Source organism: Streptomyces sp. NPDC043908 (assembly GCF_056435525.1).
This window is the reverse complement of the sequence record NZ_JBWKEI010000001.1, coordinates 405,939-459,443: the sequence shown is the minus strand read 5'-3', so window position 1 is coordinate 459,443 and position 53,505 is coordinate 405,939. Positions and strand designations below refer to the sequence as shown.

The 53,505-nt window shown below is 72.5% G+C and carries 58 protein-coding genes and 2 pseudogenes (2 of these 60 running past the window's edge); 29 read left to right on the top strand and 31 right to left on the bottom strand.

Translation table 11 applies throughout. The features are described 5' to 3' along the window. The 10 genes from AC069K_RS02180 to AC069K_RS02135 all read right to left on the bottom strand — a co-directional run. Positions 1–1,013: the 5' portion of a glycosyltransferase gene (locus AC069K_RS02180; RefSeq protein WP_365111278.1), read on the bottom strand. The gene continues 58 nt to the left of window position 1, outside the view; 1,013 of the gene's 1,071 nt are visible here — the first part of the coding sequence; its start codon is at positions 1,011–1,013; its stop codon lies beyond the left edge, outside the window. Next, entirely contained in the window at positions 1,010–2,101 is a 1,092-nt protein-coding gene (locus AC069K_RS02175) for a glycosyltransferase (RefSeq protein ID WP_478611211.1), read from the bottom strand. The genes AC069K_RS02180 and AC069K_RS02175 overlap by 4 nt, the downstream gene beginning before the upstream one ends. Before the next feature lie 240 nt (positions 2,102–2,341). After that, entirely contained in the window at positions 2,342–2,623 is a 282-nt protein-coding gene (locus tag AC069K_RS02170; protein ID WP_365111272.1) for a hypothetical protein, read from the bottom strand. 140 nt (positions 2,624–2,763) lie between these two features. Beyond that, complete coding sequence (locus tag AC069K_RS02165; protein WP_358835820.1) at positions 2,764–3,030, bottom strand: DUF4235 domain-containing protein; 267 nt, start codon at positions 3,028–3,030, stop codon at positions 2,764–2,766. Between the two features lie 5 nt (positions 3,031–3,035). Then, positions 3,036–3,515, bottom strand: coding sequence for a DUF3618 domain-containing protein (locus AC069K_RS02160; RefSeq protein ID WP_478611206.1), 480 nt, complete (start codon positions 3,513–3,515; stop codon positions 3,036–3,038). Then, the gene (locus AC069K_RS02155; RefSeq protein WP_478611204.1) at positions 3,512–3,949 is read right to left on the bottom strand and encodes a phage holin family protein; all 438 of its coding nucleotides are present in this window, start codon (positions 3,947–3,949) and stop codon (positions 3,512–3,514) included. Before AC069K_RS02155 ends, AC069K_RS02160 begins: the two co-directional genes overlap by 4 nt. 467 nt (positions 3,950–4,416) lie before the next feature. Next, positions 4,417–4,647 (bottom strand): chaplin, encoded by a 231-nt coding sequence (locus AC069K_RS02150; RefSeq protein ID WP_358835821.1) that lies wholly within the window; start codon positions 4,645–4,647, stop codon positions 4,417–4,419. A gap of 246 nt (positions 4,648–4,893) precedes the next feature. Beyond that, entirely contained in the window at positions 4,894–6,075 is a 1,182-nt protein-coding gene (locus AC069K_RS02145) for an IMP dehydrogenase (protein WP_478611201.1), read from the bottom strand. 333 nt (positions 6,076–6,408) lie between these two features. Then, positions 6,409–6,822 carry a hypothetical protein gene (locus AC069K_RS02140; protein WP_478611198.1) on the bottom strand — a complete coding sequence of 138 codons (414 nt, stop codon included), beginning with the start codon at positions 6,820–6,822 and terminating at the stop codon, positions 6,409–6,411. 256 nt (positions 6,823–7,078) lie between these two features. After that, a complete protein-coding gene (locus AC069K_RS02135) occupies positions 7,079–8,062 on the bottom strand; it encodes an AraC-like ligand-binding domain-containing protein (protein ID WP_478611195.1) in 984 nt (327 codons plus the stop codon). Positions 8,063–8,316: 254 nt separating this feature from the next. On the opposite strand from AC069K_RS02135, the gene AC069K_RS02130 reads away from it, so the two are divergent. Together AC069K_RS02130 and AC069K_RS02125 are read left to right on the top strand one after the other, a co-directional pair. After that, a complete protein-coding gene (locus AC069K_RS02130; protein ID WP_365111257.1) occupies positions 8,317–8,544 on the top strand; it encodes a putative antibiotic biosynthesis monooxygenase in 228 nt (75 codons plus the stop codon). 10 nt (positions 8,545–8,554) lie between these two features. After that, positions 8,555–8,743, top strand: a pseudogene (locus AC069K_RS02125) (mycothiol transferase); the annotation flags it as partial. Between the two features lie 44 nt (positions 8,744–8,787). Here AC069K_RS02125 and AC069K_RS02120 read toward each other — a convergent pair. Then, a complete protein-coding gene (locus AC069K_RS02120) occupies positions 8,788–9,924 on the bottom strand; it encodes an alkene reductase (RefSeq protein ID WP_478611191.1) in 1,137 nt (378 codons plus the stop codon). A gap of 81 nt (positions 9,925–10,005) precedes the next feature. On the opposite strand from AC069K_RS02120, the gene AC069K_RS02115 reads away from it, so the two are divergent. Next, entirely contained in the window at positions 10,006–10,392 is a 387-nt protein-coding gene (locus AC069K_RS02115; protein ID WP_365111252.1) for a MerR family transcriptional regulator, read from the top strand. Positions 10,393–10,433: 41 nt separating this feature from the next. Here the strand turns inward: AC069K_RS02115 and AC069K_RS02110 are convergent, their stop codons facing one another. Next, positions 10,434–10,862: a MarR family winged helix-turn-helix transcriptional regulator gene (locus tag AC069K_RS02110; protein ID WP_478611188.1), complete on the bottom strand. Its 429-nt coding sequence runs from the start codon at positions 10,860–10,862 to the stop codon at positions 10,434–10,436. A 65-nt stretch (positions 10,863–10,927) separates the two neighbouring features. Here AC069K_RS02110 and AC069K_RS02105 point away from each other — a divergent pair, with 65 nt between their 5' ends. Beyond that, complete coding sequence (locus AC069K_RS02105) at positions 10,928–11,374, top strand: PaaI family thioesterase (protein WP_365111247.1); 447 nt, start codon at positions 10,928–10,930, stop codon at positions 11,372–11,374. A 15-nt stretch (positions 11,375–11,389) separates the two neighbouring features. On the opposite strand, the gene eno is transcribed toward AC069K_RS02105, so the two are convergent. Beyond that, the gene (gene eno / locus AC069K_RS02100) at positions 11,390–12,661 is read right to left on the bottom strand and encodes a phosphopyruvate hydratase (RefSeq protein WP_365111245.1); all 1,272 of its coding nucleotides are present in this window, start codon (positions 12,659–12,661) and stop codon (positions 11,390–11,392) included. 196 nt (positions 12,662–12,857) lie between these two features. Beyond that, positions 12,858–13,664, bottom strand: coding sequence for an SDR family oxidoreductase (locus AC069K_RS02095; RefSeq protein WP_478611183.1), 807 nt, complete (start codon positions 13,662–13,664; stop codon positions 12,858–12,860). 87 nt (positions 13,665–13,751) lie between these two features. Here AC069K_RS02095 and AC069K_RS02090 point away from each other — a divergent pair, with 87 nt between their 5' ends. From AC069K_RS02090 to AC069K_RS02075, 4 genes are all read left to right on the top strand, one after another. Then, complete coding sequence (locus AC069K_RS02090; RefSeq protein ID WP_365111239.1) at positions 13,752–14,399, top strand: TetR/AcrR family transcriptional regulator; 648 nt, start codon at positions 13,752–13,754, stop codon at positions 14,397–14,399. A gap of 119 nt (positions 14,400–14,518) precedes the next feature. Further along, positions 14,519–15,379 (top strand): class I SAM-dependent methyltransferase, encoded by an 861-nt coding sequence (locus AC069K_RS02085; RefSeq protein ID WP_478611180.1) that lies wholly within the window; start codon positions 14,519–14,521, stop codon positions 15,377–15,379. Between the two features lie 190 nt (positions 15,380–15,569). Next, positions 15,570–15,977, top strand: a complete 408-nt coding sequence (locus AC069K_RS02080) for a YciI family protein (RefSeq protein WP_365111234.1) — start codon at positions 15,570–15,572, stop codon at positions 15,975–15,977. Between the two features lie 8 nt (positions 15,978–15,985). Continuing rightward, positions 15,986–17,131, top strand: coding sequence for an RNA polymerase sigma factor (locus tag AC069K_RS02075; protein ID WP_478611994.1), 1,146 nt, complete (start codon positions 15,986–15,988; stop codon positions 17,129–17,131). A gap of 75 nt (positions 17,132–17,206) precedes the next feature. Here AC069K_RS02075 and AC069K_RS02070 read toward each other — a convergent pair whose 3' ends face one another. The 3 genes from AC069K_RS02070 to AC069K_RS02060 are packed head-to-tail and all read right to left on the bottom strand — an operon-like array spanning position 17,207 to position 20,054. Then, on the bottom strand, positions 17,207–18,217 hold the full coding sequence (locus AC069K_RS02070; RefSeq protein WP_478611177.1) for an ABC transporter substrate-binding protein: 1,011 nt from the start codon (positions 18,215–18,217) through the stop codon (positions 17,207–17,209). Between the two features lie 8 nt (positions 18,218–18,225). After that, positions 18,226–18,996 (bottom strand): ABC transporter ATP-binding protein, encoded by a 771-nt coding sequence (locus AC069K_RS02065; protein WP_478611174.1) that lies wholly within the window; start codon positions 18,994–18,996, stop codon positions 18,226–18,228. 2 nt (positions 18,997–18,998) lie between these two features. After that, positions 18,999–20,054 carry a FecCD family ABC transporter permease gene (locus AC069K_RS02060; RefSeq protein ID WP_478611171.1) on the bottom strand — a complete coding sequence of 352 codons (1,056 nt, stop codon included), beginning with the start codon at positions 20,052–20,054 and terminating at the stop codon, positions 18,999–19,001. Positions 20,055–20,385: 331 nt separating this feature from the next. Between AC069K_RS02060 and AC069K_RS02055 the strand changes: the two genes are divergently transcribed. The 3 genes from AC069K_RS02055 (at position 20,386) to AC069K_RS02045 (ending at position 25,595) form a co-directional block, all read left to right on the top strand. Continuing rightward, positions 20,386–23,088: a xanthine dehydrogenase family protein molybdopterin-binding subunit gene (locus AC069K_RS02055; protein WP_478611168.1), complete on the top strand. Its 2,703-nt coding sequence runs from the start codon at positions 20,386–20,388 to the stop codon at positions 23,086–23,088. Continuing rightward, positions 23,085–24,827 (top strand): ferritin-like domain-containing protein, encoded by a 1,743-nt coding sequence (locus AC069K_RS02050; RefSeq protein ID WP_478611165.1) that lies wholly within the window; start codon positions 23,085–23,087, stop codon positions 24,825–24,827. The genes AC069K_RS02055 and AC069K_RS02050 overlap by 4 nt, the downstream gene beginning before the upstream one ends. Positions 24,828–24,977: 150 nt before the next feature. Continuing rightward, entirely contained in the window at positions 24,978–25,595 is a 618-nt protein-coding gene (locus tag AC069K_RS02045) for a TOPRIM nucleotidyl transferase/hydrolase domain-containing protein (RefSeq protein WP_478611162.1), read from the top strand. A gap of 43 nt (positions 25,596–25,638) precedes the next feature. Here AC069K_RS02045 and AC069K_RS02040 read toward each other — a convergent pair whose 3' ends face one another. Both AC069K_RS02040 and AC069K_RS02035 read right to left on the bottom strand, forming a co-directional pair. Next, positions 25,639–26,619, bottom strand: a complete 981-nt coding sequence (locus AC069K_RS02040; protein ID WP_478611159.1) for an endonuclease/exonuclease/phosphatase family protein — start codon at positions 26,617–26,619, stop codon at positions 25,639–25,641. 212 nt (positions 26,620–26,831) lie between these two features. Further along, positions 26,832–27,065: a chaplin gene (locus AC069K_RS02035; RefSeq protein WP_365111215.1), complete on the bottom strand. Its 234-nt coding sequence runs from the start codon at positions 27,063–27,065 to the stop codon at positions 26,832–26,834. Positions 27,066–27,532: 467 nt separating this feature from the next. Between AC069K_RS02035 and AC069K_RS02030 the strand changes: the two genes are divergently transcribed. Then, the gene (locus AC069K_RS02030) at positions 27,533–28,792 is read left to right on the top strand and encodes an MFS transporter (protein WP_478611992.1); all 1,260 of its coding nucleotides are present in this window, start codon (positions 27,533–27,535) and stop codon (positions 28,790–28,792) included. 36 nt (positions 28,793–28,828) lie between these two features. Here the strand turns inward: AC069K_RS02030 and AC069K_RS02025 are convergent, their stop codons facing one another. The 3 genes from AC069K_RS02025 to AC069K_RS02015 all read right to left on the bottom strand — a co-directional run bounded on the left by AC069K_RS02025 (position 28,829) and on the right by AC069K_RS02015 (position 31,678). Beyond that, positions 28,829–30,154, bottom strand: a complete 1,326-nt coding sequence (locus tag AC069K_RS02025; protein WP_478611156.1) for a phosphatase PAP2 family protein — start codon at positions 30,152–30,154, stop codon at positions 28,829–28,831. A 267-nt stretch (positions 30,155–30,421) separates the two neighbouring features. Beyond that, entirely contained in the window at positions 30,422–30,967 is a 546-nt protein-coding gene (locus AC069K_RS02020) for a flavoprotein (RefSeq protein WP_365111209.1), read from the bottom strand. Positions 30,968–31,015: 48 nt separating this feature from the next. Next, positions 31,016–31,678, bottom strand: a complete 663-nt coding sequence (locus AC069K_RS02015; RefSeq protein WP_365111207.1) for a CatB-related O-acetyltransferase — start codon at positions 31,676–31,678, stop codon at positions 31,016–31,018. 216 nt (positions 31,679–31,894) lie between these two features. Here AC069K_RS02015 and AC069K_RS02010 point away from each other — a divergent pair, with 216 nt between their 5' ends. Together AC069K_RS02010 and AC069K_RS02005 are read left to right on the top strand one after the other, a co-directional pair. After that, on the top strand, positions 31,895–32,683 hold the full coding sequence (locus AC069K_RS02010) for a VOC family protein (RefSeq protein WP_478611151.1): 789 nt from the start codon (positions 31,895–31,897) through the stop codon (positions 32,681–32,683). A gap of 156 nt (positions 32,684–32,839) precedes the next feature. Next, the gene (locus AC069K_RS02005) at positions 32,840–34,060 is read left to right on the top strand and encodes a PP2C family protein-serine/threonine phosphatase (protein WP_365111201.1); all 1,221 of its coding nucleotides are present in this window, start codon (positions 32,840–32,842) and stop codon (positions 34,058–34,060) included. Between the two features lie 19 nt (positions 34,061–34,079). Here the strand turns inward: AC069K_RS02005 and AC069K_RS02000 are convergent, their stop codons facing one another. Then, positions 34,080–34,637, bottom strand: a complete 558-nt coding sequence (locus tag AC069K_RS02000; RefSeq protein WP_365111198.1) for a DUF3237 domain-containing protein — start codon at positions 34,635–34,637, stop codon at positions 34,080–34,082. A 128-nt stretch (positions 34,638–34,765) separates the two neighbouring features. Here AC069K_RS02000 and AC069K_RS01995 point away from each other — a divergent pair, with 128 nt between their 5' ends. Continuing rightward, positions 34,766–35,434, top strand: a complete 669-nt coding sequence (locus AC069K_RS01995) for a TetR/AcrR family transcriptional regulator (RefSeq protein WP_478611146.1) — start codon at positions 34,766–34,768, stop codon at positions 35,432–35,434. Between the two features lie 94 nt (positions 35,435–35,528). Continuing rightward, positions 35,529–36,056, top strand: a complete 528-nt coding sequence (locus tag AC069K_RS01990) for an N-acetyltransferase family protein (protein WP_478611143.1) — start codon at positions 35,529–35,531, stop codon at positions 36,054–36,056. Positions 36,057–36,346: 290 nt separating this feature from the next. Here the strand turns inward: AC069K_RS01990 and AC069K_RS01985 are convergent, their stop codons facing one another. Next, positions 36,347–36,994 (bottom strand): helix-turn-helix transcriptional regulator, encoded by a 648-nt coding sequence (locus AC069K_RS01985; protein WP_478611140.1) that lies wholly within the window; start codon positions 36,992–36,994, stop codon positions 36,347–36,349. Between the two features lie 290 nt (positions 36,995–37,284). Here AC069K_RS01985 and AC069K_RS01980 point away from each other — a divergent pair, with 290 nt between their 5' ends. Further along, on the top strand, positions 37,285–40,110 hold the full coding sequence (locus AC069K_RS01980) for an AAA family ATPase (protein ID WP_478611138.1): 2,826 nt from the start codon (positions 37,285–37,287) through the stop codon (positions 40,108–40,110). 38 nt (positions 40,111–40,148) lie between these two features. Here the strand turns inward: AC069K_RS01980 and AC069K_RS01975 are convergent, their stop codons facing one another. After that, positions 40,149–41,297: a winged helix DNA-binding domain-containing protein gene (locus tag AC069K_RS01975; protein ID WP_478611135.1), complete on the bottom strand. Its 1,149-nt coding sequence runs from the start codon at positions 41,295–41,297 to the stop codon at positions 40,149–40,151. A gap of 260 nt (positions 41,298–41,557) precedes the next feature. Between AC069K_RS01975 and AC069K_RS01970 the strand changes: the two genes are divergently transcribed. From AC069K_RS01970 to AC069K_RS01955, 4 genes are all read left to right on the top strand, one after another. Next, positions 41,558–41,965: a DnaJ family domain-containing protein gene (locus tag AC069K_RS01970; protein ID WP_478611132.1), complete on the top strand. Its 408-nt coding sequence runs from the start codon at positions 41,558–41,560 to the stop codon at positions 41,963–41,965. 153 nt (positions 41,966–42,118) lie between these two features. After that, complete coding sequence (locus tag AC069K_RS01965; RefSeq protein WP_365111178.1) at positions 42,119–42,343, top strand: hypothetical protein; 225 nt, start codon at positions 42,119–42,121, stop codon at positions 42,341–42,343. Between the two features lie 20 nt (positions 42,344–42,363). Continuing rightward, entirely contained in the window at positions 42,364–42,831 is a 468-nt protein-coding gene (locus AC069K_RS01960) for a hypothetical protein (RefSeq protein ID WP_365111175.1), read from the top strand. A gap of 229 nt (positions 42,832–43,060) precedes the next feature. Further along, a complete protein-coding gene (locus AC069K_RS01955) occupies positions 43,061–43,645 on the top strand; it encodes a TerD family protein (protein WP_358836456.1) in 585 nt (194 codons plus the stop codon). Positions 43,646–43,827: 182 nt separating this feature from the next. Here AC069K_RS01955 and AC069K_RS01950 read toward each other — a convergent pair whose 3' ends face one another. Next, positions 43,828–44,256 carry a MarR family winged helix-turn-helix transcriptional regulator gene (locus AC069K_RS01950; RefSeq protein WP_365113755.1) on the bottom strand — a complete coding sequence of 143 codons (429 nt, stop codon included), beginning with the start codon at positions 44,254–44,256 and terminating at the stop codon, positions 43,828–43,830. Between the two features lie 128 nt (positions 44,257–44,384). Here AC069K_RS01950 and AC069K_RS01945 point away from each other — a divergent pair, with 128 nt between their 5' ends. Continuing rightward, a complete protein-coding gene (locus tag AC069K_RS01945) occupies positions 44,385–45,269 on the top strand; it encodes an MBL fold metallo-hydrolase (protein ID WP_478611126.1) in 885 nt (294 codons plus the stop codon). Positions 45,270–45,477: 208 nt separating this feature from the next. Here AC069K_RS01945 and AC069K_RS01940 read toward each other — a convergent pair whose 3' ends face one another. Then, positions 45,478–45,819, bottom strand: coding sequence for a hypothetical protein (locus tag AC069K_RS01940; RefSeq protein WP_365113751.1), 342 nt, complete (start codon positions 45,817–45,819; stop codon positions 45,478–45,480). 497 nt (positions 45,820–46,316) lie between these two features. Between AC069K_RS01940 and AC069K_RS01935 the strand changes: the two genes are divergently transcribed. From AC069K_RS01935 to AC069K_RS01920, 4 genes are all read left to right on the top strand, one after another. After that, entirely contained in the window at positions 46,317–46,709 is a 393-nt protein-coding gene (locus tag AC069K_RS01935) for a hypothetical protein (protein WP_365113749.1), read from the top strand. Beyond that, positions 46,706–47,500 (top strand): transcriptional regulator, encoded by a 795-nt coding sequence (locus AC069K_RS01930; protein ID WP_365113747.1) that lies wholly within the window; start codon positions 46,706–46,708, stop codon positions 47,498–47,500. The genes AC069K_RS01935 and AC069K_RS01930 overlap by 4 nt, the downstream gene beginning before the upstream one ends. A 38-nt stretch (positions 47,501–47,538) precedes the next feature. Continuing rightward, on the top strand, positions 47,539–47,928 hold the full coding sequence (locus AC069K_RS01925) for a roadblock/LC7 domain-containing protein (protein WP_358836462.1): 390 nt from the start codon (positions 47,539–47,541) through the stop codon (positions 47,926–47,928). A gap of 74 nt (positions 47,929–48,002) precedes the next feature. Continuing rightward, complete coding sequence (locus AC069K_RS01920) at positions 48,003–48,377, top strand: hypothetical protein (protein ID WP_365113743.1); 375 nt, start codon at positions 48,003–48,005, stop codon at positions 48,375–48,377. 54 nt (positions 48,378–48,431) lie between these two features. Here AC069K_RS01920 and AC069K_RS01915 read toward each other — a convergent pair. After that, a pseudogene (locus AC069K_RS01915) lies at positions 48,432–50,244 on the bottom strand (ABC transporter ATP-binding protein). Between the two features lie 199 nt (positions 50,245–50,443). Between AC069K_RS01915 and AC069K_RS01910 the strand changes: the two are divergent. Further along, positions 50,444–50,983, top strand: coding sequence for a hypothetical protein (locus AC069K_RS01910; RefSeq protein ID WP_365113739.1), 540 nt, complete (start codon positions 50,444–50,446; stop codon positions 50,981–50,983). A 154-nt stretch (positions 50,984–51,137) separates the two neighbouring features. Here the strand turns inward: AC069K_RS01910 and AC069K_RS01905 are convergent, their stop codons facing one another. Next, a complete protein-coding gene (locus AC069K_RS01905) occupies positions 51,138–51,371 on the bottom strand; it encodes a hypothetical protein (protein WP_358836466.1) in 234 nt (77 codons plus the stop codon). A gap of 151 nt (positions 51,372–51,522) precedes the next feature. On the opposite strand from AC069K_RS01905, the gene AC069K_RS01900 reads away from it, so the two are divergent. After that, complete coding sequence (locus AC069K_RS01900) at positions 51,523–51,993, top strand: flavin reductase family protein (protein WP_478611116.1); 471 nt, start codon at positions 51,523–51,525, stop codon at positions 51,991–51,993. Between the two features lie 47 nt (positions 51,994–52,040). Next, positions 52,041–52,583, top strand: a complete 543-nt coding sequence (locus AC069K_RS01895) for a GNAT family N-acetyltransferase (protein WP_478611114.1) — start codon at positions 52,041–52,043, stop codon at positions 52,581–52,583. A 21-nt stretch (positions 52,584–52,604) separates the two neighbouring features. On the opposite strand, the gene AC069K_RS01890 is transcribed toward AC069K_RS01895, so the two are convergent. Both AC069K_RS01890 and AC069K_RS01885 read right to left on the bottom strand, forming a co-directional pair. Beyond that, positions 52,605–53,045, bottom strand: coding sequence for a protein-tyrosine phosphatase family protein (locus AC069K_RS01890; protein WP_478611111.1), 441 nt, complete (start codon positions 53,043–53,045; stop codon positions 52,605–52,607). A 159-nt stretch (positions 53,046–53,204) separates the two neighbouring features. Continuing rightward, positions 53,205–53,505 carry the 3' end of a hypothetical protein gene (locus tag AC069K_RS01885; RefSeq protein ID WP_478611108.1) on the bottom strand. Its footprint extends 644 nt past the window's final position, so only the last 301 of its 945 coding nucleotides appear in the window; its start codon lies off the right edge, out of view; the stop codon is at positions 53,205–53,207.

The following is a 53,505-nucleotide window of genomic DNA, read 5'->3' as shown; positions in this document are numbered from 1 at the left end:
CAGAACCGCTCGGCCCTGGCGCGGGCGGCACGCCGGTCGAGCCGCATCGCCCGGGGGATGAGCTCCGCCAGCGCCTCGACGTCTCCCGGAGGTGCCAGCAGCCCGCACTCCGGGGTGAGGATCTCCGCGAGGGCGCCGCGGTCGAAGCCGCAGACGGGTGTGGAGCAGGCCAGCGCCTCGGCGACCACCAGACCGTACGGTTCGTCCCAGCCGGGTGTCACCAGGGCGGCGGCCGACGTGCCGAGCAGTTCGACGAGCTCCTTGCGGTCGAGGTGGCCGACGTACTCGGCGACGCCCTCGTCGAGCAGCGGCGCCACCTCCTCCTCGAAGTACCGCTCGTCCGAGACGGGTCCCGCCAGCTTCAGGGGCACCCCGGCCGCGCGGGCGGCCCGGATGGCGAGATGGGGCCCCTTCTCCGGCACCATGCGTCCGGACCAGGCCAGTCCGGTCCCGCCCGGGCCGGGCGTCCAGAAGTCCGTGTCGATGCCGTTGCGTACGACCAGCGCCTCGGGCACCATCGGCCGCCAGGCGCTGGCCGTGGACCGGCTGACGGCGGTGAAGACGACCGGGCACACGTCATGGGTCTGGATGGCCGATTCCAGCCAGGGGGTGGGCGGGGTGTGCAGGGTGGTGATCACCGGCACCCGCAGGGCCGACGCCATCGCGACCGGCAGGTAGTGCAGGCTGTTGTTGTGGACCACGTCGAAACGGTGCTCGCCGTCCCGCGCCAGATCGAGCATCAGCCCCAGGTAGGCGTGGTGCTCCTCCATCCACGTGGTGCTCGGCATACTGGCGTCCGAGCGCGCCGCGGCGCTCAGCACCGCCCGGCGCACGGGCAGTTCGCGTGCTCCGAGCGCGGGGTCCGAGCCGGGCGCGGCGAACAGTTCCACCCGGTGCCCGCGCCGGGTCAGGGCGTGCGCCAAACCCCAGGTGTGTGCTTCGAGGCCCCCGGCGAACGGCTCCTTGATGGGGAAGCGCGCCGACGCGATGAGGGCCACCCGCAACGCGCTCATCGCAGCAGGCGCGCGTAGAGAGCCCGGTGGGCGGCGGCCAGTTCGGTGCGCTCCCGTGTGCGGTGGTGCTCGGTCGCCCGGGGCGCCGGCCTCTCCTCGTACGCCCGCAGCACCGCCTTGCGCAGCGACTCCTCGTCCAGGCCGCCCTCCTGGGTGTGCCCGTACGTGAGGCAGGGGCGCTGCTCCGCGTAGAACCCGCAGTCCGGGGCGGCGACCGCGGTGCCCAGGTCGTGGCACGCCTCCAGCCACCCCGAGTGCGTACCGAACAGATAGGGCAGCACGGACAGGTCGAGCGACGCGAGGTAGTCCCAGAGCTGGTCGTCGTCGAAGTAGTCGTGGATGGCGAGCGTGAGACGCCTCCCGCGCTCCAGCTCCCTGAGCTCGTCCATCAGTTGTGGCGCATGGGCGCGGGCGGCCGGGTCCGCGACTTCCCGGTGGATGTTCACCTGGAGCTCCGCGTCCGCGAGCTCGGCCACGGTGTCGGCGAGCACGCGGACGACGGGCAGGACGGCCATGTTCGGCCGCAGGCTCTTGGCGTGCACTCCCACCCGGAACCGGTCGCGGGGCGGTCTGGGGCGGTTCAGCCGCGGCAGTTCCACCACGTGGGGGTGCGGCAGCACGGTCGCCGTCCGGTCCCAGCGGTCGCTGATGGTCCGGGCCGCGCCCGGGGTGAGCGTGATGAGGCGGTCGGCGGCCGGAACGATGACGTTCAGGGCGGCGTCATGGGTCGCGGGGTCGAGCTGATGAGGGTTGCGCAGGTCGTGCACCGTGTAGACGAGGGGTTTGCCGTGCCGCCGGAGCGCGTCCACGAGGGCGGACAGCTGGGCGGGGCTCTGGGCGTCGAACCCGAAGTGCAGATGGAAGACGTCGAAGTCCTTGTGGTGGGCACTCACCCAGTCCGGGTCGAGCATGACCGGCGGCCACCAGCGCTGCGAGGTGCTGGGCGCGCCGTTGGGCCGGGGGTCCGTCAGCCGCCTGACACCGTCGTCCTCGGGCGCGGAACAGTGCCGTACGTACACATGGCCCGCGGGCACGGATGCGACCCGGATCTCGCCGGGGGCTCGGGCGGAAGAAGCTCGGTCGGGCACGGTGACACTCCTCTGGTGCGGAGCAGGCGGCGCCTGCTCCCCTGTCCAGTCTGTTGAGCGTCACCGGATACCGCATGTGGGCGGAGGGCCGGGTGGGAGGGGGCGGGGTCGTCGTGGCACACGGCACGTCCACGGGCCGACGTACGGGAGTGCGCCAGACGGGTGAGGCACCACCCCCGTGTCCGCCGCACCCCGGCCCGGGTGCCGGGCCGGGGTGCGGGCCCCGCCGGGGCGCCGGTTTCAGTGCAGCGCCCGCCGCTCCAGCAGGGCACGGTCCAGCCGGTGGGTGACGGTGTCCACGAGCCCGAGGCCGATGAGCCGTTCCTCGATGTACCGCTGCACCGGCAGCACCACCCCGCACAGGGACACGCCCGTCACCGGGTCCCGCAGGCGTTGCTCGGGGGTGGACTCGGCCGCGAAGAACCCGGAGCAGGAGCCGAAGTACCGGCATCCGGTGCAGGTCTCGCGCACCCGGTCCCGCGACTGGCGCAGCGCCTCGGTGAACGCCGGGGAGCGGCGCATGACCCGGAGCGGGTCGGTGAAGACGTTCCCGTGCCGCGGCCCTACGATCGCGGGTGCCCCGCGCGGTACGGCCGGGGACATGCCGAAGGGGGCGCCGGCTCGCGTACGGCCGACGCCCCCCGGGTGGCCCGGTGGCTCGCTCAGCCGGGCCAGGTGCCGGTCAGACGGCGGGTCGCGGTCGCTCCCCCGCGGTCGACGGCGGCCTTGACCGTGGCGAAGATCGCGCCCTGCAACGCCGCGGCCAGCACCACTTCGCTCCACGTGCGCTCTTCGTCGGTGGCGTCCGGCGCGTCCTCGTCGTGGCCGAGGACCTTCCACGCCTGCTTGAACAGAGCACTGGCCAGCAGACCGCTGACGGCTCCGAGGGCCAGACCGACCGGCTTGTAGACGATTTTCGACGCCTTCATCGAGCTCACCCCTTCCGGCGGCAGGCCAGCCACACCAGCGCGGCCGCCCCGGCGGCCGCCAGCAGCAGCGTGCGGTTCTCGCGCGCGAGCCGCGCACCCTGGGCGGTCTTGTGCTGTACGGGTTCGGGGGCGGTCTCGTGCCAGAGCCGGCCGGCCTGCGCGGCCGTCGCGCGGGCCGCATCGGCCGCCTGCGCGGCCTTGTCCTTGACCGGGTCGGGCACCTTGTCCTGCGCCTGATGGACCAGGTCCGCGGCCTTGGTCTTCAGCTCGTCGGCCTTGACGGCGGCCTGTTCCTTGACGGCACCGGCCTTGACCGCGGCCTGTTCCTTGACGGCGCCCGCCTTCTCCTGGGCACGGGCCTTGACGTCTGTCTTGGCGGCGAGCGCCTCGACCGTCTCGCCGAGTTCGGCGCGGGTGTGCTCGACCTGCTCGCGCAGTTCCTCGGGACCTGCGTCCGCGGGCTTGTCCTGGGGTCGCTGGGTCATCGCTGTGCGCTCTCCTTGATCTCGGCCACGTCGGCCTTCACGTTCTCGATCGCCTGTTCAGGAACGGGCGGTGCGGCCTGGCTGACCTGCTTCTTCCCACTGAGGGCGAGCACGGCGGCGATCACCCCCAGCACGGCGGTCACGATCAGCGCCGCGGCCCACACGGGCAGGGGCACGGCCAGCGCCGCGATGGCGGAGGCCACCAGCGCCTGGAGCATCAGGAAGCCGACCACTCCGGCGCCGCCGAAGAGCCCGCCGCCCTTGCCGTAACGCTTGCCCTTCTCCTTCATCTCCGCCTGCGCCAGGCGCATTTCCCCGCGCACCAGCTCCGTCAACTGCTGCGAAGCCCGGTGCACCAGCTCGCTCACCGGCTCCTGCCCGGAGTGGCGCGGGCTGTGGTCGAACCCGGTTTCCTTCGGATGCGTGCCCGTCATGGCGGTCACCTCCCGTCGCTCTCGTTCCTGCGGGCCGGGCGGTCCGGCCCTTCCCATGGCCCGCGAGTACCCCGAACATCGCAGTTCAGTGGGTGAATGACGCAGTCGGCGCAGAAAACATCCGCACAAGGGGTCCGAGGGGCGCGGCGCGCACACGACCACCTCGTCCAGGACGGAGCTCGACCCTCGCCACAAGGCTCCCACCAGCGGCAACGCACGAACGGCCCCCAGGAGCCTCAAGAACCACGGCTCGGCGGGGTTACCCCACCGGATACGGGTTACCCGCACGGTGGAGCCTCTGGGACGCCGCGGCGGCGGCCCCGGTCGGCTTGTCCTGTGTGTGCTCGGCGGTGTGGGGCTGCGGGGCGCACAAAAGCCGGCCCGCTCAGCACATCCGAGCGGGCCGGCACACGCGTTTCCCGGGGCGCCGGTCGGCGCAGCCCGGGGAAACGGTCGGACGGGCGAGGTCAGTCGTTGACGCAGACGTTCCCGAACGCCGGGTTGAGCAGCCCGATCACGTTGATGGAGTTGCCGCACACGTTGATGGGCACGTGCACGGGGACCTGCACCAGGTTCCCCGACAGCACACCCGGGGAGTGCGTCGCGGCACCGTGGGCGCCCGCGTCCGCGGAGGCCACCGAGGCACCGCCGGCAACCGCCGCGCCGGCGGCGAGAACCGTAGCGGACAGCTTCAGCATCGAAGACACAGAGAAACTCCTTGCACAAGAGAACGAGCAGAGCCCCCGCCGGACGGCCGGGACATCCACCACAACGCCGCACCCGCCCTCCAGGTCACCCTCCACGACCCGATCGAGTCGGTGTTCCCCCACGGTGGTCGGGGAGCCTGTTCGCCGTGACGCCGGAAGGGCAGCGGATCGGTACCGCCGGTGCGTACTCCGTCGCACTCACCCTCCCCGGCGAGAGGTCGGCCGCCACCGCCACCGTCAGGAAACGGTCACCGGGGTGTCCCGCACGGTGACGTTGGCGTGGCTCTCCTGGAAGCTCTGGTCCGAGACGAGCGTCAGCCGGGCCGTGGACCGGAACTCCGGCAGGGTCCTGGAGCCGCACGAGACCATGGTGGTCCTGAGCTTGGCGACGGTCAGGGCGAGCCCTTCGTCGAGGTCGCCCGCGTACGGTACGTATCCGTCCACGCCCTCCTCGAAGAGCAACCCCTGCCCTCCCTGGCCGTAACGCTGCCAGTTGCGGGCCCGGTTGGAGCCCTCGCCCCAGTACTCCTTCACGAAGCCGTCGCGGGTGGGCAGCTTCGCGCCGGCCGCCTGGTCGAAGCGTGCGAAGTACCGCCCCATCATGACGAAGTCGGCTCCCATCGCCAGGGCCAGGGCCACGTGGTAGTCGTGCGCCAGACCGCCGTCGGAGCAGATCGGCACGTACTCCCCGGTGCGTTCGCGGAACGCGTCCCGGGCCGCCGCGACGTCCAGGACGGCGCTGGCCTGGCCGCGGCCGATGCCCTTCTGGTCCCGGGTGATGCAGATGGAGCCGCCGCCCACCCCGACCTTGACGAAGTCGGCGCCCGCCTCGGCGAGGAAGGTGAACGCCTCACCGTCGACCACGTTGCCGCCGCCCACCGGGATCTCCGGATAGTGCTTCTTCACCCAGGTCAGGGCCTGCGCCTGCCAGTCGCTGTAGCCGTCGGAGGAGTCGAAGCACAGCGCGTCCGCGCCCGCCTCCAGAAGGGCCGGGACGCGCTGCTGGTAGTCGTGCGTGTTGATGCCCGCCCCGACGCGCAGCCGCTCGGCCGCGTCCACGAGCGGGTGGCCCAGGCTGTTGTCGGACCGGACGTCGGTGTCGCTGGTGGCGGTACCGGCCTTGCCGTTCTTCACCTGGCGGACCGCCGCGACCTGGTCCTGGATGGGCTGGTTGTGGTGCAGGAAGCTGAGACCGCCGTTGCGCGCGAGGGCGATGGCCAGCTCGGGGGTGCTGACGGCCTGCATGATCGCGGAGGTGAACGGGGTGTGCAGCTCGATCGCCGAAGCCTCGCCGGCGATGTGCCGCACCAGCGGCGTGCGCAGGTCCACGGTCGCGGCCGAGGTGTCGGTCCGCGTCCGGTTCGGCAAGAGCAGGAACTCGTTGAACGTCCGTGAGACCTCGGCGATGACCTGTGCCACTCGTTCCTCCTGACCCGTCGGCCGGGGCCCGACTGGCCCCGCCGTGATCGCCCCCGTGTTCCAGGGCCTGGGCAGGCAGAGACCGGCACAGCAGCCGTTGGAGATGCCACCGGCCGCGGCAGAGCCCTGACCGGCCCGTGGATCGAACGGGGTGCGGTCGTGACCAGGAACCATAGCGGCTGGTCCGGCAGTTGTACGAATCGTGGTCCTCGGGCGGACGCGACGCGGACGCCCCGGCGACCGGACCGGCCGCCGGGGCTCTCCGGGGGCGACGCCCACGTCGGCCCCCTCCCCCATCCCCCCGGCTGGACGCCCCCCCGGGGTCAGTCGGTACTACCAGTAGCCCTCGCAGGAGTAGGAGTTGGAGTAGAGCAGGTCACCGACGCAGACGCGTGCCTGGTAGGTGCCGCCGTCGTAGTACCAGTAGGTGGTGCCGCTGGCGGTGTGGATGTCCGAGATCCGCTGCCAGGGCGCGCTGGACGAGGTCCGCCGCTCCAGCCAGCCCTTGCAGGTGGTGCCCCGGGTGCTGGGGCCGAGCTTGAACGCGCCGCGGACGTGTGCCTCGCCGGTGCCCACCTCGTGCCCGCCGTCGAGCCACCCCTCGCAGCCGACGAACGCCTGGTAGGTCTTCCACCCGTCGAAGATGATCTCCCCCTGGGCGGAGGCCGAGGGCGCGGCGCCGATCACCGCAGCGGTGACCACCCCCGCCGCCGCGAGCGCCCTGAGGCCGTTGCGTCTTTTCATCATGTCCCCTGTCCTGTCCGCGAAGGTCCTGGAGGCGGGCGGCGGCCCTGAGCACTTGGGTGCCCGGTACGAGGCCGAGGCCCCCGTGGCGCCGCACGCACTGCCAGGACGGTGTACCGGTACGCCGGTGGCACCGGAACTCTCAAGCGCGGCACCATTGTTTCCACCGGCGGCGATCCGCGTCATTGACACCGGGAGCAGGAATCCTTGGCATTGCGCGCACCGCGGGGCGCCGTCACGGTAGTGAGGTACGCGGCGTTCAGAGCGGCCCGCTCGCGACGGCCGCGCGCCTGTGTTCGCCCGGGGTCACTCCGTAAGCGGCGCGGAAGGCCCGGCTGAAACTCTCGGGGCTGTCCATTCCCCGGCGCCGGGCGATGTCGCGTACCGACACGTGCCGAAGAGCCGGGTCGGCCAGGTCGGCGCGACAGGCCTCCAACCGCCGACGGCGGATCGAGACGGCCACCGTCTCGTCGTGGTCGCGGAAGAGCTGGTGCAACCGCCGTACGGAGATGTGGTGATGGGCGGCGACGGCCGCCGGGTCGAGTCGGGGATCGGCCAGGTTGTCCTGGAGGAAGACGTCGATACGGGCCAGGAGGAGCTGTTGCCGGGTCTCCGCGGGCAGGCGTGCCGCCGCGTCGGCCTGTTCCGCCAGGAACCCGGCGGCCAGGTCCAGGCTGGTCACGCCCAGGCGGACGCTGTCCTGTTCGCTCAGCTCCGGAGCCTCGCGGGCCACGGAGACCAGGTATTGGGCGAGTATCCGGCCCATGCCGTTCGTGGCGGACAGCGTGCGGGCGAGTACGGCGCGGAGCTTGGCCTCGGGGACGGGGACCAGAGCGCGCGGCAGGTTGAGCACGATCGCCCGTGAGCCGTCGTCGCCCGGTTCGCAGCCGGCCACACCCCGGTACGGGGACGAGGACGACCAGATCGCGAAGTCACCGGCACCGAGCCGGGCTTCGCTGCGGCTTTGGGAGACGGCCATGGATCCGCCCAGGATGAGGGCGAGTTCATAGCTCTCCGGATCGCTCCGGCGCACGAGTGCGGGCGTCCGCTCGGAGCACAGTTCGGGAAAGCACATCGTCGTGAGGTGCAGTCGCCCCAGGGAAAGGGTGCCGATGCTCCCGTCGAAGCCGGCGGCGTCGCTGGTGATGTGCACCGGCGCCACGCCCCGCCCGACGGCCTCGCGCCACCAGGTGAACTGCTCCTCCTGCGGCAGGCCTGCGGTGTCGAAGTAGGTGTACGCCATGAGCTGCCCTCCCGAGAGACTCCTGCTCGTACACCAACCGTGCTCATGGGCGGGTAAGGGGGCCATGAGCACGCCGAAACATGGCCGGGCCGTCGCCCGGAATGGCCGGTGGGGCCGCGGTTCGGGCAGGCACTGTCGGGCCAGGCCACGACCCCGGACCCACCCCCGTCGAAGGGTTGGACAGGGAAGCCGGGCGCATACCAGACTCCCCCTGATGGCTGGAGATCAAGTCTCCACCCCGACCAGGAGGAACCATGTCCGCGCGCCAGCCCGCCGCTCCGTCCATCCACCGCCGCGCCGTGATCACCTGGCTGGCCGTCTACCCGACCATCACCCTCGTCCTCGGCCTGATCGGTCCCACCACGGCCCATCTGCCGCTCCTGCTGCGGACGTTGATACTGACCGTGATAGTCGTGCCCGTCGCCGCCTACGTCCTCATCCCGTTGCTGACGAAGGCGAACGCCGCGCTGGCCCGGCGCTGACCGTCTGCGAACAGCCGAGCGCGCGAACGGCGTTCTCGACGGGTGCACCGACCTGGGCGCGCCCCTCCCCCGGCCGGGGTCGGGTCGCCCCGGCCCCAGCCTCCGGTGGGCACTGACGCACATGATCGAGGAGACCGGCCGTCACGCGGGCCACGCGGACATCCTCCGCGAACTGATCGACGGCTCCACGGGCCGTTGACCGAGGTACGCATACCGCCGACCGGCGAACCGGTGGGACCACCGTCAAGCAACCCGCCCCGCCCCGAGCAGCCGGTCGGCGGTCTCGTTCAACGTGGGGTAGTCGGTGTACCCGGTCGGCCCGCCCACGTACATCGTGTACTTGTCCCGCACCGCGTTCAGGGGAGCGCCGCTGCGCAGGCGCTCGACCAGGTCGGGGTTGGCGAGGAACGCGCGGCCCAGGGCGATCACGTCCGCGCCCGCGGTGAGCAGGCGCTCGGCCGCGCTCCGGCCGCCGTCGGCGGGCAGGGGGGCGGGCCAGCCGAGGTTCGGGTTGGCCATGAGGGGGCCGGTCCAGTTGGCGCGGACGAGGGCGAAGACGGGCTGGTCCGGATCGGCAAGTTCCAGGTGCAGATACGCGAGGTCGAGGTCCGCCAGAGCCGCGATGAGCTCGGTGTAGATGCGCGTGGTGTCGCCTTCCTCGATCCCGTTGACGGTGTTCGCCGGCGAGATCCGCAACCCCGTACGTTCCGCCCCGATCGCGTCGGCCACGGCTCGCGTCACCTCGACGGCGAAGCGGACGCGGCGCGAGACCGGACCACCGTAGGCGTCGTCGCGCCGGTTGGTGTTCTCGGCCATGAACTGGTGCACCAGCATCCCGTTGGCGGCGTGCACCTCGACCCCGGCGAAGCCCGCGTCGACCGCGTTGCGGGCGGCCTGGGCGAAGTCGGCGACCGTGGCGTGGATGTCCTCGACGGTCATGGCGCGGGGCACCACCGAGGGCCTGCGCCCGGTGGGCGTGTGGATGGTTTCCGGCAGGGCGACCGGCGAGGGGGCCACCGGTGTGAGCCCGCTGTTGTCCGGGTGGCCCACCCGTCCCCCGTGCTGGAGTTGGAGGAACATCCTGCCGCCTGCGGCACGTACCGCGTCGGTGACCCGCCTCCATCCCGCTGTCTGCGCCGCACTGTGGATCCCGGGGATGTTGGGGTAGGTCTGCCCCACGGCGTTCGGGGTGGTGCCTTCGGCGATGATCAGTCCGGCCGAGGCCCGCTGGGCGTACTGCGTGACCATCAGATCCCCCGGAACGCCGTCGGCGCCCGCCCGGTTGCGGGTGAGCGGTGCCATGACGAGCCGGTTGGGGAGGTCCAGGGAGCCGAGGCGGGTGGGGGCGAAGAGAGCGGAGTTCACTGTTGTCTGCGTCATGTCCGTACGGTAGAAGTTGACACCGGTGTCAGGTTCAAGAGGCGACGGGGCGGTGCGGTCCCGTCACGGACAGGAGAAGGCATGCGGATCGGAGAACTGGCGGCGCGTACGGGCGTGAGCGAACGCTCCTTGCGCTACTACGAGAAGCAGGGCCTCCTCACCGCCGAGCGGACTCCCGGCGGCCACCGCGAGTTCGGCGAGTGGGCGGTCGACCGGGTCATCCGCGTTCAGGCCCTGTACGCGGCGGGCCTCAACAGCACCAAGATCGCCGCCCTGTTGCCCTGCATGCGGGACGCGGACGGCGGGCCCTCCGCGCGGGCGACCGAACGACTGGTCGCCGAACTCGCCGAGGAGCGCCGCCGGATCGACCGGCTCATCGCGGATCTGCTGCGCTCCCGGGATGTCCTGGACGAGGTCATGGACCTGGCCACACAGCCACGCGGGGCGACGCCGGCGACGGCGGGGTAGGAGCGGACGCCTCGTTCGTCGGCGCCCTGGCGGCGAGGCCGCTACGCCTGCCAGTGCGCCAGTGTGTGGAGCGCGGCGGCAGTCCGGGTGAAGCCCTCCGCGCCGAGGAGATCGCGCATGTCGGCATTGAACCGCTCGATCTCCGGACCCGCGGCGTCCAGCGCCACCGTGCCCGCGTCCGTCAACTCCAGGACGACGGCCCGGTGTTCTCGGGGGTGGGCGCGCTTGGTCACGAGCCCCGCGGTGGTGAGCCGGGTGACCAGGGGTGGCACCGCGGACTCGCGCAGGCCGAGGGTGCGGGCTAGGTCCCGCTGGCTCAGGCCCGGCCGGTCCCGCACCGCGAACAGGGCCCCGAGCTGGGCCGTGGTGACCCCGGCGGCGGCCAGGCAGCGGCGGTCCGCCGTGAGGCGCAGGGTGTGGGCGGCGCGTTGCAGGAGGAAGAAAAGGCGCGGGTCGGACTCAGGGGGCATGGTCCGATCTTGACAGCAGGATCCCGGTGGCGCCATGCTCACTCCACTGGTGAAGTGAGGTCGACGTGGACGCGGACACCCTGAATCTGGAGCTGGCCCGGAAGGTGCTGGCCTCCCAGCCCTTCAGCGTCTACTTGGGCGCCCGGCTGACGGCCTTCGCGGACGGCGTCGCCGTCCTGGAGCTCGACGTGCGGGACGAACTGCGGCAGCAGAACGGGTTCGTCCACGGCGGCGTCCTGAGCTACGCGGCCGACAACGCGCTCACCTTCGCCGCCGGTACGGTCGCCGGCCCCGCGCTCCTCACCGCCGGTTACACGATCGACTACCTGCGCCCCGCCCGCGGCACGGTGCTGCGCGCCAGGGCCCAGGTCGTACGCCCCGGCCGTACCCGGGTCGTGTGCCGTTGCGAGGTGGTCCTGCTGGACTCCGACGGCACCGAGACGCTCTGCGCGATCGCCCAGGGCACCATCGCCGTCGCGGACACCGCCACACCGCCGGGGCCCGCCGCCTAGGGAGGCGGGGGCGGGTCAGAAGCGGACGATGTGCTGGAGGTCCGCGAGCCGGCAGTCGGGGATGGTGTCGGCGGCCCGCAGCAGGAAGTTCAGCTTCTCGATGCGCTCACCCGTACGCGGTGCCCCGTTCTTCTGGAAGGGTGCCTGCAGTCCGATGGAGAGGTCCATGACGATGTCGTCGATCACGCCACCGGAACGGCCGGAGGGGACGGCGACCAGACCGTTGCGGACGGCGTCGTCGTAGGTGGCGAGGGCTTCGGTGATGGTGCCGACCTGGTTGGGTTTGAGGATGAAGCCGTCGACCGCCCGGGCCGCGAGCGCCCGGTCCAGGCGGCCCCGGCTGGTGGCGATGAGGTCGTCCCCGAGCACGAGGGTGCGGCTGAGCCGGGAGACGGCGTGGGCGAAGCCGTCCCAGTCGTTCTGGTCCAACAGGTCCTCGACGAAGAGGATGTCGAAATCCTTGGTCAACGCGCCGGTGTAGTCGATGAGTTCGGCGGCGGAGACCCGATCGCCCTTGAGCTCGTAGGAGCGCGTCGACGCGTCGTACATCTCGCTGGAGGCGCAGTCGAGGGCGTAGGCCACCGTGTCGGCGCATCCGGAGGTGTCGACGGCCTCCTGGATCAGTTCGAGGACGACGCGCGGGTCGTCGCTGGGCGCGCAGTAGCCGTACGAGGGGGCGACGCCGGCGGGTGCGCCGGTGTACTTCTCGATGACCGGGCCCAGCCGGTCGAAGACGCGGATGCCGGTCTCGACGGCTTCGGCGATGTCCGCGGCCCCGTACGGCACGATGATGAACTCGTTGAACGCCTGGACCACGTCGCCGTACCGGCCGCCGTTGACGACGTTGAAACTCGGCACCGGCACGGTGGTGAGGTCGGTACGGGCGACGGTGCGGTAGACGGGCTCACCGGCGACGGCGGCCGCCGCGCGCAGGCAGGCGACGGAGACCGAGTAGACGGCGTTGCCGCCGAGCCGGGACTTGCGGTCGGTCCCGTCGAGTTCGATCATCACACCGTCGAGCGCCGCCTGATCGCCGACGTCCCGGCCGACCAGGGCCGGGGCGATCAGGCTGTGCACGTTGTCCACGGCCCGGTGGACGCTGAGCCCGTCGTACGTGCCGGGGTCCTCGTCCCTGAGGACGACCGCCTCGTGCATCCCGACCGACAGACCGGTGGGGCCGGCTCCCCGCCCCAGGTGGCCGGTGGAGGTCCGGACCTCGACCTCGACCATGGGGCGGTGCTTGCAGTCCAGGACCTGCCGTGCGTGGACGGATTCGATGGATGCCATGGTGCCTTTCCGGTGGTGCGCCCCCGTTGCCGTCGGCCCCCTCTCGACCGTGCTGATGTCCTGCTCTTGTCCAGCACGCCCGATCGCGTTCCTCCTCCCCATGATGGGCGCGAGGGGGTCGGGGGCGCAGCTCAGGCGGCTCGGCGGGCACGCGGAGGGGCGGTACGTCCGGGGCACCGCCCCTCCGCGTGCACGCTCACAGGCCCGATCCCCCGGTGGCGTCGACGACTCGTCCGGTCACCCAGCGGGCGTCGTCCGAGGCGAGGAAGGCGACGATGTCGGCCACGTCCTCCGGCTGCCCCACGCGGCCCAGGGCCGCCAGAGCCGCCGCCTGGGCTTCGGCCTGCGGGTTGTCGCGCAGCCACGAGGCGTTGACGTCCGTGTCGATGATCCCCGGAGCCACCGAGTTCACCGTGATTCCCCGGGGCCCGAGGGCCTTGGCGAGGTTCATGGTGAAGTTGTCCAGGGCGCTCTTCGTCGCGCTGTAGGCGATGATCTCCGGCATCGCCAGGCGGGCCGCGCCACTGGAGATGTTGATGATCCGGCCGCCGTCGCGCAGACGGGGCAGGCCGTGCTGGACGATGAAGAACGGGGCCCGCACGTTGACGGCGAAGACCTCGTCGAAGTCCGGCTCCGTCAGCCCGGCCAGGTCGGAGCTGCGACCGATGCCGGCGTTGTTGACGATGATGTCGACGCCGGTCCCGGTACCGGTAGCGCGCCCATCGGGCACGTACGCGGCGATCTCGGCATCGAAGGCCGCCCACAGGTCCGCCGCGTCGCCGTGCTGCCCGAGCGTGGCCCGCAGGGCGACGGCCCGGCCGCCGCTCTTCTCGATCCGGGCGACCACGTCCCGCGCCGCCTGTTCGTCGGTGGTGTAGGTCAGGGCGACCAGGGCGCCGTCCCCGGCGAGGCGTTCCGCGATGGCCCGGCCTATGCCCCTGCTGCCGCCGGTGACCAGCGCGATCTTGTCCTGAAGCCTGCCCTCAAGCTGCCGCGTACGCATGGTGGTTGACCGCCTCCGCTCATTGTTGGTGGATCGCTCAAGAAAAAACCTAACACGTTTGTTGAGTGGCCGCTCTAAAATGAAGGCATGAGCGAGACACCCGCGAAGCGAGGGCGCCCCCGGACCTTCGACCGTGCCGAGGCCCTGACGGCCGCCACCCGGCTGTTCTGGGAACGCGGCTACGAATGCACCTCCATCGGCGACCTGACCGAAGCCCTCGGCATCAAGCCGGGCAGCCTCTACGCGGCGTTCGGGGACAAGAAGTCCCTGTTCAAGGAGGTGGTGGGGAGCTACGGACGGTCACCGGCCGGCGCCTTCATGGGGGTGGCGCTGGAGGAGGAGCCCACGGCGTACGGCGCGTTCGCCCGCATCCTGCGCGAGGCGGCGGAGATCTACTCCGACCCCTCCCACCCGGCCGGGTGCCTGACCATCACCGCGGCGACCAATGTCACGCGGCAGGACGCCGAGGTGGCCGCGTTCCTGCGTACTTTGCGCAACGCGAACCTGACGACCTTCGAGAACCGGCTGCGCGAGGCGCAGTCTTCGGGGGAGCTGCCCGCCGACGCCCGGCCGCGGGCGCTGGCCGCGTACTTCGCGACCATCATCCAGGGCATGTCCCAGCGGTCCCTGGACGGCGCCACGACGGAGGAACTGCACGAGACCGCGGAACTGGCGCTCGCGGCGTGGCCGGGGACCCGGACGCCGGGTCCGACGTCCGACCGGCCGCACCCCTGACGCCCCGCGCGTCGGTAACAGGGCCACGCGGTGGGGCGCCCGGTGACCCGGAAGGCGCATGGTCGTTGCTCTCCCTGGAGACCTCGGGTGGGACGGGGCTACTGACCAGGAGTCGAGCGATGACCCAAGTGACCGAGACCGACGTCCACTACCGGCACCACGTCCTGCCGTACTACCGGGCGTTCGGCTCACGCTTCGGGTACACGGCGCTGCTCGGCCGCACGCGTCACTTCGGGTGGTACGAGCCGGGCCACTCCCCCTGGGACTTCACCGCGGCGATGCGGCGCATGGAAGTCGTCGTGGCCCGCAGGCTGGACCTGCCCGCGGCGGCCTCGGTGCTCGACGCCGGGTGCGGGGTCGGGGACACGGCGCGCACGGTCGCGCGCGTGGGCAGGGCCTACGTCACCGGGGTCGACGGGATCGAGCCGGACGTCGCGATCGCACAGCAGCGGTCGGCGCGTGCCGGCGTCCCGAGGGGGCGGACCCGTTTCCTCGTGGCCAACTACCACGCGCTGCCGTTCCCGGACGCGTCGTTCGACGGCGTCTACACCATGGAGTCCTTCGTCCACTCGCCCGACCCCGGGCAGGGGCTCGCCGAGTTCTTCCGTGTGCTGCGCCCGGGCGGGAAGCTCGTGATGTGCGAGTACTCGAGCACCCCGCAGGACGATCTGCTGCCGCACGCGCGGTCCGCGCTCGTGCGGGTCTGCGAGCTCTCCGGCATGCCGGGCATGCTCACGATGACCCACGGGCACCTCGAACGGCTTCTCCAGGAGACCGGTTTCGCCGTCGAATCGGCCTACGACGCGACGGAGAAGATGCTGCCCATGCTGCGCTGCTTCTCGGTGCTTGGCCGGCTTCCGTACGCGGCGGCGCGCGCCGTGGGGCGCGGCGACAGCCTGGTCAACGCGATGAGCGGGGTGGAGATGTACCGGCACCAGGAGACCTGGCGGTACAACATCTGCGTGGCCACCCGGCCCTGAGCCGTACGCGGGGCGGGCCACGGCCGCCGGCCCCTCGCCCGCCTGCCCGCACGCCCCGGGACACCCTCCGACCGCCCCCGGCACACCCGCGAAAACTTTTTTCGCCGACGATGTCGAGAAGCCGTACCCGGCTCCGTCCCCGTAGTGAACGCGACCACAATGGGCCGCACCACTACCGAGGAGAGCCACCATGGCCAAGTACCTGCTGCTGAAGCACTACCGCGGCGCCCCGGACCCCGTCAACTGCGTGCCGATGGCCGAGTGGACGCCGGAGGAGATCTCGGCACACATGCGGTTCATGCACGACTTCGCCGACCGGCTGGAGAAGACCGGGGAGTTCGTCGACGCCCAGGCACTGGCCCCCGAGGGGACCTTCGTCCGGTACGACGGCGAGGGGCGCCCGCCGGTCACCGACGGGCCGTTCGCCGAGACCAAGGAGCTCATCGCCGGCTGGATGGTCATCGACGTCGACAGCTACGAGCGGGCCGTGGAACTGGCCGGCGAGCTGTCCGCCGCCCCGGGGGCCGGCGGGAAGCCGATCCACGAGTGGCTGGAGCTGCGCCCGTTCCTCGCCGCCCCTCCCACCGTCACGGAGTGACCTCACCCATGGACCAGGCCCTGCTCAGGAGCCTCACGCCTGGTGTGCTCACCGTCCTCGTCCGCCGCGGAGCCGACTTCGCGGCGGCCGAGGACGCCGTACAGGACGCACTCGTCGAAGCCGTCCGCGTCTGGCCCGCAGATCCGCCGCGCGATCCCAAGGGGTGGCTGGTCACCGTCGCCTGGCGCAAGTTCCTCGACCAGGTACGGGCGGACACGGCCCGCCGTCGGCGCGAGGACGTCCTCGACCAGGAACCGGTGTCCGGGCCCGCGCCCGCCGCCGACGACACGCTCCAGCTGTACTTCCTGTGCGCCCATCCGTCGCTGACGCCCGCCTCCGCCGTCGCGCTCACCCTGCGGGCCGTCGGCGGGCTCACCACCCTTCAGATCGCCCAGGCCTATCTGGTGCCCGAGGCGACCATGGCCCAGCGCATCAGCCGGGCCAAGCGGACCGTCTCGGGCGTACGGTTCGACCGGGCGGGCGATGTGGCCACCGTGCTGCGCGTCCTCTACCTGGTCTTCAACGAGGGGTACTCGGGCGACGTCGACCTCGCGGCCGAGGCGATCCGGCTCACCCGGCAGCTCGCCGCCCGGATCGACCACCCCGAGGTGGCGGGCCTGCTCGCCCTCATGCTGCTCCACCACGCCCGGCGCGCCGCCCGCACCGCGCCCGACGGCGCCCTGGTCCCGCTCGCCGAGCAGGACCGGGGCCGATGGGACACGGCGTCGATCGCCGAGGGCGTGGCGATCCTCCAGGCGGCCCTCGCACGCGACCGGCTGGGCGAGTTCCAGGCGCAGGCCGCCATCGCGGCCCTCCACGCGGACGCGCTCACCGCCGAGGAGACCGACTGGGTGCAGATCGTCGAGTGGTACGACGAACTCGTCCGGCTGACCGACAGCCCCGTCGTCCGCCTCAACCGCGCGGTGGCCGTCGGCGAGGCGGACGGGCCGCGCGCCGGCCTGGCCGCGCTCGCCGGGCTGGACGACTCCCTGCCCCGCCACACCGCGGTGGCCGCGTATCTCCACGAGCGCGACGGTGACGCGGCGACCGCGGCCCGGCTGTACGCGGAGGCCGCCCGGAAGGCACCCAACCTAGCGGAGCGCGACTACCTCACCCGGCAGGCCGCCCGCCTCCACACCCGCGGAGGTCGGTGACGCGACGGCAGCAGACCTGCTGGTCGGCGGGGGTGAGGTGGACGGGGACGAGGGGGACGGCCCGAGCCGTCCCCGTCACCGCTCCCCCGTCACCGCCCCCGCCCCCGCCCGCAGATAGGCCCCCAGCCTCGCGATCGCCGACGGGTTGCGGGGGCTCTCGACCAGGTCCGCGTAGTCGAGGACGAAGATACGCCGGTGCTTGACGGCGGAGACGTTGCGCAGGGGGGCGTAGGACAGCAGGAACTTCTTCTTCTCCTCGGCGCTCACGTCGCCGTAGTCGCAGATGACGATGGTGTCCGGGTCGCGCTCGACGACGCTCTCCCACCCCACGGTGGTCCAGGAGTCCGCCACGTCGTGCATGACGTTCACCCCGCCCGCCTCGGTGATGATCTGCTCCGGCGCGGCATAGCGGCCGGACGTGAAGGGGGTGTCGCGGCCGCTGTCGTAGAGGAACACCGTCGGGCGGTCGGCGCCCTTGGGTGCCTTCGCCCGTACGTCCGCGATCTGCTTCTTGAAGTCGCGGACCAGCGCGGCGGCCCGCTCCTCGACGCCGAACAGTCTGCCCAGGTTGGCCAGGTCGGTGTAGAGGGCGTCGAGCGGTGGCATGATGCCGCGTGAGGACGCCGTACGGCCGTTGTGGCAGGACTCGGTGAGGATGTACGAGGGGATGCCGAGCTTCTTCAGGGCGTCGGGCGTGAAGCCGCCGTCCTCGCGGAAGCCGTAGTTCCATCCGGCGAAGACGAGGTCGGCGCGCGCGTCGAGGACGTTCTCCTTGGTGAGCTGGTCCTTCGAGAGCCACTTCACCTTGTCGTAGCCGCCCTTCCAGGGCAGTCCGCCCACCTCGCCCTTGTCGTCGGGCATGGCGAAACCGGCCATGCGGTCCTCGAGACCGAGGGCGAACATCAGCTCGGTGATGCCGACGTCGTTGGTGACGACGCGTTCGGGGACCTTGTCGTACGTCACCCGGCGGCCGCAGTTGGTCAAGGTGACAGCCGAGGTCCTGGTGTCCTGGGAGGACTCGACCTCGGCTCCGCAGCCGGTGGCGGTCGCGGCGAGACAGACAACGGCGGCGAGCAGCTTGCGCATGGGCGTCCTCATGAGGTGGTGGGAGTGAGCAGGTCGAACAGGAACTGGACGGCGCCGGTTTCCGGGTGGCGTACGCGGTGGGCGCGGACCCCGAACACCTTCGCGAGCACATCGGGTCGCAGGACGTCGTGCGGTGGTCCGGCGGCGACGATCCGGCCGCCGTCGATGACGTACAGGACATCGCAGTGGGCGGCGGCGAGGTTGAGGTCGTGCAGGGCGGCGAGCACGGTCAGACCGCTGTCGCGGACCCGGGAGAGGACGTCCAGCTGATGGGCGATGTCGAGGTGGTTGGTGGGTTCGTCGAGGACCAGGACCCGGGGTTGCTGGGCCAGGGCCCGGGCGATGAGGACGCGCTGCCTCTCGCCGCCGGAGAGGGCCAGGACGCCGCGGTCGGCGAGGTGGGTGACGCCCGTGCGTTCCATCGCGCGGGCGCAGATCTCCCGGTCGGACGCGGCCGTACGGTCGCGGTGCGGCAGCCGTCCCATGGCGACCACTTCGGCGACGGTGAAGTCGAACTGGGCCGCCGACTCCTGCGGCAGTGCCGCCAGGACCCGGGCGACGGCCCGCGGGTCCATGGTGTGCAGGTCGTCGCCGTCGAGCCGTACCGCGCCCCCGGCCGGGCGCAGACCCCGGTACACACAGCGCAGCAGGGTCGACTTGCCGCTGCCGTTGGGGCCGACCAGCCCCACGAAAGCCCCGCTGTCCACGGTGAGCCGGATGTCCTCCACCAGCCGGGTCCCGGAGGCCTCGATCGTCACCTCGTCGATGTCGAGCCGCATGGTCAACGGCCTCCGAACGCGTAGCCGCCGCGCCGCATCAGCAGCAGGAACGCGGGCACCCCGACCACCGCGGTGATCACGCCCACCGGCAGTTCGGCCGGGGCCAGCAGCAGCCGGGACAGCACGTCCGCCCACACCAGGAGCACCGCCCCGGCGAGCGGGGCCACGGCCAGCACCCGGCGGTGGTCGGCGCCGACGAGCATCCGCGCGACGTGCGGCACCATCAGTCCGACGAACCCGATGGCCCCGCTGACCGCGACGACGGTGCCGGTGACGGCCGCCGTCACCACGAACAACTCCCGGCGCAGTCTCGCCGGTTGCACACCCAGCGCGGACGCGGTCTCGTCGCCCATGGCGAGGGCGTTGAGCGCCTCGGCGCGCCACCGCAGCCAGCCCCATCCGCAGGCCACCGTCACTGCGGCGAGCGGGACCTGCGCCCAGGTGGCGCCGCCCAGACTGCCCAGCAGCCACATCATCGCCGACCTGGCCGCCTCGCCGCGGGCCGCGCCGAACACCATCACGGTGGTGAGGGCCTGGAAGCCGTACGCCAGCGCCGTTCCCGTCAGGATCAGCCGCAGCGGGGTCAGCCCCTGGGGTGAGCGCGCCACGGCGTACACCAGCGCCATGGCCGCGAGCGCCGAGGCGAACGCGGACACCGACAGGGCCCACACCCCGAGCCCGGCGAACGCTCCCAGCAGGATGACGGCGTTGGCGCCCACCGCCGCGCCCGAGGAGATGCCGAGGACGAACGGATCGGCCAGCGCGTTGCGGACCATCGCCTGCACCGCGACACCGACGGTCGCGAGGCCCGCCCCGACCACGGCGCCGAGCAGGACCCGGGGCAGGCGGATCTCCCAGACGATGGTGTACGGGGCGGCGTCCCCCGCGTGCACGGTGGCGCCGGTCAGTCCCGCCCACAGGAAGCGCGGCACGTTCGGCCAGCCGACCCCGGCGGCTCCGAGTCCGACACCGCCCACGAGGGACAGCAGGAGTAACAGCCCCAGGGACAGGCCGAGTGGCAGCACGGGTATCCGGCTGGGGGGTGTGCGTCGGGGCACGGGAGGGGCCGTCCTTCATAGGGCCGCCTGCTGGACATCGCGCAGGAGACGGCCCGTACGGCCGTGCCGGCCGCGCGGGTCCCCCCGCTCGCAGTCCACGGCGAGCAGTCAACGGGTCGCTGGCCCTCCACGGGCGATCGGGCTCACGCGACGGACCCAGAGGTCGCCGCGCACACCGTTGCGGGTCAGCGCCGGACTCTCACCGGACTTCCCCCGCGGGAGGCAAGGGGAGCCTAACAAACGTCGGGGACGTGCGGGGGGCGTCGGACCCCGTACGGCGCAGCGTGGGTTGCCGGTGGCGGTGGCGGGTGTTGAGGTCGGAGCCATGGGCATGGACGGCGACGCGGCCGACGGGCGCAGGCGCAGGGTGACCGGGCAGAAGGTCTTCGCCAGCGACTTCCGCCCGGTGGACCTGGCGGCCCTGGGGTGGCCGGCGGACTGTCTGCACGCCCTGCTGCTGCGCAGCCGGCACGTCGACCGGCCCTTCACCGGGGTGGACCTCGGGCGACTGCCCGTGGAGCTGCGGCCCGACGTGGTCGTCACCGCCGCGGACCTCCCCCAGCCCCCGTACAGCAACCGGGTGTCCGCCGACAACGTCCAGGCGCTGCTGCCGGCGGGTGAGCGGGCGGACTACGTCGGTCAGCCGGTGGCCGTGGTGGTCTACGGCGACTTCGTACGGTTCCGCCGTGCGGCCCAGGAGTTGCGGGAGGGAGCGGCGCCGGTGGTGTACGGCCCCGCCCCGGCCGACGGTGTGCCGCCTCCCACCGAGGAGGAGCGGATCGCCGAGGACCTGGAGGCGTGGACGCGGCGGGAGTTCACCGGAGCCCAGCGCCAGGCGCACTACCTGCTCGACGCCACGGTCCCGAACGGCTACTCCCACTGGAACAAGGGGCGGGTCGCCTACGACGCGGCGCAAGGGACGTTCGTCAGGAACGGGCAGCCCGACGCGGCCGCGGAAGCGCTGTTCCTGGCGGTCGAGGACGACATGGCGCAGCCCGGGGCGCCGCGGGCCGTCACCACGACGTTCACCCAGCAGATCGACCCGGCGTTCCTGGAGCCGGAAGCCGGACTGGCCTGGCTGGACCGCACCTCGGGCACCCTGCACCTGGTGCTGGGCACGCAGTCGCCGCACGGCGACGTGCCCGACATCCAGACGCTGCTCGGCCGGACGCACCCGACGGTGCGTTCCGTGCGGCTGTGGTCGAAGGACTGCGGCGGCGGGTTCGGCGGCCGGGACAAGTCGCCGTTCCCGTACTACCTGGCGCTCGCCGCCGTGTTCGCGCCCGGTCCGGTCCGGCTGGCGTACGACCGGCGCGAGCAGTTCCAGGGCGGTCTGAAGCGCCACGCCTCGGCCGTCCGCAGTTGGATCCGCGCCGAACCGGACGGGCGGATCCGGGCCATGCGGTCGTTCGTGGTGCTGCACGGCGGTGTCGAGGCGAACCTCAACGGGCCGGTGCTGGGGCTGGCGGCCCTGCACGCCACCGGCCCCTACCGGGTGCCGCGGGCGTCGGTGCACGCCATCGTGCTGGAGCGGGCGATCCCCGCCGTCGGTTCCATGCGCGGCTTCGGCATCCCGCAGGTGGCGTTCAACCTGGAGACCGCGATCGACCGGTTCGCCGTACGGGGCCTGGGCATGGACCCCATCGACGTCCGCCTGGCGAACGTGGTCCGCTCCACCAGCGCCGACCCGGCCGCCACCCCCGACACCGACCTCGCGGGCACCCCGCTGCGCTTCCATGTCGCCGCCGCCGAGGTGTGCGCGGCGGCCCGGGAACACCCGCTGTGGCAGGGGCGCGACGAGGCCCGCGACCAGGCCGCCCGGCGCGGGGACGGCACCCTGTACGGGGTGGGTTTCGCCTGCTGTATGGAGGCCTACGGAACCACCCAGGACAGCGTCTACACCGCGGTCCGGGCGGGTCCGGACGGCCGGGTGGTGGTGTGGGGCCAGAGCGTGGAGATGGGGCAGGGCTCCCGTGGCGCTCTGGAGCGGGCCGTCCACGACGTGCTGGGCGTACCTGCCGTCGCCCGGCTCGGAGTGGTGGGCCCCTTCGAACGTTTCGCCCAGCGCCTCAAGGAGGCCGGGGCGCACGACCAGGTGAAGATCTCGCTGACGCACGGCGCGAGCAGCGCCTCCAAGACGGCGTTCTTCCATGTGCACGTCGTCCGGGAGGCCTGCCGGGCCCTCCTGCGCCTGCGCCTGCTTCCGGCGGCGCGCACCTTGCTGGACGAGCCCGCTCTGACCGACGACGAACTGCTGGCGGCCTGGCGGGACGGCGCGGTGCGGCTTCCGGGCCGTGCGGTGGTGCCGCTCGCCGCGCTGGCGCGTGAGCTGGAGCGTACGGGAACGCAGACGTGCGTCATGGCGCACGGCTTCTTCTGCAACGGCTGGTCGCGGGCCACCTTCCAGGCGGACGGGGTGCCCCATGAGGCGTCCGTGGACGCGCTGGCGCTCGTCCGGTCGCCCGACGACGACCCCGTGCCGCTCCCGCCCGTCGGCCCGCTGAGGGCTCCGCCCGCGCGGGGGCCGGGCGGGGACTTCGTGCCGCGTTCGCTGTACGCGGCGGCGGGCCATCTGATCGGTGTGGAGGTCGCGCCCGGGGGCGGGACGATCCGGGTGGTGGACGCGGTGACGTTCCTGGACGCGGGCGACCCGCTGCTGCCGGCCTCGCTGGAGGGCCAGATCGAGGGCGGGCTCGCCATGGGCATCTCCCACGCCCTGCACGAGGAGCTGCCTCCGGAGACGGGGGCGGGCCCCTACGTCAACCTCGACCGCTACCGCCTCGCCCGGTACGCCGACCTCACCGGGATCCGGCGCCAAACGGTGCTGATGCCGCTGCCCGCGACCGGCGTACTCGGCGCGGACGGCCCGGACCTGCGGCACAAGGGGGTGGGCGAGGCGACCATGACGAGTGTCGCCCCCGCCATCGCCAACGCCGTCGCGCACGCGCTGCGCCACACGGACGACCGCTGCTGGCCCACGCGCACCCCGATCCGCCTGGCCGACCTGGCCCTTCCCGACGACGGGCGGTCATGATGCAGGAGCCCGACACCGAGCTGGATCTGACCGTCAACGGCGTGCGCCACCAGGGGCGTTCGGTGCCCGGTGACATGTCCCTCGTCCACTTCCTGCACGAGGACCTGGGGCTGACCGGCACGAAGATCGGCTGCTCCATCGGGGAATGCCGGGCCTGCACGGTGGCGGTCCGCACCCGCGCCCAGGCACCGCTGGTGACCCGTCAGGCCTGTATGACCAGCATGCGGCACGTACGGGGGTGGGAGGTGACCACCGTCGAGGGTCTCGCGGCCGGGGACGTGCTGCATCCTGTACAGCAGGCGTTCTTGGACCGTCAGGCGTTCCAGTGCGGATACTGCGCGGCCGGTTTCACCGTCGCCGGAAGTGTCGTCGTCGACCACGCGGCGCGGGACGGCGGCGCGGGCGACACAGAGGAGCCGCTGGAGGAGACGGTCGACACCGTCCTCGGCTCGCACGTGTGCCGCTGTACGAACTACGAGCGGTACCGGGCGGGTGTCCTGGACGCCGCGCGGGAGGCCCACCGCCCCGCCGCGCCACCGGCGCCTGCCGTCCGCGAAACGGCCGCCCACGGGGCCACCGCCCGTCCGGGCCGGACGGCCGCCCTGACGGCGGCGGACATCGAACGGCTCGGATACACGCCGGTGTTCGACGACCCGGCCCTGGAGCTGATCCGTCTGCTGCGCGACGGCGCGGAGATCGAGCACTCGCTGCTCGTGCAGTACCTGTACGCCGCCTTCTCGGTCAAGATGCCGCGCTTCGCCGACCTCGCCGGCTGGCCCAGCCACCGCTACGGAGGACGGCCGCTGCACCTGATGGGCGTGGCCATCGAGGAGATGACCCACCTCGACATCGTCAACTCCCTGCTCGTCGCGCTCGGCGCGGCCCCCCACCTCGGCCGCCAGCAGTTCCCCTACGAACAGGACATCTATCCCTTCGACTTCGTGCTGGAACCGCTGAGCCCGCACAGTCTGGCCAAGTACGTGTACGTCGAGGCGTCGCCCAGCGCGGTCGACCCCGCCGAGCAGCACACCCCCGAGGACCGCGCCTTCGTGGACCGCCTGTACGAGGTGCTCGGCGCGGCGGCGCCCACGACCCCGCGCCCCAACCAGGTCGGCAGCCTCTACCGGAAGGTCACCCGCGTACTGGAACTGCTGCGCGACCGGGAGCCGGACCGGCTCGACTACACGTCCTGGTTCGCCCGGCTGGAGCTGCTGCGCGAGGAAGGCGAGAGCGAGCACTTCACGCTCTTCCGCTCGATGTTCGAGGGCACCCATCCCGCCCTGCGGGACTGCGCCGACGTATGGAACCCGGCGAGCCCGGACCACCCGGTGATCCCGCTGCACCACGCCAGTGGACTGCCACCGTCCGGCACCCCCGTCCCCGACGAGACGGTCCCGGCGCTGCGGCACCTCGCCAACCTCCACTACTGGGCGGTGTGCATGCTGCTGGACGCGTCCTACCGGCAGGGCATGCACTTCCACAGCGCCGCGCGCCGGCACATGACCGGCCCGCTGCGCGCTCTGGGGACCGCACTGGCCCAGCGGGGCGAGGGCCTCCCCTTCGACGTGTTCGTCGCGGGATACGCGGCCGGGCTGGACGGTGCGGAGAACCTGCGCCTGACCCACACCATGGTGCGGCAGATCGCCCTCGACCAGCAGCGCCACGCCCGCCACCTCCCGTACGACTACCCGGCCCACTGTGCCCGGGAGACGCTGTGGGAGCTGTCGTTGGTGCTGTAGGGACCGCTCCCGACCGCTCCGATGGCGACGTCGACCGTGACGGTAGCGGCGACGGTGGCGACGTGTACGGCCGTCGCACACGGTCGGGATCATGGGGTCCCGCGGAAAACCCCGTGCCCCGTCCGCCCCGGCACCGGCACAATCGCCCCCATGGCGCAGATGCGGGTGTTCCGGGACGCGGTGACCGACTGGGCGGCGGGCGGCCCCGGTGAGCCGGCGAAAGAGCTGGCCTCGCGGCTGGGCGTACGGACCGCGGTGCTGCTCGAAGGGCCGAGCGATCTGGCGGCCGTCGAGACGCTCGCCGCGCGCCGCGGCCGTGATCTGTCCGCCGAGGGCGTGTGCGTCATCTCCATGGGAGGCGCGATGAGCGTGGGCCGCTTCGCCGGTCTCCTCGGGCCGCCCGGGCTGGGACTGCGCCTGACCGGCCTCTGCGACGAGCGCGAACAACGCTATTACGACCGCGCCCTGGACCGTGCCCGGGCGCCCCGCCAGGGCTTCTTCGTCTGCCGGACCGATCTGGAGGACGAGCTCGTCCGCGCCCTGGGCGTGCCCCGGGTCGAGGAGATCGTCCGGGCCGAGGGCGACCTCCCGGCCTGGCAGACCTTCACCCGCCAGCCCGCGCAGCAGGACCGGTCACCGCAGCAGCGGATGCGGCGCTTCCTCGGCACGAAGAAGGGCCGCAAGATCCGCTACGGCCACCTCCTGGTCGAGGCCCTCGGCCAGGAGCAGGTGCCCGCGCCGCTCGACGGTCTGCTCGCGTGCCTGTGACCGCGACGCGCACACGTCCCGCCCTGCCGCCGGGCCGTCCGGCTCACTGTCCCGTCGACACCGTCACCGTGGCGTCCACGATCCGGTGGTTGGAGCAGGGGATGTACACGCCGTTGCGGTTGGTGCACCGGTCGGTGGCGATGGGGTGCGTGTCCTCGTCGTAGGAGACCAGGCGGCTCTCGGGGGCGAAGACGTGGTCCACCTTCGCCTTCTGCCCGCACTTGCCGAGGAGCGCGCCCTCGGTGCTCTGCTCGCCCCAGCCGGGGCAGAGGGTGTCGAGGTCGTCGAGCTCACGGAAGGCGCCCGTGTTGCCGCCGTTGTCCGAGGTGGCGACGCCCGGCGCGTACCAGGTGTCGAGCAGCGGGTCGTGGGGCTGGGTGTTGAAGTCGCCCGCCGTGATCACGGTGCCGCCGAACTCGTTCATCTTGCCCCGCACGGCGTCGAGTTGGGCCGCCTTGGTCTCCGCCTTGAAGGTGATGTGCGTGGAGCAGAACCGCAGTCCGCCGGGCTGTGAGGCCACGGGCACGCACAGCAGCTTGCGTGCCTTGTCGCCGTCGGCGGGCAGTGTGACGCGGTCGGTGCCGCTCGGGGCGAACTTGCTGAACACGGCGACGCCGTACGGCTCCACCGTGCCCGTGGCCGTGTGGCAGCCGGTGCCGTCCACGTCGGGCATCGGCTCGAACCGGGCGAAGTTGGTCGGGCTCTGCGGCCAGCCGGCGTCCTGGAGGCCCTTGAGGACGGAGCGGTACTGCGCCGGGCAGACCTCGTTGAGGGAGACGAAGTCGGGGTCGCGGTACTTGACCGAGCCGATGATCGCGTCGACGAGACCGTTGGTGGTGGAGCCGAAGTTCGACTCGTCGCCGGCCACGTTCCAGTGCCAGACCTTGTACGTCGCCGTGCCGGTGACGCCCGCCGTCCCGCCCGGGTCCGTCACCGCACCGGCCGGAGCCGCCCCCACCGTGAGACCTGCCGTGAGACCCACCGCGCCGACGATCGTGAGCAGGGTGGTCCGAAGTCCGCGCATGTCTCCCCCATGAAGTTCCGGTTCGCCGGGGGAGATTGTCCGCAGGAGTGATCATGGCGTCAAGGCGCGATCCCTTGCGCTCGCCGCACCCCTGCGAAGGCCGCTGCGCGATACCGGAACCGTGCGTGCTGCCCGTCCGGTCCGGACGTACTCGCCGTACCGGCCGGGCAGCACGCTCGGGCGCCGGGTCGACCCCGGCGCCCGAAGCGGGCTCAGCGGTTGACGCAGGTGTTGCCGGTGGCCGGGTTCAGCAGGCCGACGACGTTCACGCTGTTGCCGCAGAGGTTGACCGGCACGTGGATGGGCACCTGGATCACGTTGCCCGAGAGGAACCCCGGGGACCCGACGGCCACACCGTTGGCACCGGCGTCGGCCACCGCCGCACCAGTACCGGCGAACACACCGGCGACGGCGGCCATGGCAACGAAGGCAGTGCGAATACGCATGTCTCTCCCAGATTTCGGTGGAACGTGGTGACGGCCGAAGCCCATCACGCCGGGGCGGTCCAGCTGATCGGTTAATCGTTCCTTTTGAAGCGATTCACTCCCACGGGATACAGGCGCTTGGCCCATAGGGCGCAATCCCGGGCCCCGATGTCTCCGCCTGTTGGCACAGACGCACCTCCGCCGCGCGGCGCACGCCGACGGCGGCTTCGGAATCGATGCTGGTCAGCGTGGCCTCCGGCCCTGTCACCCCTCGCGGCGTCCGCAGCCGTCCGCCGGGTCCGGGCAGAGCCCTGCGCGTGTCGGCCGGGGCGGCGGGTGGGGGGGCTCGCCCTCGCCGTCGGGACGGACTGCCGAGGGGGCTGGGGCGTCCCGTCGGAAATTCGATTGCCCTGGATCCGCCCCGCCCCACACCATCGTCACTCGTGACCACCACGGCATCCCCCACCCCCCGCTCCCGTCTGGCCGGCATGCTGCCGGACCTCTCCCCGTGGCGGTCCTCCGCCGACTTCCGGCTGCTCTGGGTCCAGGGCATCGTCGCGATCCTCGCCAGTTCGATGGCGATGGTCGCGCTGCCGCTCCAGATCAAGGAGCTCACCGACTCGCCGCTCGCGGTGGGGGCGATGGGTCTGGTCGAGCTGGTGCCGCTGGTGGTGTTCGGGCTCTACGGCGGAGCGCTCGCCGACGCCGTGGACCGCCGCAAGGTGATCCTGGCGACCGAGGCGGGGCTCGCCGTACTGGCGGTGCTGCTGCTGGGCAACGCCGTCCTGGCCACCCCGCGGCTGTGGCCGCTGTACGTGGTCGCGGCGTGCGTCTCGGCCCTGGCCGGGCTCCAGCGGCCCGCGCTGGACTCGCTGCTGGCGCGGATCGTGCCGCACGAGCAGCAGACGGCCGCCGCCGCGCTGAACGCGGTCCGCTGGCAGATCGGCATGATCGCGGGCCCGGCGGCCGCCGGGCTGGTGGTGGCGTACGCGGGTCACGGCACGGCGTACGCCCTGACGGCGGCGGGTTTCCTCGGCTCGGCCCTGCTGTGCCTGCGCCTCTCCCCCGCCCCGCCCGCCCAGGGAGCCGACAAGCCGTCCCTGCGCGGTATCGCGGAAGGCGCCCGCTATGCCTGGTCGCGGCCGGTGCTGCTGGGGACGTACGCCGTCGACCTGGCGGCGATGTTCTTCGCGTTCCCGAACACGATCTTCCCGTTCCTGGCGGACGAGCTGGACGCGCCATGGGCCCTCGGCCTGATGTACGCCGCCGGGTCGGCCGGTTCCGTGCTGGTCAGCCTGACCAGCGGGTGGACCTCGCGGGTACGCCGGCACGGGCTGCTGGTGGTCTTCGGGGCGGCCGGATGGGGGCTGGCGATCGCGGCGGCCGGGTGGTTCGCGAACATCTGGCTGGTGCTGCTCTGCCTGGCCGCGGCGGGCGCCGGCGACATGCTGAGCGGTCTGGGCCGCTCCACGATCTGGAACCAGACGATCCCCGAGCATCTGCGGGGACGGCTGGCGGGCATAGAGGTGCTCTCCTACAGCGTGGGGCCGCAGCTGGGCCAGGTCCGGGCGGGCGGGATGGCCGGGTGGACGGGCACCCGGTCCGCCTTCTGGTCCGGGGGCCTGGCCTGTCTGGCGTCCGTGGCCCTGCTGTCGGCCGTCCTGCCGAAGCTGGTCACGTACGACGCGGACACGGACGAGGAGGCCCTACGCCGCAAGGCCCAGCGGGAAGAGATTCCCACGGCGTGAGGCGCCGGCTCCTTTGTCCCGCATTTCCCTGGCGACTCAGACCATTTCGGGCTGCGTTTCCCATTCCGGCTTGCGGGAACGTGCCGTTTCCGTCTTCCACCGCTTGGTGGTCCGTACGTATCCGTAAACGACGGAGCCCGTCGCCAGAAGAAGCAGCGGTGCGGACACCAGCGGGTGGTCGGCCATGTCCAGCGAAAGATAGCGGTACGAAAGCAGCAGCGCGGTGAAGATGACCGCCCCGTAAAGCACCAGCTGGATTCCCGACCGGTCCCAGCCACGGTCGAACGAGCGCATCGCCGCTTCGATCGTGACGGCGAACACGACGCCGGCGAGGAGATCCGCGCCGTAGTGATATCCGAATCCCAGCGTCGCGCTGAGGGTGGCGACCAGCCAGAACGTTCCGGCGACGCGCCCGATCCGCGGGGCGCTGCGGGAATGGATGAAGATCGTGGTGGCCCACGCCGTGTGCAGGCTGGGCATGCAGTTGCGCGGCGTGATCTCGTCGTACGGGAACGGGTGCGGGGCGCTGATGGAGGGCACCGTGTCCGGCCACATCTGGGCCAGGGCCCAGGGGCCGCCGCCGGTGCCGAAGGCGCCGTCGCCGTAGGTGAAGACGGGTCCGACCACGGGAAAGAGCATGTATACGGCCGGTCCGACCAGGCCGACGACCAGGAAGGTGCGCACCAGGTGGTGGCTGGGGAAGCGGCGTTCGGAGGCCACGTTGCGCAGCTGGTACAGCGCGAAGAGGGCCGCCGCGAGCGGTAGCTGGCCGTAGACGAAGTGCAGGACATGGGAGCCGACCGGGCCACCGGCCTCGACGATCCGGCCCGCCACCCAGGAGGGGTTGCCCAGCGCGTGGTCGGCGGTCACGACGTACTGGTCGAGCACGTCGGGCCGGGTCTTGGAGGTGATGAGCAGCCAGGTGTCGCCGGTCTTGTGACCGACCACGAGCAGCATGCCCAGGCCGACACCCTTCAGCAGAAGGAGCCGTTCCTTGCCGGTGCGGCGCGTGACGGCGATGACGGCATAGGCCAGAATCACCCACAGCGGACCGTTTCCGAAGGCCATCTTGGCGTCGGCGACCCAGCGCACCGTCATGAAGACGGCGTCGATACCGACCGCGACACCGGCGGCGATGAACCGTTGCCGCCAGGTGAGCACCACCATCATCAGCGCCATGCCGGCATACAGGAGCGGCCCCGACTTGGGGGCGAAGATGAGCTCCGGCACCTGGCCGCTGAGCGGCCCGGACATGCCGTAATGATGCGCGGTGATCTCCAGTGCCACGAAAAACCCGAGGGTCACCACGGCCACGGCAGCCCACAGTCTTGCCTGGGGCCGGCGCAGCGCGGTGGCATCCATTCTGAAGTTTATTCGCGAAAGCACCCGCGGTATTATCGAGTTCAATTATTCGGCCGATGTGTGAGATTTTCCGTTGATAGGTCGCCCTTCGTGCCGGACAGTGCGTTTCTCCGGTGAAGGACGGGCGCTGAGGGCGACCGCCGTTCGATCATGCTATCGGAGCGGAGCGGGTGCTTTGCCGGGGCGGGAGGGCGCGGTGACCGCCCCCGGGACGGCCGGCCGGGGCCCCGGCAAGCGCCGACCGGCGGAGAAGATGATCCTTTCGCCTTACGGCGTGAGGACGCGTGCGGCGGCCATAAGAGCGACATGCCAGGGGTATCCCTCCGGCCGCCCCTCGCCCGGCTGATTCGGAATGAACGCTTCCTCGCCGTGGAGCACGCTCACGCCCGCCCCGCGCAGGGTCTCCACCGAGCGCTCGAACGCGGGGTGGCGCTCATACGCGGCGTTGACACACGGCATCGCCACGGTCGGGATCCCCCTCCCCACGGCCTCCGCCGCGACCCCGATCACAAAACTGTTCGTCAGCCCGAGGGCCCAGGCGTTCACCGAATTGAAGGTGGCCGGCGCGAACAGGACGGCGTCGGCCGCCGGCCACACCTCCGGCTCGCCGGGCCGCCCGTAGTCGAAGCGCACCGGATGCCCGGTCAGCACCGCCAGCCCGTCCAGACTGCCCTCCAGCCAGCGGGCGGCGGTCGGCGTCAGTCCGAGGCAGACGTCCCAGCCGTCGGCCTGGGCGGCCTCGACGACCCCGGCCACATCGAAGACCGGAGGCGCCGCCGAGCAGAACAGATAGAGAGTCCGAGGCATCGTCATGAACCCCATCCCACCCCGGCAAGTGGATCACATGCAACCGCCTCCCCCTCAGCGGTCCCGCGCGGCGCCGGGCGTCCGGGGAGCAGCGGCTTCCAGTTCGGCGATGCCGCCCGACATGATCGTGCGTACGTGCTCGGTGATGTGCTCCGCGGGCCAGTCCCACCAGGCCACCGTCAGCAGCCGGGCGACGTCCCGCTCGCTGTAGCGGGTACGGACGAGACGGGCGGGGTTTCCGGCGACGATGCCGTAGTCCGGTACGTCCGCGGTGACCACCGCGCCGGAGGCGATGATCGCGCCGTGGCCGATCCTCACTCCGGGCATCACCTTCGTGTCGTAGCCGAACCAGACGTCGTGGCCGACGACCGTGTCCCCGCGGTTCGGCAGGCCCGTCAGCAGGTCGAAGTGGTCCGACCAGGAGCCGCCCAGGGTGGGGAAGGGGAAGGTCGAGGGGCCGTCCATACGGTGGTTGGCGCCGTTCATGAGGAACCGTACGCCGGTGCCCAGGGCGCAGAACCTGCCGATGATCAGCTTCTCCGGGCCGTAGTGGTACAGCACGTTCCGCGTCTCGAACGCGGTCGCGTGCTCCGGGTCGTCGTAGTACGAGTACTCCCCCACCTCGATCAGCGGGGACGTCACCAGGGGCTTGAGCAGCACGACACGCGGCTGCCCGGGCAGGGGGTGGAGGACGGTGGGGTCGGCGGGCACGGGCATGGGGGGGCGTTCCTTCCGGGCGGTGTGTCACTGTCCGCGCCATGATCGCGCCGCCGCGCCTGCCAGGACACCTGATTACCCCGCGCCCCCCGCGAGTTGGGGGCCACCGGGGCCGTGTTGAGGTCCGTTCCCGGTTTTGGGCGCCCTGGGGTTGGAGAGGTCACTGGATGCCCGGAGCGGCGACTGCGCCGCCCATCCACCACGGGGAGACCGCCCATGTCGTTCGCCAACAGCCCCTATCCGCACGGGACTCCTTGCTGGGTCGACCTCGTGGTGCCCGACCAGCGGGCGGCGCTCGACTTCTACGGTGACGTCTTCGGTTGGGAGTGCGAGACGGGGACGCCGGAGAGCGGCGGATACGCCATCTGCACCCTGAAGGGGAAACCCGTCGCCGGTATCGCCACCGCGATATCCCCGGACGGCGGGCCCGCCCCCCGGAGCGTGTGGACCACCTACTTCGCCGTCTCCGACGTCGACGCGAGCGAGAAGACGGTCGCCGAGAGCGGCGGCACCGTGGTCGGCCCCGGCACGGACGTCCGCACGCTCGGCCGGGTGGCGACGGCCACCGACCCCACGGGCGCGGCGTTCGGGCTGTGGCAGGCCCGGGACTTCGCCGGCGCGGGGATCGTCAACGAACCCGGTGCGTTCATCTGGAACGAGCTGAACACCAGCGACCCCGACGCGGCGTCGCGCTTCTACTCCCGCGTCCTGGGCGTCACCAGGACCCCGATGGAGGGCGAGCCGGGATACTCCGCCATCCAGGTGGACGAGCGGACCGTCGCCGGAATGCAGGGGCTCGACAAGCTCCCCGAGGGCACGCCCTCGCACTGGCTGACGTACTTCGCCGTCGACGGCACCGACCGCGTCGCCGAAGCCGTCGTCCGTGCCGGCGGCGCCGTCCGCAAGCCTCCCTTCGACATGAGTACCGGCCGGATGGCGGTCGTGCGGGACCCGCAGGGCGGCACGTTCGCCGTCATCACCCCGTCGCGCGGCGAGGCGGGCTGACGCGCGCGGGCGTCCGGTCGCCACTCCGGCGCGGCGGCCGGGTGAAACGCCTCCGTGGGCGCGGGTCCGCTCCTCCGGGTGGCCCCAAGGGGCGGATCGCGCCGGGCGGGATGCGGGAGGGGGTGTGAGACTGCCGGAAAGAGGAGGTGGTCGCCCATGGGCAGGGATGGCGCCGAGAACCCCGAATGCGGCGAGCGCCTGCTGGAGGAGCTGCTCGCCCAGGCGCACGCCGCGCCGCCGATGGACCTGCCGGCGCTGGTGAACCGGTGCGCGGAGGCGTACGGCCTGGGCGAAGTCGTCATCTACCTGACCGACCTTCAGCAGCGTCGGCTCGTCTCGCTCACCGAGGGGGTCGCGACGCTGGACATCGACACGTCCATCGCCGGCTGGTGCTACCGGACGGTATCCCTGCGGATGGAGGACGTGGAGACCGGAGTCCTGTGCCTGTGGCTGCCTGTCGTGGACGGCTCCGAACGGCTCGGGGTCCTGGGCGTACGGACGCGTTCCGTGGACGCCCTGCGGCTGCGGCGCTGCCGGATCCTGACCCAGGTCGTGGCGATGGCTATCACCTCCAAACGCGCCTACAGCGACAGCTTCGTGCGCAAGGCACGGGCCGAGCGCATGCAACTGCCCGCCGAGATGCTCCGCGCCTTCCTCGCCCCGCGCACCATCGGCAACACCCATGTCGTCTCCACCGCCGTACTCGAACCGGCGTACGAGATCGGCGGTGACGCCTTCGACCACTCCCTCACCCAGTCCACCCTCCACGCCGCGATCCTGGACGCCATGGGCCACGACCTCGCCTCGGGGCTGACGACCTCGGTCGCGCTGGCCGGCTGCCGCAACGCGCGGCGGGCCGGAGCGGGGCTGCTCGACCTCGTCGAGACCATCGACCAGGCGCTCGGCCAGTGGCTGCCCGACAAGTACTGCACCGGCATCCTCACCCAGCTCGACCTCGCCACGGGCGTGTTCAGCTGGTGCAACTGCGGGCATCCGCCGCCCCTGCTCATCCGGGACGGGCGGGTCGTCGACGGTGCCCTCGAACGGACACCGCAGCCGCCCATGGGCCTGCCCGCCAGGTTCAGCACCGAGCCCCGAGCCGTCCACGAGATCACCCTGGAGCCCGGCGACCGCGTGCTGTTCTACACCGACGGCGTCACGGAGGCGCGCACCGCGGGCGGCGGGGAGTTCGGCATCGACCGCTTCACGGATTCCATCATCCTCGCCACCGCGGCGGGCGAACTCGCCGCGGAGACGCTGCGGCGCCTCATCCACTCCATCCTCGACAGCGGGGAGAACGACCTGCGCGACGACGCCACCATGCTGCTCATCGAGTGGTGGGCCCCGTCGACGAGGCCCGAGCCGCGACGGGGGTGAGCGCGGCGCTGACGTCGCCTCACAGGACCCGGAAGACCTTGTAGGCGATGCCTCCCTCGACCAGGTAGCCCGACCCGACGCAGACCGTGTCGTTGAGCCACGCGTAGGCCTCGGACCCCGTCTCGAAGAGGGGGGTGGTGCGGAAGTAGTAGCGGGCGGGATGGACGCGGTGCCGCTCGGCGGGGTCCGCCAGGGCGTCGCGCAGATCGGGCGGGGTGGCCCAGCGGCCCCCGTAGGTCAGATACAGGAGCGCGCCGTCGTGGGTGCGCAGGGTCAGGCGTACGTCCAGGCGCATCGTCGCGTCCGGGCCGAACAGCGCCCAGTCCCCTCCCCCGGGCAGGACCTCGCCGCGCAGCCCGGGGCCCGCGAAGGTGCCGCCCGCCGAACCGAAGAAGACCCGGCGCCCCAACGGGCCGTCACCGATGGGCAGACGTGGTTCGAGGTCCACGACCATGTCGAACAGGTGGGCCGTGCGGAGGTTCCCGACGTCCTTCACCCGTGGATCCAGGGTCAGGGGGCGGCCGCTCTTCACGGCGGTCGACGTGTGCGCCGGCGGGAACATGCGGTGATCCTGCACGGGTGCCTCCTTGAGAACGCCTACTCGGGCGAGCCGGCTTCAACTGCGGGCGAACGAACTTCATCTGCCGCAAACAAAACGTACGACCGGTCGTACTCTTAAAGCAAGGGAGTGAGAGGATGAGGCGGATGAGCGAGCACACGGGGCGTCGGCCTTCCCAGGAACCACCCGCTTCTTCTCACGGCGCGGGCGAGGAGGCGGTGGTGGACCAGCGCCTCCTTCGCGGCGCCCGCACCCGGCGCAGGATCGCCCGCCGTGGCGTCGACGTGGCGTCCCAGGAGGGCCTCGAAGGCCTCAGCATCGGCCGGCTGGCGACCGACCTGGGGCTGAGCAAGAGCGGAGTGCAGACCCTCTTCAAGACCAAGGAGAACCTGCAACTCGCGGTCGCGGAGGCGGCCCGCCGGGCGTTCACCGAGGCGGTCGTCGATCCTGCCCGCGGCGCCCCGCCGGGTGCCGCCCGGCTGCGCGCGCTCACGGAACACTGGATCGTCTACGCCGAGGCACCCCTCTTCACCGGCGGCTGCTTCTGGGCCGCCAACCTGCCGGAGTTCGACGACCGGCCCGGGAGCGTCCGCGACGTCCTGTCGCTCCACCGGCGCACCTGGCAGGCCCTCCTCGCGGGCGAGCTGCGCCACGCCGTCGAAACCGGCGAAATCGCTCCCTGCGAACCTGATTTGACGGCATTTCAGATCGACGCGGTGCTCCACGCCACCAACCTCGCGCTGCGTCTGGGCGAGGCCGATGCCGTCTCCCGGGTCCGCCGCACGGTCGACGGACTCCTCGCGCCGGCCCGCTGACGGGAACCCACCCCTCATGACCCCGGGACGGGAGGGACACATGACCTCGGACGAGCGAAACAACCGTGAAACCCGCGCTGACTATGGTCGGCGGATGAGCAGCAGGGTGAACGGGGCGGCCGCCTCCCCGACACGGATCCGCGCGGGCGTCGAGGACGACCTGGAGGAACTGACCCGTATCTACAACCACTACGTCGTCGAGACCCCGATCACCTTCGACGTCGAACCGTTCACGGTCGAGCAGCGCCGCCCGTGGCTGGCCTCCCACCCCGGCCGCGGCCCGCACCGGCTCCTGGTCGCCGAGGAGGGCGGCAAGGTCCTCGGCTACGCGACGAGCAGCCCGTTCCGTCCGAAGCCGGCGTACTCGACCTCGGTGGAGACCAGCGTCTACGTGGCACCCGAGCAGGTGGGACGCGGTGTGGGCAGCCTGCTGTACGCCGCGCTCCTCACGATGCTGGAGGGCGAGGACGTACGTCAGGTGCTCGCCGGGATAGCGCTGCCCAACGAGGCGTCGCGCCGGCTCCATCTGCGCTTCGGCTTCCAGCCCGTCGGGGTGTACCGGGAAGTCGGGCGGAAGTTCGGCCGGTACTGGGACGTCGCCTGGTTCCAGAGGCCGGTATAGCCGTGCGGGGCGTCTGTCTCGGCGTACGGGGCGTTCACCTGGGGTCCTCGGGTGGTGTGGCGGTGCGGGCCGCGCGGGCGGCGACCACGAGGTGCCGGCCGGTGGGCCTCGTCCACCTCGTGGATCACGCGTGTGCTCCCGCCCTGCCGTCCGTCGGTTCCCCCGCTGCCGTCTGCCGCCACCGATCGTCCCCCGCGGGCCACTTCGCGCGCAGGCACGACGGGACCGGCGGCCGGGCAGCCCTCCTTGCCCGTCGGGCCATCGAGGGCGGCCGTGGTGTGCCCGCTCGGTCAGATGTAGCCCTCGCGCAGGGCATAGGCCACGGCATGCGCGCGGTTGCGCAGATGCAGACGGGTGGTGAGGGCGTGGATGACGTTCTTGACGGTCCGTTCGGAGTACGAGAGCTTGCCGGCGATCTCGCCCGTGTCGAGCCCGTCGGCGATCAGCCGCAGCACGTCCACCTCGCGCGGTACGAGGCCGATCGAGGGGGCACCCGGGCGGCCCTCGGTGCCCCGGTGCAGGGTGCCCACCTGGCTGATGAGCCGTCCGAGCAGGTCCGCGGGCAGGTCGCCGTCGCCGCGCGAGACGGCCAGGACCGCCTGGACGAGCCGGTGGGCGGTGGCCTCGTGCCGCCAGACGATGGCGCCGATGCCGCATCCGACGACGTCCAGCAGCTCCGTCTCCCGGAGGGTGCCGACGACGACCACGGCCCGCGCGCCCTCGCTGCGCGCGATCCGGCGCAGTCGGCTCAGCGCGGCCTCGTCGAGCGTGTTCTCGACGAACAGGGAGACCGTGCCGGGGCCGGTCTCCTCGCGCAGCTCGACCTCGGGGTGGCGGCGCAGTTGGCTGACGGCTCCCTCACGGCTGATCGGGTCCGGTGCGGTGACGGCCACCGGGACCCGTCGGCGGACGGGACGCGTCTGCGCGGTATCGGACATCGTGGCGGTCCCGGGTGAGTTCAGCAACCGTCTCCCCCTGTTCACGAGCGTGCCGTACGAGGACGTCCGGCACTGGTCACCTGTCTCCACCCTTCTTCGGGGGCGGCGGCGCGCGCAATCGTGGAGCACCACGAGGCACACCACGAGACCACCACGACAGGGCCTTACGACCCCCCGGCGAACGGGCCTTCGGGGCATGTCCCTGCCCCCGCGTGATCGATCTCACCCCCACCTTCGTCGCCTTCCGCCCGTCTGACGGGTGGGGGAAGCACCGATGTCAGGAGGCCCCGATGAGCGGACCACTGCGCGAACGCGACCGCGCCCAGGGGCTGATCGCCGCGGCGGTGGAGCGCGCACGCTCCGGTGCCGGCGGCCTCGTGGTGCTGCGCGGCGCCACGGGCACCGGCCGTACCGCCGTGCTGGAGGCCGCCGGTGCGTACGCCACGAAGGCCGGTCTGCGGGTGCTGCGGGTGCGCTGCTCGTCCGAGCACACGGCGGTTCCCTTCGCCGCCGTGCGCCAACTCCTCGCGCTCGACGCTGAGTTACCCCATCCGCTGCCCGGCGAGGACGAGCGCGCCCGGGCGGCCCGGCTGTGGCGGACGGTCCGCTCCTACGCGGCCGAGGGGCCGCTCCTGCTCGCCGTGGACGACGTCCACCTGGCCGACGACGCCTCCTGCCGCTGGCTGCGCGAACTGGCCCGGCGCGGCGACCGGTCCGGGGTCCTGGTGGTGGCCACCGAACGCAGCCAGTACGACATCGACCCCGGGCCCGCCGGGCTCACCCGGACCCTGTCCCCCTCGCTCGTCCACGCCCATACCCTCGCCCCGCTCGGCGACGCCGCGGCGGCCGACCTGGTCCAGCAGGCCGTCCCCTCGGCGGGCCCGGAGTGGCGGGCGGCCTGTGTGCGGGCCGCGGCGGCCAGTCCGCTGCTGCTGCACGCCCTCCTCGACGACCTGGGCACGGAGCCCCCGGAGGGCGACGGTCCGCCGCCGCTGCCCGAGACCTGCGCCGCCCTCTATCCCGGCTCCTATCCGGCGGCCGTCTCCTGGTGGCTGCACAGCGCCGGTCCCGCCACGGCCCACGTGGCCCGCTGCCTGGCGGCGCTGGAGGAGGCGTGGCCGCCGGACGAACCCGGCGTGGACGACCTGGACGGGCAGGGCGACCCGGTGCGGCTCCTGGCCGAGGCCACCGACGCGGACCCCGCAAGGATCACGGGCTGGATCGCCGCGACGACCCGGCTCGGCCTGCTGCGCCCCGACGCCACCGGCCGCCCCCGCTACGCGCATCCGCTGCTGCGCGACGCCGTGCTCAGCGGCTGGCCCGAGGCACAGCGGCAGGCGGCGCACCGGGCCGCGGCGCAGGCGATGCTGCGCGGCGGCGCACGGGCCGAGGCCGTCGCCCGGCACCTGCTGCGGGTGCCCGCGGGCGGTCTGCCCTGGGCGGTGCGCGTCCTGCGCGACGCGGTGACCGTCGCCGTGCACGACGCCCGGCCAGCCGACGCCATCGCCTACCTGCGCCGCACCCTGGACGAGCCGCTGCCCGACACCCTGCGACGGCGCCTGCTCACCGAACTGGGCTCCCTGCACTACGCCTCGGCCGACGCCCCGGCGGCCATCGCCCGCCTCGCCGAGGCACACCATCTGACCGCCGAGCCGCGCGACCGGGTGCGTACCGCCGTCGCCCTGGGCACCGCCCTGGTGAGCCGCGGCGAGGTCCCCACCGCCCTGGAGGTCCTGCTCCGCACCGAGGGACAGCTCTCCGCCCACCCCGACCTGGCCCGTACGGTACGGACCGCGACCGCGCTGCTGGGCGACGGGGACACCGAGGCGCGGCAGCGGATCTACCGGCGGCTGTGCGAGGCGGCGCAGTACTCCCCCGAACTGGTCGGCACCGCCGGACAGGCCCTGCTCGTGCGGTACGCCGCGACGGGCGCGGCGATCTCCGCCCAGGAGGCGATGGCCCGGATACGGGACCTGCTCGCCCAGCCCACCGACCCGCTCGCCGAACCCTTCCTGCTGGGGACGGCCGCGGCGGTGGCGCAGTGGGCCGACGAACTCGACGAGGCCGACCGGCTCGTCGACCACGGCCTGGCCGCCCAGCAGCCCATGCTGCTGCATCCGATGCGGCACCTGCTCCTCAACACCCGCGCCGACATCGCCGCGGCCCGGGGCGACGCCGGCCATCTGCTCGCCGCCCACTACGACGCGAGTGTGGTGGAGCGCCCCAAGGAGCTCCGCCCCGTTCCGTCCAACCGGGACGCCAACGCCCTGCTGGCGCTCGTGCACACCGGCCGCTTCGAGGAGGGCCGGCGGTTCGCCGCCGCGTTCGATCTGCGCGGGCCGGCGAAGAGCTTCGAGGGCAACCGCTTCCTCTATGCGCGGGGCGCGCTGCGGGCCACCACCGGCGACCCGGCGGGCGCGCTGCACGACTTCCTCGCATGCGGCCGCCGCCAGTCCGCGCGCGGTGTGCTCAGCCCGGTCGTCACCCCGTGGCGTACGGCGGCGGCGCAGTGCCGGCTGGCGCTGGGCGGCGGCCGCGACGCGCTGGCCCTGGCGGCGGAGGAGCTGCGGCTGGCCCGGGTGTGGAACACCCCGCGCACGGTGGGCCGCGCCCTGCGGGTGCTGGGCGCGGCGACGGGGGGCCGGCGGGGTCTTGAGCTGGCCGAGGAGGCGGTGGCGACCCTGCGGGAGGCGACCGCCGACTCGGGCATGGAGCTGGTGCGGGCGCTGCTCGCGCAAGGTCGCCAGCTCCACGCGGCGGGTGAACGCGGCCATGCCCGCGACTGCCTGCGCGAGGCGGCCGAGCTCGCCGAGGGCCGCGGCGCCGTGGGCATGGTCACCCAGGCCGGTCAGGCCCTGCGCCGGAGCGGGGCGCGCGGCCCCGCGGTGGTGCGCACCGGTCCCGCGGCGCTGACCGGCAGTGAGCGCCGTATCGCCGAACTGGCCGCCGACGGTCTGAGCAACCCCGAGATCGCCGATCTGCTGCATCTGGCACGCCGTACCGTGGAGACCCATCTGACCAGCGTCTACCGCAAGTTGCGGATACGGCGCCGGACGGAACTGGCCGACGCGCTGGAGGGGGACCGGCCCGGAGCGCTGGAGGCGTGCACCCCCTGATGGGACCCTCGCCGCCGCCGGTGTGCGCGGGCGCCGGTTCAGTCCCCCGGGAGCAGCCGGGTCTCGGCCACGGGCATCCCCTTGGCCCACCAGTGGTCGTAACGGGCGTAGGCGCGCGGGTCGCGGGCGGTGAGGAGGGCGAGCAGGGAGCGGGCCTCGGCCGCCAGCTCCTGCCAGACGTGCGGGGGCAGCGGGTGGAAGGCACCGGCTTCGATGCCGTCCCCGGTGGCGCGCCACACGCCGGCGACCCGGCCGTCGACCAGCAGGGTGGGCAGCACGTCGCCGTTCACCCGGGTCACGTGCTTGCGGTAGGCGGGCGGAATGACGCGAGCGCGGTCGGCGTGGGCCAGCAGCACGCTGTCCCACATCGCCATCAGCCTGGGCGGGGCGGGCGTGTCCTCATCGGGCCTGGGCGCGCCCGGGAGGTCGTGGAGCACGGTGCCGTCCGGGCCCTCCAACTGCTCCAGCTCGTCCCCGAGTTCCTTCACCGCCGCCCTGACCCGGGGCCGCTGGACCAGCGCGAACTGCGCCATGTCGGCCGTCGACGCCGGGCCGAAGCCCTCCAGGTAGCGCAGGATCAGCGTCCGCAGCCCCTCGTCGGCCGCAGCCGGCTCCCCCAGGGCGGGCCGCCGCGCCGCCGTGACGTACGAGAGCCGGTGGGTGAACGCCCAGGGTCCGCCCGTGGGCGCGTGCCACAGCGGGGCGTACTGCCGGAGCATCCGCTGGGCCCCGGTCTCCAGCGGCCGGCCGAGCCGCTCCTCGAACCATGCTCCCAACTCGGCGCTCGTGCGCGGCTGTCGGGTGTGGGCGAGCAGGTCCGCGAGCAACGCGTCGGCGTCCTCGGCGGTCAGCCCGCTGTCGCGGAAACGCGCGTCGCCGAGCCGCGAGGAGCGCAGCGTCGGCTCCATCGCCGCACGAAAGCCCTGGTAGTCCTCGGCGAGGACCGCGTGCAGGGTGAGCCGCATGAGCGTCGCTTTGACGATACGGCGTTTGGCCAGCGCCTCGTCGAGCTGAGCCGGGTCGAAGTCCCGCAGCCGGTTCCACAGCGCGATGTACGGCGACGCGGGCTGCTGCGCCTGGAGGGCGACCACCCGGCGCAGCGCCTCCACGGCGCCGAGCGGCTCGCGCCGGAGCAGCAACTGCCGGGCGAGGGTGGCACGGTTGAGGGCGCGCGCGGAGATCACCATGCGGCGATTCTCCCGTATCCCGCCCATGGCGGACCGTTGCCGGGCGGCGGCGCGCCACCCCGGCCGGGAAGACCCGCTGAAACCCTGCGGGCACACCCCCGGCACCCGGATCATGGCATGGGGCCGCCAAGGACGTGTGGGGTGCCGCCCGGCTAGGGTTGAGGGTGTCGATGCCCGTTCCCGGCGGGAGCGCCCCGGCCGGCCGCGCCTATCCCCGGACGGCCGCCGCGCCGCTCCCCGCGACAGAGGAGAGTGACCCGATGACAGAGCGCAAGCCGGCGGGAATGAGCGTCGAGTCATGGGTGGACCGGCAGATCCGGGAGGCCCAGGAGCGCGGCGAGTTCACCGGACTGCCGGGCTTCGGCAAACCCCTGCCCGACGCCTCGCAGCCGTACGACGAGATGTGGTGGATCCGCCAGAAGATGGCCCGTGAGGGCGTCACGGCGATGCTGCCGCCCGCGCTGGCGCTCCGCAAGGAGATCGAGGACGTGCTGGCCGCGGTGGCGAAGGCATCGTCCGAGCGAGCCGTACGGGCGCTCCTGGAGCCGGTCAACGACAAGATCACGGCCATGCTCAGGCAGCCGCCGCCGGGACCCCCGCTGGGCCGCAAGCCGATCGACGTGGACGAGGCCGTACGGGAGTGGCGGGCGGCACGCCACGAGGGCTGACCGTCCGCCGGGCGCCCCCGCAGGGGCGCCCGGCCGCCGCGCGACCTCCTCGCGGTGGCGGAAAGTTACGCCCCAAAACGGCTTCCCCGAACGGGAGTTGGTGCATACGGTCGCCTCTGTCAGTCGTGACGACACCGTTCAGGGAGGGACGACATGAACCACACCGTACGGGCAGCCGCCACCACCGCGGCGCTCCTCACCGGGCTCCTCGCCGCCGCAGGCACCGCCAACGCGGCCCAGCGCGTCGACGCCCAGCACCTCACCGCACACCTGGACAAGGCGGTCGCCGCCGAGCAGGCGAGCGGCGGCAACACCGGCGGGCCCATCCTGGGCGTCTTCTTCACCAGCCCCGACGGCGCCGACACCGCCGGCGCCTGAGCGGCGGGCGGGAGCGCACCGTGGACAAGCCGGGGGAAGAGCACGTCACTTGGTGCCCCAGCGGAGAGGCCCACCGGCCGGAATCCGTCGTTCTGGGTGTCCGGTCGGGGGAGAACGGCCAGGTCGTCTACCTGTCGGAGCCGGTGCCGGCCGCTCAGGTCCTGCCCACCATCCCCGAGGGCATCGCGCCCCACCGGGTACTCCGGTTCGCCTCGCACTGCGTGTCCGGCTGCGCGAACCGGGTCGGCGACGACTGCGGCCTGATCCAGCGCATCCAGACCCTGCCCTCGCCCGACGCCACCGCGGCCGTGCCGCGGTGCCATCTGCGGCCGCACTGCAAGTGGTGGAACCAGACGGGAGTGGACGCCTGCCACCGGTGCCCGGCCATCACCACCCTCGGCTCGCCGGACGACGAGCTCGCCGTGCTCGTCGCGGATCCCTCCACCACCACCGAGCAGTTGCGGAGCTGGATCGCCGCGGCCGAGTGACACCGGGCGGCCGCGGCCGCCACGCCACCCCACCCCACCCCGATGCCGGTCGCGGCGACCCTCTTCCCGCGACCGGCACGGACCTGTCCGACGGGCACATCCCACCCCTGCCCCAAGGCCCGCCCGGCGGCGGCCCATCGCGTTCACCGGGACCCACCCACTCGCCCCCATCAGGGCGTTAGGCACACTTTGCGTGTTGTAGTCCGTTACCGAAGAGGATGAGCCACGCATGATCACACTGACGAAGGACTCCGGCCCGGCGGACCTGGACGGGGTGACCCACCTGTCCATCGGGGTGTCCTGGGACCCCACGGCCGGCAGCAGCGGCGGGGTGGTCGGCCTGCTCCGCCGCAAGTCCGGCACGGACCTCGACCTGATCGCCGTCGCCATGCAGGGTGCGGACCCGGTGCGCCTCGCGGGCCTCGACTCCCTCGACCCCATGGGCAACGGCTCCCTGGTGCACAGCGGCGACAACCAGACCGGGCGCGGGGACGGTGACGACGAGACCGTCACCGTCGAGTTCGCGCGCGTCCCCGACCAGATCACCTCGATCGTGTTCGTCGCCGCCGCGTTCAAGAAGGGCAGTTCGTTCCAGAAGGCCCGCAACATCAGTTTCAAGGTCTACGACGCGAGCGGCGGCAGCTCCCAGCAGGTCGCCGACATCTGGCCGAGCCTGCTCACCCAGGACAACGGCTGCGCCGTCGCCAAGGCCGTACGGGTCGGCGCCGGCTGGAAGCTCGAAGTCATCAACGTGACGGGGAAGATAAAGCAGGGCGACGAGCACGCCCTGATGCGCTTCGCGATCAGCAAGTAGCCCGCCCCGGCGCCCGCGTGACACCGGGCGGACGGGAGGGCACACACCGACGCGGCTGTCACCGGTGCACGGCATCGGCGGCAGCCGCGCGGCATTCCGCCCGCGGTCCTGCGGACTCCACCCCGGCGGGCGGGTGACCCGGCGCCCCGCCCCCGGGAGAGCCGGTCACCGCGACGGCGTCGTCAGCGGGCGGTGATGGCCTGTTCCAGCAGGCCGCGCAGCACACCCTGCTCCTGCGCGGTGAGGCCGGACAGGGGGGAGTCCACGGCCAGGAGGTCCAGGAGGCGCCCGCGCAGCGCGGTGCCCTCGTCGGTGAGGACGAGGTGCTTGGCGCGGCGGTCGGTGGGGTGCGGATGGCGCTCGATGAGGCCCTGCTTCTCCAGCTTGTCGACGACGAACGTGGTGTTGGAGGGCTCGCAGCTCATGCGCTCGGCGAGCTCGCGCATGGTCATCGGCCCGCTCATCTCCCGGAGCGCGGTCGCCTGGGACGCGGTGAGCCCCAGCGCGGCGGCACGCTCCCGCACATGCTCGGCGATCCGCTGGGCCAGCCCGTTCACCAGGCCGCACAGCTGTCGCTCCGCGATGGCCTGCTGCTCCGGGGGTGTCGTCATACCCCCACCCTACCAAGTCCATCAAGACAACATAATTACAGCTTGAATGATTCGAACTTGATGCTTATGGTGGGCGTCGCCACCGCGGCGGACGCGGCGGCCCGACGACGACTCAGGGGAGAGAACTCATGGCCGACTTGACGGCTGAGCAGGGCATACGACTGCGGCGGCCTTCGGCGATCCGCTCGCTGCGGCTGGGCGACACGAAGGTGTCGTACCTCCCGGACGGCGAGGTGCGCCTGCGGCCCCTGGCCCTGCTCAAGGACTCCACCGCCGAGGTGTGGGCCGCGCACCCGGAGTACCTGGACGCCACCGGCCACCTCGTGGGCAGCGTGGGCGGCCTGCTGGTCGAGCACGGTGACCGCGCGCTGCTGATCGACACCGGTTTCGGCCCGCGGACGCTGGAAGCGCCGGAGGGCCCGCTCGGCGCCATCCGGGGAGGCGCGCTCCCGGAGAGCCTGGCCGCCCTCGGCCGCACCCCGGCGGACATCGAGGCGGTGGCCTTCACACACCTCCACTCCGACCACCTCGGCTGGGCCTGCCACACCGCCCCCGGCACGCAGGAGCTCCTGTTCGCCCACGCCGACCACCTCATCTCCGAGGCGGAGTGGGCCGGACGCCATCTGCTGGTGGAACAGGGCATGAGCGCGGAGGTCGCCACCCTCGCCCCGCGCGTGCGCACGGTGGCGGACGGGCAGGAGGTCTTCCCCGGCGTACGGGTGCGGATCACCCCCGGTCACACGGTCGGGCACGCCGAGTACGTCATCACCGGGGGCGGGCGGCGGCTGATCGCCTTCGGCGACGCGGTGCACTCGCCGATCCAGATCGACCACCCCGAGTGGTCCTCGGGCTTCGACCACGACCAGGCCCTGACCGCAGGCCATCGCCGCCGGCTCGTCGCCGAGCTGGCCGAACCCGACACGATCGGCTTCGGCGTCCACTTCGCGGACGTGGTGTTCGGCCGCGTCCAGCAGGACGGAACCGGCCCGGCCTGGCGGCCCGTGGACGCCTGACCGTTCACCGGCAGGGCAAGGGGCAACCGCGGGGTCGGGCGCTACGGCCCTGCCGGGGCGGCGGCGCCGAGTGAGGGCATGTTCCGCGCGGGAGGGGCGAGTTCCGCCAGGGCCCGGCTCCGGCCCGGGCGGCGCCGGATCGCTCACCGAGTTCGCCCGCACCGGTCGGCGGCGCGCGGACGCGACCGGGGGCTGATGTCGGTGAGGGCTAGCTCAGTCGCGTGCAGTGCGTTCCGACGTACGTGTTTCCCTCTTCCGCCTTCAGCTGCTGGGCCAGGGTGCTGGCCGGGCTGACGAAGAAGTACACCGGGGGATCGTTCAGACACCACCAGGTCTGGCGGCCGGTCTGATCCCGCAGGGTGATCGTGGTGGGCCTGTCGGAGGGAAGTTGCCGGTTGCACTGGATGCCGACGGTGGTGAAGGAATCACCTTTTCCGATCTGACACGTCACATGCGATGACGCGTTCGCCGGGGCCGCGGCGGTGAGACCGAGACCGGCCACGGACAGGGTGGCAATGCCGATAGAAGCCAATAGGCGGGCTGCCTTCATGGCTTACCCTCCTCCTTCTCTCTCGTGGACTTTCGGGAATGTCGCTCTGCCGCGCACTCTGCCAGGACGCCCCCGGCAAGCGCCAATTGGATCAGCTCCACGGGTGAGTTATCGGCCACGAGAACGTGGCGGAGAAGGATTCCCCACGGGATCACGAAGACCTGTGACGAGGGAAATCCGTTCATCATTTCAGTTAATTCTCCGTGCGGCCTCGTGCAATAACCTTGGCCGGTATACGGAAGGAAAAGGCGAGAGCACCACGCGGATATGGCGAGGTGACAACGGCGTGTTCCCCGGGCGACCTTGCCGCCCCCGGCCCTCACCGTCGCCGTCTCGCGAGCGGCGGGCACCCTAGCCAACCGCGCGCATGTTCCGCCGGAAAATGCCAGAACTTCCCCTGGTGGGCTACACGCTGCGTAACCTTTCGTCACCTCAAGGCCGCGCCGGGAACCAGGCGCGGTGTCCGTCCACGGCGGCGTCAGGGGAGGAAGTCGCGCGTGCTGGGAATCGACGAGTGCCTGCTGGAAACCATGGGGTTACCCGGTGTGCGGGGGGCCGCCGTGGTCGACTGGACCAGCGGGCTGGCCCTGGGAACCATCGGTGACTCGCCCTGTGGTGACCACGAGACGACGGCCGCCGAGGCCGCCGAGTTCGCCCGCACGGCGGCCGAGCACCCCGCGTTCGTCGCGGACGAGGTGGAGCCCGACGGGCCCCTGCCGGTCGAGGACGTCCTGGTCACCTCCCACACCGGCTACCACCTCCTGCGGTTCGTCGAGACGACCTTCGACAGCAGTCTCTTCCTCTACCTCTGGCTCGACCGCGAACAGGGCAACCTCGCCATGGCCCGGCTGCGCCTGCGCGATCTCGCACACCGGCTGGTCCTGGGATGACACCCACCGACGAGGCCTGCGACCGCGTGCCCGTCTCGCCCATGCTGGTACGGCTGGTGGCCGAGCGGGCCACCGGCGCTCTGCTGCGCGACACCGGCACGCTCTACCTCGTGGACGGGGAGGTGGTGCACGCCGAGAGCCCCGCGGCACCCGGCCTCGACGTCCTGCTCACCGCGAGCGGCCGGATGGGCCCCGAGGCCTGGCGGCGGGCGGTGGACCAGGCGGGCGCGCGCGGTGCGGTCGGGCGCTTCCTCGTCGACAGCGGCCAGGTCAGCGAGGGCGAACTGGAGTTGTGCCACCTCGGCGCGCTCCACGACGCCGCGTTCTTCGCCCTCGCCCCCGGCAAGGGCCCCACCCGGTTCCGCTACGGCGCCCTGCACTGGATCGGGCCGGTGCGGCCGGTCCCGGCCCAGGCCCTGGCCCGGGAGGCCACCCGCCGCAGAGAGCTGCTCGACCGGATCTGGCCCCATCCCGAGGTGGACACCGCGCCCGTCGTGCCCGTACCGGACCGCCCCGGGCTGCCGGTCACCGTCCGCCAGCGGGCCCTGCTCGCGGTGGCGGACGGCGCGCGCACCCCGGGCTCCATCGCCCGGCTGCTGGGCCGCCCCGCCTTCCACACCCTCGTGGACGTACGCAGGCTCGCCGCGCTCGGCGCGGTCGAGACCCCCCTCGCGCCCGCGCCCCCGGAGACCGTGCCCGACTGGATCGCCCGCGCGTCCGCCGAGGCGACCCGGCCCTCGGACGAGGCCCTGCTGCGCAGACTGCGGGACGCCCTGGAGGCCATGCCGTGATCCGCGCCCTGCGCCAACGCGCCGAAAGGAGACAGCTGATGACGGCAGAGGCGGAGATCCTCGCCGAACTGCGCCGACTGCGGGCGCGCCTGCCGCAGGTCACCGGCGCCCTGACCGCCAGCGTCGACGGCCTCGTCCTCGCCCAGGACGCCGTGGAGGACGCCGAGTCGGTCGCCGCGCTGACCGCCGCCGCCCTCGGCGTCGCCCAGCGGCTCACCCACACCACCGGCCGCGGCGCCTTCCGCGAGCTCCTTCTCCAGGGCGAGGACGGCTACGCGGCCACCTACGCGGCGGGTTCCGCCGCCGTCCTGACCCTGCTCGCGCAGCCGCGCACCAACGTCGGCCGTCTGCACCTGGAAGCCCGCCGGGCCGGAGCCCGCATCGGCGAACTGGTCGACGGCGCACTCGAACGGCTGGAGACCTCATGACCAGCACCGGCTCCCGGGCCACCCGGCCCCGGAACACGACAGCGAACACCCACCGGAAGGGAAGTGCGAACCCCATGGGCAACACCGAAACCGCGCTCAAGGAAGCGATGACCTCCATCGAGGGCACGATCGGCGTGGCACTCGTCGACTACAGCAGCGGCATGGCCCTCGGCACCCTGGGCGGCGGCAAGGACCTGGACCTGTCGGTGGCCGCCGCCGGAAACACCGACGTGGTCCGCGCGAAGGTGCGGACCATGGAACTGCTGGGCCTGAAGGACGCGATCGAGGACATCCTCATCACCCTGGGCGGCCAGTACCACCTCATCCGGCTGCTGACGGGCCGCGGGCACGCCGGTCTCTTCCTCTACCTGGCCCTCGACAAAAGCCGCGCCAACCTGGCGATGGCCCGGCACCAACTGCGCCGGGTGGAGGACATGCTGGAGGTGTGAGGGCCCACCCGTACGGGCGGGGCGTGCCGGGCACGGACCCGGCACGCCCCCGCCTCAGCGCCGGTCGGCCCGCGCGGGCGAGCCGTCCAGGAAGCCGCCCGACTGGTGCTGCCAGAGCTTCGCGTAGGCGCCGCCGGCGGCGAGCAGTTGATGGTGTGTGCCCTGCTCGACGATCCGGCCGCGGTCGAGGACGACCAGCCGGTCCATGGTGGCGACCGTGCTCAGCCGGTGCGCCACCACCAGCGCCGTACGCCCGTCCATCAGCCGCCACGTCCTGGACGAGGACCTCGCTCTCGGAGTCCAGCGCGCTGGTCGCCTCGTCGAGCAGCAGGATCGGCGCGTCGCGCAGGATCGCCCTGGCGAGGGCGACACGCTGGCGCTGGCCGCCGGACAGCTTCACCCCGCGCTCGCCCACCATCGTGTCCAAGCCGTCGGGAAGCGCGTCGGCGAACTCGGTGACGTGGGCCGCCTCGGCCGCGCGGCGGATCTCCTCGTCGGTGGCGGCCGGCCGGGCGAAGACGATGTTCTCCCGCAGGGTGCGGTGGAACATCGCCGGGTCCTGCGGGACGTACGCCATCAGGCCGCGCAGGTCCCGCTGGCGCAGCGTGCTGATGTCCCGGCCGCCGACCAGGATCCGCCCGGCGTCGACGTCCGTCATCCGCAGCAGGAGCCGGGTCAGCGTGGTCTTGCCGCCGCCGGACCGGCCGACGAGCCCGATCTTCGTCCCGGTGGGGACCGCCAGATCCAGGCCCTCGAAGAGCGGCTTGGCGCCCGCGTGGGCGAACGTCACCCCTTCGAAGCGCACCTCCCCCGCCCGGGCGGGCGGCGGCTGGGGCGAGGCCGGGTCCAGGACGGTCGGCGGCTCCAGGAGCAGTTCGGTGAACTGCGCGGCCTCCGTCATCGAGCTCTCCAGACGGCGGTAGATCTGGTTGAACTCGAACATGATCCGGGTGGCGTTGGCGTAGTAGGTGAAGGCGACGATGACCGCCTCCACCCCGTGCTCCCCGCCCCCGAGCCCGACGGCGAGCACCAGGCCCAGCACATTGGTCAGTACGGACAGGGGGGCGACCAGCGTGTCGATGCGCAGGTTGCCGTAGTCCCAGGACCGCAGGGTGAGCCGGCGCGACTCCGCGACCCGGGAGCGGTGTTCGGCCGCCTCGCGCTCCTCGGCGGCGAACGACCTGACGGTGTCCATGTTCATCAGGCTGTCGGCGACATGGCCCGAGACCCGGGCGATCGCCTGCTCGCGCTCGGCGACCAGCGCCTGGCGGCGCCGGATCAGGGGCGCCGCGCACAGCGCCGTGAGCACGATCAGCGCCAAGAGCCCGATGACGAGCAACGGGTCGTAGCGCCAGAGCACCACCGAGGCGAAGGCCAGCGGTACGAAGCTGCCGACCACGTTGAACGTCAGTGTGTCGACGCAGTCCTCGAAACGGGTGGCGAAGCTCAGGACGCGCTTGGTGAGCGACCCGGCGAAGTTGTCGTGGAAGAAGGCGGCGTCCTTGGCGAACAGCTCGTCCATGGCGATCACGTACAGGTGCTCCACGCCTCGGGCGTCGAGCCGGTTGAGGCAGTGCAGCCCGACGCGCCACAGCACCTCCGCGAGCAGCAGCACCCCGGCGAAGCCGAGGACGTACGGCAGCATCGGCCCGATGCCGACCGTGTCGCCCTCCCCGGCTATGCGGGCGACGAGTTTGGCGACGACGAGCGGCGCCCCGTACTGGATTCCGATGTTCCCGAGCGCCGGCAGCAGCATCGCGGGCACGCTCAGCCGCCGCAGCCGGGCCAGTTCACGTCCGTAGTAGCGAAGGGCGAGGAGGACCGAGCCCTTGCTCGGTAAGCCCTCGCGCGATGCGGATGATCCCATCCCACCCCTGTCTCCCGGACCGGAAGGTGAGCACACGAGTCTCCCGCGCCGGTGCGCCCGGGGTCCACGCGTTTTCCGCCCTCCCACTCCGGGCCGCCGGTTCGACGGCCCCCCCTACCGGCCTCAAGTGCCCTCCATATGCGACCAGTTGGCGGAAGGCCACGTCCTCGCCCTGCTCCTTGCGGTGTAATGCCATGCCATGGACGCAGGAGTGGCAGCGGTCGTCGGCGCGGCGGTCGGCACGCTGGGCGGGCTCGGCGGCGGCCTGGTCACCGCGATGAGCCAGGGGCGCCAGCAGGGGCGGCAACGGCGGTTCGACCGGGAGCACCGGCTGGAAGAGGCCCGTCGCCATGCCTACACCACATGTATCACCAGTACGAAACACGTCTCCGCGGCCTGGTGGAGGCTGGCGGCGAGGCTGCGCGTCGAAGGCAGCACGCAGGAGCAGTGGCGTGATCCCGCGGCCGACGCCCATGCGGCCTGGGCACCGTTCAGCTCGGCCGTGGCAGGGGTGACGGTGATCGGCCCCGCGTTCGTCGCCGCCGCGGCCGATGCCCTGCGGCAGGCGATGTACGACCTGGACATGGCGGGAACGGCCTGGCACGAGGCGGCGTGCGAGGCGGGCGTGGGGCGCCTCGACCTGTTCGACGCCCGCTATATGCGGGCGGTCGAGGCGAAGCGCGCACCGGGAAGCGCCTTTCAGGCGGCGGCACGACAGGCCTTGCGCGCTGAGGACTAGCTGATCAGCGCCCCGGTCGGGCGGCGCATGACCGCCTCGGCCCTCCAGCCGGGCCGCGGCCACCGCTGTCGCGGGGCCGGCCGGGCGCTGGGCGGCCCCGCCCGGGGGACGTCCGCCGGCGAGGCGGCGGCGTCCCCGGTGCGGCGCCGTCCGGCTACGCGCGCAGGAACCCGTCCCCGTGCGTCGCGATGTGGGCTTCCAGCGCGCTCAGGGCCTGCTGGGTCGCCTCCGGGGTGCCCGAACCCCGCTTCTCCGCGTAGTACGCCGCCCCGAGCTTCTTCAGCAGCTCGTTCCCGGCTCGTTGCTGTTGGACCTCGTCCACCTTCTGCTTTCCCTGGGTGAGGGCGGACTGGGCCTGTTCCTTGGCCCGGTCGAGGAATCCCGGCATGCCAACCTCCACGTTCGGTGAACGGCCATTGTGCGTGCCGGGACGGGCCGCCCGGGGCAGGGCGCGCCGCCGCGACGCAGGTCGGGAGCGCGATATGCCGGCAGTCCCGTGCGTATCCTCGTTCGACGACCCGGAATCGAGGAGGCTTCAGGTGAGTTTCGACGACTTCACCGCGCTGGTTGACTCTCCCGTCTACGTGGTGACCGCGTCGGCGGGCGGGCGGCGGGCCGGATGCCTGGTGGGCTTCGCCAGTCAGTGCTCCCTGGAGCCCGCGCGGTTCGTCGTATGGCTCTCCACCGCCAACCACACCTACCTGGTGGCCCGGGAGGCGACGGTCCTGGCCGTGCACCTCCTGCCGCAGGACCACGATCTGGCCGTGCGGTTCGGCGCCCGGTGCGGGGCCGAGGTGAACAAGTTCGACGGTCTCGCCTGGACCGAAGGCCCGCACGGCACGCCCCTGTTGGCGGAGGCCGCGGCCTGGTTCGCCGGGGAGATCCTGGAACGGTTCGACGGGGGTGACCACGTCGGTTTCCTGCTGGCACCCCTGAGCGTCCAGGTGAACGGGGGCACGCCGCTGTCCCTGCACCAGACGCTCGACATCACCGCGGGGCATCCCGCGTAGGCCTCCGGCGGGCGGGCGCTGTCAGTGGCGGGTGCCAGAATCCGCGTATGAACAGCGGAACCCTCGACCTGCAACAGGTCACCACGCCCGACGCCGTCACCGCCGAGCTGCGGCATGCCCTGATCGACTGCTGGATCGAGGTCACCAACGCCGGTGGCGCGGCGGGGTTCCCCTTCCCGCCGATCGGCGCGGACCAGGCCGGCCCGGCCGTCGACGCGCTCGTGGCGGACCTCGACCCGCGGACGAGCCGCTTCCTGGTCGCGTCGGTCGACGGGCACCTCGTCGGATGGCTGCACGTCCGCCGCGCCCTCCACCCGCTCACCGCCCACTGGGGCACGGTCCACCACGTGCAGACACGGACGACCGTGCGGGGCCGGGGCATCGGCGTGGCCCTCATGAACCGCCTGCGGGAGATCGCCCGCGAAGAGATGGGGCTGGAAGCCCTCCATCTGGCCGCGCGCGGCGGTGTCGGGCTTGAGGACTTCTACGGCCGGCTCGGCTGGAAGGAGATAGGCCGCTGGCCGGACGCCCTCCGCCTCGCTCCGGGGGACGACCGCGACGAAGTCCTGATGCTCCTGGCCCCGCTCTGAGCGGACGCCGCCGGCTGCCGGTCAGCGGCCGAAGCGGCGTACGTACCGGCTCTGCCAGGGTGTTTCGACGGCCCGGCGGTCATAGGAGCGCCGTACGTAGGCCACCGCGTCCTCGGCGGGCACCCCGTCGAGGACGGCCAGGCAGGCCAGCGCCGTGCCGGTACGCCCGCGGCCGCCGCCGCAGGCCACCTCGACGCGTTCGCGTGCCGCGCGCTCCCAGGCCTCGCGCAGCACCACGACCGCCCGCGCGCGGTCGCGGGGAAGACGGAAGTCCGGCCAGCGCAGCCACTCGGCCTGCCAGGGGACCTCCGGGGGCCGCCCGCCCAGCAGATACACGGCGTACGTGGGCGTGGGGCCGTCCGGGAGCGGGCGGCGCAGTCCACGGCCGCGCACCAGCCGTCCGGAGGGCAGTCGCAGGACGCCCGGCCCGTCCGGATCCCAGGACTCACCGCTCACGCGCACATGTCCACCGTAACGGCCTCGCGCGGCACGGGAGAAGGCCGGGGGCAGCCGACAGGCTCGGCGGCACCCCGTCCGTCTGCCACGATCGCCGGATCCGATGATCTTCGCGTGGGGCCCGACGCCCGTAGGGGCACTGCCGGTTGGGGCCCGTCCTCGTGTTCAGCGCAGCTCCTCCACCGTGCGGGCGGCTTCGCGGGCCTCCCGTTCGGCCTCCGTCAGGGCGTCGGCGGCCGTCCGGTGGCGCTCCTCGGCCGTCCGGTGTGCGCGTTCGGCCTTCCGCAGCTCGTCCCGGGCCCGCTGGAGCTCTCGCTCCAGGTCCGACACCTGCCGGTGGGCCTCGTCGTAGTGCTCGCGTGCCTGCCGCCGCTGCTCGTCGGTCTGCGCGTGGGCGGCGCGCCGGTCGCGCAGCCGCCGCTGGGCCGCCTCCGCCGCCTTCCTGGCCCGGGCCAGTTCCGCCTGG

What these genes read in the sequence shown, in the direction of transcription:
- AC069K_RS01970 (WP_478611132.1), top strand. Translation starts at nt 41,558, where the DNA reads ATGACAGAGCGCAAGCCGGCGGGAATGAGCGTCGAGTCATGGGTGGAC.
- AC069K_RS01925 (WP_358836462.1), top strand. Translation starts at nt 47,539, where the DNA reads ATGACGGCAGAGGCGGAGATCCTCGCCGAACTGCGCCGACTGCGGGCG.
- AC069K_RS02170 (WP_365111272.1), bottom strand. Translation starts at nt 2,623, where the DNA reads ATGCGCCGCTCCCCGGCGTTCACCGAGGCGCTGCGCCAGTCGCGGGAC.
- AC069K_RS02090 (WP_365111239.1), top strand. Translation starts at nt 13,752, where the DNA reads ATGAGCGAGACACCCGCGAAGCGAGGGCGCCCCCGGACCTTCGACCGT.
- AC069K_RS02110 (WP_478611188.1), bottom strand. Translation starts at nt 10,862, where the DNA reads ATGCCCCCTGAGTCCGACCCGCGCCTTTTCTTCCTCCTGCAACGCGCC.
- AC069K_RS02095 (WP_478611183.1), bottom strand. Translation starts at nt 13,664, where the DNA reads ATGCGTACGCGGCAGCTTGAGGGCAGGCTTCAGGACAAGATCGCGCTG.
- AC069K_RS02005 (WP_365111201.1), top strand. Translation starts at nt 32,840, where the DNA reads ATGGGCAGGGATGGCGCCGAGAACCCCGAATGCGGCGAGCGCCTGCTG.
- AC069K_RS01940 (WP_365113751.1), bottom strand. Translation starts at nt 45,819, where the DNA reads ATGAAGGCAGCCCGCCTATTGGCTTCTATCGGCATTGCCACCCTGTCC.
- AC069K_RS01980 (WP_478611138.1), top strand. Translation starts at nt 37,285, where the DNA reads ATGAGCGGACCACTGCGCGAACGCGACCGCGCCCAGGGGCTGATCGCC.
- AC069K_RS02070 (WP_478611177.1), bottom strand. Translation starts at nt 18,217, where the DNA reads ATGCGCAAGCTGCTCGCCGCCGTTGTCTGTCTCGCCGCGACCGCCACC.
- AC069K_RS02085 (WP_478611180.1), top strand. Translation starts at nt 14,519, where the DNA reads ATGACCCAAGTGACCGAGACCGACGTCCACTACCGGCACCACGTCCTG.
- AC069K_RS01905 (WP_358836466.1), bottom strand. Translation starts at nt 51,371, where the DNA reads ATGCCGGGATTCCTCGACCGGGCCAAGGAACAGGCCCAGTCCGCCCTC.
- AC069K_RS02115 (WP_365111252.1), top strand. Translation starts at nt 10,006, where the DNA reads ATGCGGATCGGAGAACTGGCGGCGCGTACGGGCGTGAGCGAACGCTCC.
- AC069K_RS02035 (WP_365111215.1), bottom strand. Translation starts at nt 27,065, where the DNA reads ATGCGTATTCGCACTGCCTTCGTTGCCATGGCCGCCGTCGCCGGTGTG.
- AC069K_RS02050 (WP_478611165.1), top strand. Translation starts at nt 23,085, where the DNA reads ATGATGCAGGAGCCCGACACCGAGCTGGATCTGACCGTCAACGGCGTG.
- AC069K_RS02030 (WP_478611992.1), top strand. Translation starts at nt 27,533, where the DNA reads ATGCTGCCGGACCTCTCCCCGTGGCGGTCCTCCGCCGACTTCCGGCTG.
- AC069K_RS01975 (WP_478611135.1), bottom strand. Translation starts at nt 41,297, where the DNA reads ATGGTGATCTCCGCGCGCGCCCTCAACCGTGCCACCCTCGCCCGGCAG.
- AC069K_RS01895 (WP_478611114.1), top strand. Translation starts at nt 52,041, where the DNA reads ATGAACAGCGGAACCCTCGACCTGCAACAGGTCACCACGCCCGACGCC.
- AC069K_RS02045 (WP_478611162.1), top strand. Translation starts at nt 24,978, where the DNA reads ATGGCGCAGATGCGGGTGTTCCGGGACGCGGTGACCGACTGGGCGGCG.
- AC069K_RS02140 (WP_478611198.1), bottom strand. Translation starts at nt 6,822, where the DNA reads ATGATGAAAAGACGCAACGGCCTCAGGGCGCTCGCGGCGGCGGGGGTG.
- AC069K_RS02160 (WP_478611206.1), bottom strand. Translation starts at nt 3,515, where the DNA reads ATGACCCAGCGACCCCAGGACAAGCCCGCGGACGCAGGTCCCGAGGAA.
- AC069K_RS02130 (WP_365111257.1), top strand. Translation starts at nt 8,317, where the DNA reads ATGTCCGCGCGCCAGCCCGCCGCTCCGTCCATCCACCGCCGCGCCGTG.
- AC069K_RS02120 (WP_478611191.1), bottom strand. Translation starts at nt 9,924, where the DNA reads ATGACGCAGACAACAGTGAACTCCGCTCTCTTCGCCCCCACCCGCCTC.
- AC069K_RS02020 (WP_365111209.1), bottom strand. Translation starts at nt 30,967, where the DNA reads ATGACGATGCCTCGGACTCTCTATCTGTTCTGCTCGGCGGCGCCTCCG.
- AC069K_RS02080 (WP_365111234.1), top strand. Translation starts at nt 15,570, where the DNA reads ATGGCCAAGTACCTGCTGCTGAAGCACTACCGCGGCGCCCCGGACCCC.
- AC069K_RS02065 (WP_478611174.1), bottom strand. Translation starts at nt 18,996, where the DNA reads ATGCGGCTCGACATCGACGAGGTGACGATCGAGGCCTCCGGGACCCGG.
- AC069K_RS02025 (WP_478611156.1), bottom strand. Translation starts at nt 30,154, where the DNA reads ATGGATGCCACCGCGCTGCGCCGGCCCCAGGCAAGACTGTGGGCTGCC.
- AC069K_RS01965 (WP_365111178.1), top strand. Translation starts at nt 42,119, where the DNA reads ATGAACCACACCGTACGGGCAGCCGCCACCACCGCGGCGCTCCTCACC.
- AC069K_RS01955 (WP_358836456.1), top strand. Translation starts at nt 43,061, where the DNA reads ATGATCACACTGACGAAGGACTCCGGCCCGGCGGACCTGGACGGGGTG.
- AC069K_RS01985 (WP_478611140.1), bottom strand. Translation starts at nt 36,994, where the DNA reads ATGTCCGATACCGCGCAGACGCGTCCCGTCCGCCGACGGGTCCCGGTG.
- AC069K_RS01920 (WP_365113743.1), top strand. Translation starts at nt 48,003, where the DNA reads ATGGGCAACACCGAAACCGCGCTCAAGGAAGCGATGACCTCCATCGAG.
- AC069K_RS02155 (WP_478611204.1), bottom strand. Translation starts at nt 3,949, where the DNA reads ATGACGGGCACGCATCCGAAGGAAACCGGGTTCGACCACAGCCCGCGC.
- AC069K_RS02150 (WP_358835821.1), bottom strand. Translation starts at nt 4,647, where the DNA reads ATGCTGAAGCTGTCCGCTACGGTTCTCGCCGCCGGCGCGGCGGTTGCC.
- AC069K_RS02055 (WP_478611168.1), top strand. Translation starts at nt 20,386, where the DNA reads ATGGACGGCGACGCGGCCGACGGGCGCAGGCGCAGGGTGACCGGGCAG.
- AC069K_RS01945 (WP_478611126.1), top strand. Translation starts at nt 44,385, where the DNA reads ATGGCCGACTTGACGGCTGAGCAGGGCATACGACTGCGGCGGCCTTCG.
- AC069K_RS02135 (WP_478611195.1), bottom strand. Translation starts at nt 8,062, where the DNA reads ATGGCGTACACCTACTTCGACACCGCAGGCCTGCCGCAGGAGGAGCAG.
- AC069K_RS02165 (WP_358835820.1), bottom strand. Translation starts at nt 3,030, where the DNA reads ATGAAGGCGTCGAAAATCGTCTACAAGCCGGTCGGTCTGGCCCTCGGA.
- AC069K_RS02075 (WP_478611994.1), top strand. Translation starts at nt 15,986, where the DNA reads ATGGACCAGGCCCTGCTCAGGAGCCTCACGCCTGGTGTGCTCACCGTC.
- AC069K_RS02010 (WP_478611151.1), top strand. Translation starts at nt 31,895, where the DNA reads ATGTCGTTCGCCAACAGCCCCTATCCGCACGGGACTCCTTGCTGGGTC.
- AC069K_RS01930 (WP_365113747.1), top strand. Translation starts at nt 46,706, where the DNA reads ATGACACCCACCGACGAGGCCTGCGACCGCGTGCCCGTCTCGCCCATG.
- eno (WP_365111245.1), bottom strand. Translation starts at nt 12,661, where the DNA reads ATGGCATCCATCGAATCCGTCCACGCACGGCAGGTCCTGGACTGCAAG.
- AC069K_RS01910 (WP_365113739.1), top strand. Translation starts at nt 50,444, where the DNA reads ATGGACGCAGGAGTGGCAGCGGTCGTCGGCGCGGCGGTCGGCACGCTG.
- AC069K_RS01995 (WP_478611146.1), top strand. Translation starts at nt 34,766, where the DNA reads ATGAGCGAGCACACGGGGCGTCGGCCTTCCCAGGAACCACCCGCTTCT.
- AC069K_RS01950 (WP_365113755.1), bottom strand. Translation starts at nt 44,256, where the DNA reads ATGACGACACCCCCGGAGCAGCAGGCCATCGCGGAGCGACAGCTGTGC.
- AC069K_RS02015 (WP_365111207.1), bottom strand. Translation starts at nt 31,678, where the DNA reads ATGCCCGTGCCCGCCGACCCCACCGTCCTCCACCCCCTGCCCGGGCAG.
- AC069K_RS01990 (WP_478611143.1), top strand. Translation starts at nt 35,529, where the DNA reads ATGAGCAGCAGGGTGAACGGGGCGGCCGCCTCCCCGACACGGATCCGC.
- AC069K_RS02040 (WP_478611159.1), bottom strand. Translation starts at nt 26,619, where the DNA reads ATGCGCGGACTTCGGACCACCCTGCTCACGATCGTCGGCGCGGTGGGT.